Here is a 57,671-nt window from a genome sequence, read left to right as displayed (position 1 = left end):
GACCCCTCCTGGCCCGTAGCACCTTCCAGGGGAGCCGGCACAACCGTGCCCGGCTCGCGGGCGCCGTTTCGCTTACGGAAAACTATATGCCAAAAAACGGTGCTTGGACACCATTCGGCACACTATATTTACGTGATGGGCCCCCGCCGGGACTCTGCCTAGCGGCTGCCATGTGAACGATTCGGACCGGAGTTTTCGGAGAGGCGATCCCCATGCGCGCAGGTGCGATCTGGTTGGTATTGGTCGGGTGTTTGGCGGTCACGGCGTCGGCCGCCGACTCGACGGATGTGCTGATCAAGAAGCTTTCGACCGGCACGCCGGCCGAGCAACACGACGCCGCCAAGGCGCTCGCCAATGCGGGACCCAGGGCGAAGGGGGCGGTTCCCGCCCTGATCAAGGCGCTCGGCAGCGAGGATGCGGAGCTGCGTTGGCGCGCGGCACGTGCCTTGGGCGCGATCGGTCCGGCAGCCAAAGAGGCTGCGATTCCGCTGGCCGCCCTGCTGACAAAAGATCAAGATCCCATGGTGCGCGCGCATGCGGCTAACGCGTTGGAGCACATCGGCGAGAAGAATCCCACGATCGAATCCGCGCTCGTCCACGCCGTGGCCGATCCTGACGCCACCGTGCGGCGCGAGGCGATCGAGGCCATGCGTCTTCTGAAGCCCGATCCCAAGGTGCTGGTCCCCTTGATGGTCGAGCTGCTCGAAGATTCCGATCCGACGATCGTCACGCAGGCGCTGGCGTCGATCACCGAGCAGGTCGATCCGGATGGCCCCTTCCTGATCGAGGCGTTCAAGAACCCCAAGGCACGCTACTGGGCATGCGTCATCGTGACCGACCTGGGACCGGCCGCGAAGAGTGTCGTCCCCCAGTTGATCGAGACGTTGTCGGCCCCGGAACCGGAAGTCCGCATGCAAGCGTTGGCCGCGCTGGGCTCGATCGGTCCCGACGCCCGTACGGCCGTGCCAGCGATCATCCAGGCGCTCGACGCCAGCGAACCCGCGGTGCGTACCAGCGCCGCCTTCGCCCTGGGTCGCATTGGCGCGGAATCGGCCTTGCCCGCCTTGAAAAAGCACACGACGAGCACGGACCAGTTCTTGAACCTGGTCGCGGCCTGGGCCACCACGCAGATCGCTCCCCAAGACAAAGCAGTGAATGAGCACGCGGCCAAGCTGGCCATCGCGGCCCTCTCGTCCGACGACCCACGCGTGAAGGCTGGCGGCGCGAAGCTGCTGGGCGAATTGGCCAATCCGCCGGCGGCAGCGATTGCTCCGCTGGCCGCCGCGTTGGCAGATGCCGACAAGACGGTCGTGGCGAATGCCATCGGCACGCTGGCCCAATTCGGCGCCGCCGCCGTGCCGGTTTTGACCGAAGCCTTGAACGATGCGCAGCGTCGCGGCCCCGCGGTCGCCACGCTGGCGGCGATCGGTCCGGAGGCCAAGGACGCCGTCGTGGCCCTGGTGCAGATCCCCACGACCGACGATCCCCAGATGCGTCGCGAGGTGGCCCTCGCCATTGGCGCGATCGGCCCTGGAGCTACCGGCGCCGTCGAGGCGCTGATCGGCCTGTTGGGAGATGAGCAGATGGCGGTTCGTTACGGGGCCTGTCACGCCCTGGGACGAATCGGCTCGCCTGCCAAGGCGGCAGTCCCTGCCCTAACCGGGCTGCTCAAGAGCGACGACGCCATGCTGCCGGTCGCGGCGGCCTGGGCCCTGGTTCATATCGAGCCGGGCAATGCGGAACTAGCCAAGCAATTGGTGCCCGTCCTGTCTGGCTCGCTCGAAGACCTGCCCGAGCTGGCCCGGGCGGCCGTGGCCACCACCCTGGGCGAATTGGGCGTCCACGCGCGTCCCGCCGTGCCGGCGCTCAAGCAGTTGCTGGACGACGAAAACCCCGCCGTGCGCGGGGCCGCCGCCGAGGCGCTCAAGCAGATCGAGGCTGCTTCGGCCGGTAACTAGCCCGTCGCCACGTTGCCTGCCGCCGATGGGGATGCCACGTGTTTCTGCTACCCTAGGCCAACGTGTCGCACGGCCTTGTTGGCAGCCCGCGAGCCCCCGTGTACCTTGGGTAACGGGGGATCCACGACGTACGTTTCTGATTCGCCCTCCCGCTCGTGGGAGCTCCCCGGTGGAGCCTCCCTTCTCGGCCGACGGCCAGCGTTCAGGCGCAGGTTGACAGCGACATGATTGAAGACGATTCCGGACGTGACGCCTTTGGGCGATTCACGACGATCATCGAGACGACCGATCCCTTGTTGCTGATGCTCGGCATCGGCATCGTCGTGCTCCTGGTCGTGCTGGGCTTCATGCGCAAGTACGAGGCCCTCTTCGCGGCCTTGCTCGTCTCGGCCGCGATGTCCGGCGTGCAGAGCGAAACGCTCGACTCAGCTCTCACGGTGGTTCGCTGGATCGTGATCGGGATCCTGGCGGCCAACGTCGTTTTTGTGCGCCAACATCCGGGCATCCCCATCGTGATGCTGATCGGCTTCGTCGTGATGGGGCTCGTCTGGAGCATCTTCTCCGAGTCGCTGAGTTGGGCGATTCAATCGGGGGTGCTGTTTCTGGCCACGACGCTCGTGGCGGTCACGTCGGCGAATCTCATGGCCGATCGCGTGGGCATGCGCCGCTTCTTCTGGCTCTATCTGATTCCCACGCTGGTTTGGACCGGTACGGCGCTCGTCTTCCTGCCCGATTTTCTGGCCGGTCGCATGCAGTTCGGCTTCGGGCGATTCCAGGGCTTCGCGGGGTCGTCCGCCGGGTTTTCGACCACGGGCTCGCTCTTGCTCCCCTGCCTGCTTTGGCAGGCGATGCAATCGGGGCGCGTCTACTGGCGTCTCTTGAGCATCGGGATGTTCGTCTTCGTCATGGCATTGCTCCTCCTCAGCACGCAGCGCACGGCGATCTATGGCGGCGTGATTGCCTGCATTCCACTGCTGTTCAGCGCGAATATCCGCGCGCTGGCGGTCGTGCTGGTCGTGGCGCTGGGCACCTGGCTGCTCATGACGCAGTTGTGGGGCGCCATGAACAAGAAACAAAGCGAATTCATCGCCGATCGCATGACCGATACGACGACCACCGGTCGCTACGACTTGTGGATGTACTCGATCAACGAATTGATGCGCGATCCCATGATCGGACGCGGCTTCGGCTCGGATCGCTGGCTGGCCCAGGGGGCGCACCTGTCGCACAAGCAACGTCCGCACAACTGGTATATCGTCACGTGGCACAACACGGGCTTCGGTGGTCTGCTGTGGTTGCTGGCGACGATCGGCGTGGCCGTGCTAGGCGCCTTCCGGCTGACGATTTCGCGCGCCGACGTCGAGATAAAATCGATGGCCCGCCTCATCATGGGGCAGATCCTGGGGATCTGCGCGACCGGAATGACCGAGTCGCTCGGTTCGCCCAGCAATATCCAGACGCTGACCTTTGCCTTCTTCCTGGTCGCGGCCGGACGGCTGGCGATTATCGATCGCCAGGAACAGGCCGACGCCGAGTTCGCCGACGAATACGAATACGACGGCGCCTACGGACCTTCGCTCGCCCATCCGATGTAGGCCAGCGTCTCGCTGCCTGGGCACGCGGCATCACGTGCCCACCGATGGTCTAAAGAACGCGTACGTACCACGATCGCCGATCGAACACGGAACGGTTTTGAGCGGCCTGACAGACCGGACCACTCCCCCCGCGGCGTATACTGGGGAGAGTCCACCATGCGGCTTTCCGCAGACAAGCGGCACCCTATGCTCCGGCCCAGCCACACTCCCCAAAACCAGGCCAGCCAGACGCAGGCCGCTTCGTCGGCACAGCAACTCGTCTGCGTGCTGATGCCGGTCTACAACGAACGCTATCGCGTCCGCGACGCGGTGGCGCAGGTGCTAGCCGCCGATTGGCCGGCGATGTTCGTCCGGCACCTGGTAATCGTGGACGACGGCTCGACCGACGGCACCCGCGACATTCTGCACGAACTGGTGGCCACCTATCCCGGCCAGATCACGCTCATCGAGCACGACGTCAACCAGGGAAAAGGGGCGGCCATCCGGACCGCCATTCGCGCCGCCGAGGGGGACTTCGCGGTCATCCAGGATGCCGACCTCGAATACGATCCCCACGATTGCGTCGACATGCTCGAGTTGCTCGCCTCGGGCAAGGCCGACGTCGTCTACGGTTCGCGCTTCGCCAGCTCGCCACGCCGCCGCGTGCTGTACTACTGGCACTCGCTTGGCAATCGCGTGTTGACCACCCTTTGCAACATGCTGGCCGATTTGAACCTGACCGACATGGAGACCTGCTACAAAGCCTTCCGGCTCGAGTTGCTGAAGAGCATTCCGATCCGCTGCGCGCGGTTCGGCATCGAGCCCGAATTGACGATGAAGGTTGCCAAGCGAGACGTGACGATCTACGAAGTGCCCGTCTCGTACTACGGCCGCACCTACGCCGAGGGTAAGAAGATCACCGCCTGGGACGGCGTGAAAGCGATCGCCACGCTATTGCGGTTCTGGATCATCGACGACCTCTACACCGACGAGTACGGCCAGGCCGAGTTGCACCGCCTGACGACCACGCATCGCTACTATCGCTGGATGGCCGACGCGCTGCGCCCCCACGTCGGCCAGCATGTGCTCGAAATCGGCGCCAGCCTGGGCAGCCTCATGCTACGGCTGCTGCCCCGCGAGCAGTACGTGGCGGCCGAGGCCGAATCGCTGCCGCTGCGCTATCTCGGCAATCGCTTTGCGCGGCATCCTCACGTCGAGGTCCGCTCGCTCGATCCCCGCGTGCGCGACGATTTCGCCGCCTGCGCCGGGCAGTTCGATACCGTGATTGCCGTACATCATCTCGAACACATGGACGACGATCGCCAGGCGCTCGACAACCTGCGTTTGACTCTGGCCGACGGCGGACGCGCCTTGCTCGTCGTCCCGCGCGGCAGGTGGTTGTTCGGTTCGCTCGATGAAGTCCTGGGACACCGGCGGCGCTACGAGCGCGAGGAGTTGCTCGCATTGGCGACGGCGACGGGCTTTGCCGTCGAGAAGATCGTCGACTTCAACCGTGCCGGCGTGCCCGGTTGGGCGCTCAACGCGCGGCTGCTCAAACGGCAGCGGTTCAGTCGCGTGCAGTTGAAGCTCTACGACTCGCTCGTCTGGCTCGTGCGACGCATCGATCGGCTCCTGCCCTGGAAGGGGCTGTCGTGGATCGTCGTGTTGCGCAGGCAGGACGCCACCGACGCGGCCTGATTCAGGCGCACAAGTCGACGCACTGCCCGAGCATGGTGGCCTCCTCGCAGGCGATGCTATCGAGAATCGGCAGCACCGTGCCGAGAATGCCCCCCGAGATCAGGCGATCGACCAGCAGCGACGCGCCCAGGGGGCGTTCGAAGGGGGCCATCCCATCGTCGCCGCGCGCTCCGATAAACGTCAGCCAGCGCGGCGGTACCTGCGCGTTACAGGCCTTGGTGATCCACGATGGCTCGTAGGGCAACGAGCACCAGGGACGCAGTGACGGGCGGCACTCGAGTTTGTAGCCGATGGCCAATCGCGCGGCCGGTGTGCGAGCAATCTTGGCCAACACCAAAGGTAAGAGCGGCGCCGTATTTGTCGGCGTAAGCGGCCTGATCGGCATAGTTGCAACTCTTGGTGCGGGAGGTCGGAATCGACCCATGGATGAGCACCAAGACTGGAGAGCAATTTTCGAGCCGGCGACGGATCAAACGACGCGGCCCGGCGGCAGAAACACGCCGGGCCGCGCTACGATCGTGATTAAGAAGTGGCGCGTCGAAGGCTTACGTCGCGCGGAGCGAAATCGGCCCCGGGGTGAGCGTGTCGCTCTTTCGCCACGCGGGGGTCAACGTGCGTTGCACCGCGTCAACATGTTGACGACGAGTGCTGCACTATTCTTGGCCAACTGCGCGCTTTTTGTCCTTCTCGTCAAGTTCGCCCGCGTGCGGCAGCACATTGGGCAACACGCGCACCGGGGTGGTGAGCTTGAGCGGGAAGGGGGCACCCACGTCGAAGCTGAACTCGGCAAAGAAGGCTACGAAGCCTTTCTTGGGCAGCTCGACCCGAGCGATGTATTCGCCATCGGCCGAGGGGGGCAGCGATTCGCTCTTGTAGTTTTTGCCCACGGCCTCGACGCGAAAATCTCGCCCGTTCGGGTTGCGCGATTGCCAGAGCAGCACTTCCTGCGGAGCCGTGTCGCTCTTGGCCACGATCGAGCCGTCGTCGGCAAACTTCCACGTCAATTGGGGACGTTTCGCGCCGGTCAAGACCGTGTAATAAAACGCGGCCACACTCTCGCGCGCGTCGGTATCGCGCAACGAGTGATCGCCGTTCGCCACGTAGCGCAGATACTTTTCGCCAGGCAACTCATCGAAGTAGAACTGCGAGGAGTCGGGCAGGAAAAACTGATCGCCCGCCGCGTTCACGATGTACTTGGGCATCTCGAGACGGCTGCGATACGCATAGGGATCTTCAATCTCGAGCAGCTCGAGGTACGCCGGGTGATTGCGGCGGTCCATGATCTTGTGCTGCACGTAATTGCCGACGGCGGGGGCCCAGAAACCGTAGGCCGCGTAGTGATGTTCCATCGAAGGGCGCACGTTGAGCACGTCGATCACGATCGGAATAATAGCCGTCACGCGCGAATCGACCGCGCCGGTGAGCCAGGTCGTCCAACCGCGCTTCGATCCGCCCGACACGACGAACTGGTCGATCTGGAGATTGCCCCCTTCTTCGCTGGCCATCAACTCTTGCACGGCGTCCATCGCGCGAACGGCGCTCTTCACCATCGGCAGGCGGGCCGGCCAGGTCTCGTCCTGCGTGCGGATGTACTTGTCCCAGGTGTAGGCGATCAAGTCGTCCTCGACGCGCCCCTTGCCGTCGCCCTGAAACTCGAGGGGCTGGTTGGGCACCTGCTTGAGCTCCGCGGCCACCGAGTGCGTCGCCCGCGCGATATTCGCCGAGACCTCGCTCGCGCCGCTCGGCGCTTCGTCCTTGTTGCTGCCCCCCGTGATGAAGAGAAATGCCTTGTTCGATTTCACTTCGTCCGGCTTGTTGACGATGAGCCAGTGCTTCCAGACCGTGCGATTGACGTCGGCCTCGGTGCGCCACGTCTGCGACGTCAAATCGATCACGAACGTGGTCATGCCGTCTTCGTGCTTCTTGCTCGCGATCTTCCAGGCGAAGCTGTCGTCGCCATTGGCCAGATACCGATCGAGCGCCGTTTCGTGCCTGGCGGCAGGTTCGGCGGCATCGGCCACCTGGCAGGCCACGCCCGACAAGCAACTCGCCAACACGAGCAGACCGTAGAAATTCCAGAGGCCGGATCGCCAACGACGAACACAGCAAGACATGACTGCGACTCCTATCAGGCGGGATGATGCAACGCGGCGTCGATCCGACGACCGGCCACGCTGAGGTGGGCATAAGCTTAGGGGGCGGACGCCGGCGCCGTTTCCTTGACAGGCGCCTTCGATTCGATCGGTTTGACCGCGGCATCCTCGACGACGACCCGAACTTCCGCGGGGAGCAATTCGAGCCTGGGGCGTGTCACGAACGCCAGCAGGTCGGCCACGTCGGCGGGGCTCAAGAGGGCCTCGAATCCCGCCGGCATCAGCGCGTGTTCCGTGGCATGGACGGCAGCGATCTCGCTACGGGGAATCGTCAACTCCGTGCCATCCGCGCGTCGCAACGACATCGCCTGCGACGTTTCGAGCCCGATCGCGCCGTACAGCAATTGTCCCGACTTGGTGACGATGATTGAACCTCGTTGAGAGGGCAAGGCAGCGCGATTCGGATCGAGCAGGCGTGCCAGAAACACCTCCCGCGGCAGCGCCGCCGCCACGGCCAGATCGGAGCCCGTCGTCGAACCATGCCCCGAGATACGGTGGCACGACAGGCAATTCTGAGCAAACAGACTTGCCCCCCGTTCATCGCTCACGGTGGCCTGAATCAAAGGACGGCGGCCGCCACTGTTCGCCGGGGCATCGAGCGTGCCTACTTCCTTCGCGTAACTGGCGATCAAGGCTGCCCGATCGACGTCGGTTGTCGCCGTGAGCAATTTGGCCACGCGCGATTGCTCGCTCGCGTCCGGCAAGTGTTGCAACGCGGCAACGGCGAGCGGTTCGAGATCGGCAAGCGGGATGCGTTGGGCTTCCAGCGCCGCGATCAGCACGGGGCGGGTTGCCGGTGTCCGCAGCAGTGCGGCCACGGCCTCGCGACGAGCCGCGGGTGACAATTCGGCCCAGGCCGAGAAGAGCGTTTCGATCTGCGAACGGTCGCCAGACGTCGCGAGGGCCCACACCGCGGCGGCTTGCACGGCCGGCGGCTGGGCGCCGGAGGCCAGCTTGACGAGTACCGGGCCCGCGGCCGCGGGATCGTCCTCGGCCATCAATCGAATGGCGTCGACTCGCTGACGAGTATCGGCCGAACGGGCCTCGGCCAATTCACGCGCCGCCGCAAAGAGCTTATCGACATGCGCGGCGTTGGCCCCCATGGTCGGCAATTCGCGGCGCAGAGTGTGCAACGGGTGCCCCGTTCGCGCCAATCCCTCGGCCAGCCCCGTGAACAAGGCCCGCTGCCCACGCAGCGTGGGTCCACCAGCCGCGGGAGCGGCACGCTTGAGCACGCGCGTCAGCTCGGCGGGCTGATTGCGGTAACCGATCATCTCGGCAAATTCCGCCAGGACCAGCATCTGTCCGACCGTGGGGGCATTCATCCATTGCGGATTCTTGTCGAGCAGCTTTTCGAGGAACGTGACGGGATCGCGTCCCAAGGCTCCCAGCAAAGTGCGACGAACCCATCGATCGTCGGCGTTCTCCAACGCGATCGTCGCGAGCACGTTCGTCACATCCTCACCGGTCACGTCCCCCAGCGTGGCGGCAAGCTCGAGTCGCACGCGGGGATCGGCGTCGGCGATTACGCCTAGCACGGCCGCGCGAATCTCGTTCGACTTGGCGATCCGAGGTTCGGCCAAACGCAACGCGCTGCTACGCAGGCCGGGATAGACGTCGCTCAGGGCGATAATCAAGGTACGGTCGTCCACCGCGTTCAGACCTTCGAGTACCCATAGGGCATGCAACCGCGCTTTGGCATTTCGCTGGTCGTTGAAAATGGCCCGCAACGCCGGCACGGCATCCTGGGCATTTCGCTCGAGGAGCAAACGCTGGGCGGTTTCTCGCCACCAGCCGTTTTCGTGGCCGAGCATTTGCACCAGTTCGCTATTCGAGGCGCTGGTGAGTTGCGGACGTTTCATCGTGCCGAGCCTGGCCCTTCCGGCTCGCTCGACGGGTCGAATGCGCCACAGGCGTCCTTTGTCGGTGCCGTGGGCCAAGGCCACGCTGGCGCGGGCTTTGGCTCGATCGATTTCCGGGTATTCGTACGCGGCGCGGTAGAAGTCCAGCACGTAGAGCGCCCCGTCCGGCCCCGTTTCGATGCAGACGGGTCGAAACCAGGGATCGGTCGAGCTCAAGAACTCGCCCCGCTCATCGGTGCGATGCGCCACGAAGGTGGCATGCTCGGGATCGAGGCGGCGACGATGCACGACATTCGCCACGGGATCGGCCAGGAAAAGATTGTTGATGTAACGTGTCGGCAGGCCGTTGCCCCGGAAGAAGTGAATGCCGCGACCGGCGCGGATGGGCGTCGTGGCCGGACTCGTACGTGGTGAAAGGTGCTTCGATTCGTCCGGGTTCAAAATGCCGACTACCGACACCTGCGGCGCGAGTTGTGGATTGCGCGTGAAATAGCGTTCTTCGAGCACGACGTGCTGCAGCGGCTCGATGGCCGACGAGGGAAACCGCGCGCCGTAGGTATCCATCGCCAGTCCGGCCGAGCTCGCGCCGGTCAAGGGATCGACTTTGCTCCCGTCGGGCAGAAAACGGAAGTCGCGGCCATCGACTGAGACCCCCTTGCTCTTCGGATCCTGCGGACGATGCAGTTCCCCCTTGCCGCCGTGCGACGCGTAGACCCAGTTGTCGATGCCCCACTGCAAGCTGCCGGGGCGCAACAGCGGATGGCCACCTTCGAGGCCCGTCAGCACCACCTCGCGCTTTTCGGAGATGCCGTCGCGGTCGGCATCGATCAAGTACGTAATATCGCGCGCCGTCATCACCAACAGGCCATCGCGATACGGGAGCACGCTGGTCGGGAGATCGAGCCCGTCGGCAAAGACGGTGAACTTGTCGTAGGTGCCGTTCCAGTCGACATCCTCGAACGTCACGACGCGTCCCGTGGGGTTGCCCGTCGGGTAGTCGGTGATCTCGGCCACGTAGAGACGTCCGTTCGCATCCCACGCCATGTCGACCGGACTGGTGAGATAGGGCTCCGACGTCACCAGCTCAACCTGCAGGTTGCTGTCGGCGAGTCGGAAGGACGCCTTCTCCTTGTTCGGCACTTGGGGGCCAGGCGTTTGGGCCAGGGCCGTACCGGACAGAGCCAGCAGCAGGCAAAGTGGCACACCCAGCCAGGGGGCTTGCGACAAACGCGGCATGAATCTGTTCCTCGATACCGAACCGATCGAATCCTGAGCCGCGCGAACGGCGGACGCAAAGAAGGGGCGATGCCGAGCGGCTTCGGAACGCGAGCACGCACCGAATCGAACGAACCATGATGGCCGTTCGCGGCGGCGGTGTCGCAGGGGGCCCCGTTCACGCGCCCCCCTGCACCGCCATCGTCCCTGGCCGAATCGGGCCGGCCGCCGACGAGTTCCACAATGGGCGATTCCCCTGGGCTTGTCAACTATCCCTGGTGTGAACGGAAAGCGTTACACAAGCGAAAGATGCACGCATTGCCGCGACCCGGTGGGGTCTCGCGTGGCATGAGGGTTTGCCGCCTACGGCTTCTCGGGTTGCAGGACCAGCGTGTGCTTCGTTTCGCCCGGCAGAAACGGAGTCGGCTCTCCCTTGACCCAGGCGGCGTGGCCATCGCCGTAATGGGGCGACAGCGGGTGCCCGCTTTGCCCACCTGGCATGTGGAAAATTCCCTCGGCCTCGCGTCCTGGCGAGACGGCCAGGCGTTGCGACGCCCCGCCACTGGGACGCTGAATGCGGGGCAGATTCTCCGAATCCCCCGCCAGTTGATCGGCGGGCATCGCCAGATTCAGCCAACGGCTGAGCTTCGGAGCGGCCTGTTCGAGCAACGGGTGCTCGATGTCGGCCGTGTTCTGCCGGCCCCACGTCTGCTGGCTGAGGGGCACTTCGCTCAGGTCGAACTCGGCCAGGACTCCGTCGGCCGACGCCAGTAGCAGCTCATCCCAGCTCGCGTACTTGGGGTCCAACAGATGCTCGGGCCGCGACGAGACCAGACTCCACACCGGCCCCTCCGACATGTCGATACTAGCCAGATTGAAACGCTCGTCCTTGAGCTTGCAGGGGCGCACGAGCCCGGCAAGCGCTTCGTCCGTCACGCGATGACGAAACGAGCGCACCAGGCGGAAGCCCACCGAGTCGGGCGAGGCCTGGCCCCCCCAGTTCTCGACGAGTGTCCGCATCTCGGCCCGCTGCGGATGGTCGGCGACCGCTGCGGGGGTCAGCGTATCGAGCAAGAGCTTCTGCCAACGTTCGAGAAAGACGGCTCGATCGTCGAGTTGCACGGCCAGCATGTCCTTTTCCGAGGCCTTGTCGAGCGCGAGCAGATCATCGCGAATCTGCTTGGCGCGGGCACCAAGGTCGTAGAAGCCGTGGCCGAGCTTGGCGAGGTTTTCGCCACTCACGACGCGGGCATTCGCCGTCCAGATACGACCATCGGACGGCGCCTCGATGCGTGGGTACTCCGCGGGCTCGAGGTATCCATCCCAGCGGTGCTTGCCGTCGGCCCAACTCGTGGGAAAACGTCCATCGAAGCCCACGCGGCGCGGCAAGCGTCCCAAAATGCTCCAGGCGATGCGGCCTTCATCATCGGCGACGACAAAGTTCTGCGCGGGCGCCCCGCAGCGGGCCGCCTGGGTCAAGGCGTCGTCGATGTTGTCGATCGTTTCCATGCCGACCAGCCCCATGTTGACCCCTTCGACATCGTGGGCCACCCAGCGCAAGGCCCGGCTGCGTCCCGTGTGATCCTTGTCGATCACGGGTCCCCAGATGGTCGAGTAGACGATCACGGCCTCTTCGTCGCCGCCGAGGACCTTGATGATCTCGACGTCGCGATCCATTTGCCGCGGACCGTCCGGCGTGATGTAGACGCGTTGATCGGCCGGATCGATTTCGAGCTCGATCAGGTCGGCCCAGTCCCCCTGACTGTTCGTGAATCCCCAGGCGATGTGCCCATTGCTCCCCACGATGATCGCCGGGGCGCCGGGCAAGGTAACTCCGGTAATCGTATGTTCTTGGCCCTCTTCGGCAGCAGGCCAAAGGAAGCGTGCCCGATACCAGATGTTGGGCAGGCGGATGCCGAGGTGCATGTCGTTCGCCACGAGCGCTCCGCCGTGGATCGTGTGATCGCCATCCACCGCCCAGCTATTGCTGCCCGGGCGGAACCCCATCAGGGCATCGGTTTCGCGGGCGTTGGGCATCCACGCCCAAGCTCGCTCGGGAGCCGTTGAACGGCGCGGAGTTACCGAGCTCGTGGCCGGGGCGGCCGGCGCCGCGCGCAGGTCGAGCACCGAGGAGTTCGGAATCGGCGGCACCGTGAAGGGCCATCCTTCTACCGGAGCGTCCCATTCGGCCGTCCCCTGTGGAGCAAGAAACTCGACCATCTCTGGGGGCAGCGTGTCGCGCAGCAGTCCCAAGGTCGACTCATCGAGGTAGTCTCCCCCCTGCAGATCGAGATACATCGAAAAGAGACAAAGCACGGAGTCTTCCGGTCGCCACGGCACGGGCGTCACCCCGAGCAGCAAGTACTCGAACGGCGGCGCGCCCAGATCCCCGAGCGCCGCGTTCACGCCCGCGGTGTAGGCATCGAGAATGGCACGTTCTTCCGAGCTCGCCGCGGCGATGACCCTCTCGGCGCGGTGGCGAAATCGATGCACGCGCACCTTGCGATCTTGCGAGAGCACGGGGCGGCCGATGATCTCGGCCAATTCGCCGGCGGCATTGCGGCGCAACAGGTCCATCTGAAAGAAACGATCCTGACCGTGGACATAGCCCGTGCCAAAGGCCAGATCGCGGCGATCCTGCGCGCGGATCGTGGGAATGCCAAGTGCATCGCGCTCGATGGTGATCGGTTGACGAATGCCTTCGACCTGGATCTCGCCGTCGAGTTGCGGCAAGCTGCTGGCAAACTTCTGATAGCCCCAATAAGCCGTCCCCCCCGCGGCCACGGCCACGAGCAGCACGACGACAAGCAGCACGATGACGATGCGTTTCAACATCGAACGGACGACCCCCACCGAAAAACAAGAAGATGCGCGTCTGGCCGTCGCCGTGACAGCCTCTCGCGACAGGCCCCAGAAGCATGACGACGCCGAGAGAACTTCCAGTGTAGCTTCTGCGCGCGCCGGTTCACCAGCAGGCGTGCTGAGATAAATCCTGCCCCCGGCGGCACCCCGGGGCGGATTTCCCGCGGACTACGGTTGCTCCGACGCCGGGTCTTCGCTCGCGGGCAGCTTCTCGCCCGATTCGTCGACCCATTCGACGTCGTTGATCACGAAATTGACGATCGAGCCTCCCGCCGCGCCCGCCGACCCGACGACGGCCACGAACGAAGCATCCCCCTTGTCGAAGGCGATCGTCGCGTTCGTCGCATCGCTGGTCGACAGCGCCTTATTCTCCTGCCAACCGAGACTGCTCAACTTCGTGCGCAGAAACGCGACGATCTCGTCGGCCGGCTGTTTGCAGGAATAGGCGAACGCCCCCAGCGAGATATCCTCGGTGATGGCCTTCGCCCCGTCCGGGACGGGAAGCTCCGCTTTCGACAGTGTCACCGTCGGCCTGGCCGCGTCACCCAAGTCCTCGGGCATGTCCAGTTCCGAGTCGGCGATCGCTTCCGTCTCGGCCAGCACCGAAGCTGGAATCTCGTTTACCTGCACCAGCGAAGACTCTCCCGCCGGGTGCTTGATCTCGATCGCCATGATCGAGGCCCGATCGGGACTCTCGTACACGAGCGCCACGCGCGACTCCCCTTCGATGGTCGCGTCGTTCTTCTTTTGCCAACCGCGTTCCTCGAGTGCCTGGCGGTAAAAGTCGGCGATCTCGCTCAGCGGCAGGGCACTGAGGCAGACCAAGGAGCCGCGGTAATCATCGTACTGCACGCCCGTCGCGTCGGCTGGCGTCGGCAACTCGTGATTCAACAACTGCGTGCTGTACTGCAAGGTCGTCTGGTTGTTCTGCGCGGGCGACACGCTGACGAAGGCGTTGAGATTGATGGCGTTCTTCTTGAAGGTCAGCGTCTGCTGATCGGGGTTGAGGGCGTGCAACGCTTCTTTCGGCCCATATTCCTGCCAACCCGCCGCGGCCAATACCTCGCGCGCCGTGGCTATCACGTCCGATACGCTGGCCGGCGAAACGTAGATCGACGAAGCGACGCCGCCGTACAACAACTTCGAGTCGGGCAGCGGGGGCAAGGTCCGGCTATCGACATTGCCGAGACTCATCAACCGCACGCTCGAGGCATTCTTGTCATCGAACTGCTGCGTGATCGATACCTCGACCCGAAAGTCCCCTCGCACGAACGAAGCCTGCGCAAACTCCTCGCTAACCTGCGGTTGGCCGGGTTGCGTCTGGCCTTCAAACCCCAGGCCTTCCAAGCGTGTTCGCACGTCGTCGAGCGCCAGCGCCGGGGTCTTCTTGATGTTGTACGATGCGATCGTCAGCGTGAGATCGACATCGCTCAGATGGTCGCTGATGGGAAGCTTGCGCAGATCGACTGCCGCGATAGCCTCGGCCAAAGTCGCGGGGATCGTTTCCTTGAGCGGCGGATCGCTCGCCAAGCCCGGCGCCGTGCCCGTCGTGATCGACGTTTCGACCGTGGGGGCCGACTCGTCAGTGGCGGCCGGCAACCGGGGTCCAGGCGTTCCCTTGTCGCCACAGCCTGCCACGACGGCGAGGATCAGCGAACCAAGCATCCAGCGAGCGAAATCCGACCAACAGCGCCGTGTCATGTCCGTCTTTCCTGGGGACTTTGGCTGCCTCTTCCGGGTCCCTACGTGGGCATTTCGGCAGGGCAATGTCCCAAATCTACGACGCTAGCCCACAGGGAGCTAGCCCCGGTACCGATTTCGCGCAGCCTGGCTCTCGACTCGGTCAAGGCGCCGCCGAAGCGGGTGCGCCGGCCAGATTGCTCGCCAGCAGGGCACTCAACCTGGCGATCGTCTCGGCATGCTGCGCGTCGGCCGCGAGATTGCGGTATTCGTGCGGGTCGGCCTCGTGGTCGTACAGTTCCCGCGTACCGTCGTACCATTCGGTATAGCGCCAGCGAGGCGTGCGTACCGAACGGCCCAGCTTGTCCGGATCGAGCGGTTCGGTCGCCGGGCGCGTGCCGACACGGCTCACCAGGGTAAAGGCGGCCTGCTTGGTCCACTCGTCAGGCGAGTGATGCACGAGTGGCGAAAGACTCGTCCCCGGCCGTCCCTGCGGCGCGGGGAGCCCACACAAATCGGCGAGCGTCGGGTAGAGGTCGACCAGCTCGACGATGCCATCGGTCGAGACGCCAGCGGCACTGTTTGGCGCCGCGATCAACAGCGGCACCCGTGCCGCTTCCTCGAAGAGGGTCATCTTGTGCTTCAGCCCGCCATGCTCCCCCAGGTGGTATCCGTGGTCGCTGACAAAGACCACCACGGTATGGCGCCACAGATCGAGCCGATCGAGCGCGGCCCACAGCAGTCCCAACTGCGCATCCATGAAGCTGATCGACGCGTAATAGGCGGCCGTGGTCTCGCGTCGAACGTCGTCGGCCAGCGGTGGGGCGTTCTTCTCGCGCGTCAGTGCCAGGGGCGGGATGTGCTGCAGATGCTCGGCAGGCTCCACCACGAGTGGGATCGTGGCCGGCGGATAGAGGTCGAAGTATTGGCGCGGCGCAATGTAGGGAGTGTGCGGGCGGCGGAAGCCCACCGCCAGAAAGACGGGAGAATCTCCTTGCACCGCCGCCTCGAGCAGTTCGACCGCGCGGCGCGCCACGTGTCCATCCCAGGTTTCGGCATCGGGCGCGTCGAGCACGATCCCCCCTTCCCCCTGTCGTCGTACGATCTGCGTCTCGGGCGGGTTCTTCGCCTCGCGCGTTTCGCGCTCGTCGATGTCCCAGGAGGCCAGATCCTCGAATTCATCTCCCGTGTGAAAGATCTTGCCCACCTTCAGCACGCGGTAACCATGCTGCCGAAAATACTGCGGCAGGAACACGACATTGCCCAAGTGGGTGCGCGGCGGAGTCTTGTTGTCGACCACGCCCGTCACGTCGGGGCGATACCCACTCAGCAGCGAGGTGCGCGAAGGATTGCACACGGGATAGTTGCAGTACGCGCGATCGAAACGCACGCCGCGCTCGGCCAGGCGATCGATATTCGGCGAGCGCACCAGTGGATGGCCATAGCAGCCAAGCGAATTGTTCAAATCGTCGGCCATAATGAAGAGCACGTGCGGCCGCGTCGGTTCATCCGCGAACGTCCTACCGCCGGCAGGGCAACACATCAGGCCGGCAATCGCCGTCACGGCCAGAGTGACCACGCGCCATACGTCACAAGGAAAAGGAACGCGCATGCGCGAAAATACGTGCAGCGTAAGAACCATGACACGAGCCTTCCACGGAATCGGATGGGCAAAACCACGCACGCCCCAACGCGGGACAGGTGACTTCCGTCACGAACGTGATTATGCCCCACCCTTCCGTCGCGAACAAATGCGACGATCGCTTCGGCAGCCTGTCGAATAACGCACACGCGATTATGAAGTCGTCAGAACCAGATTGGTGGGATGGCGTCCAGCGCCGGCGGCCTGGAAGCCGAAGGTGATCTCGGCGCCCGGCGCGATCCGCGCATTCCAGGGGGCCATCTCGATGACGTACCGCGTCCCCACGCGGCTGACGATGACGGCGTTCCAGATGTTCGTGATGTCGGCAGCCAGATCGAACTCGACCCGCCAGCGGTTGGTCGTGGTCGTGGTAACGTTCTTCACCTTGACGTCCATGACGAATCCCGCCCCCCAATCATCGCGATTCGTGAACGTGACGGCGTTCGACGTGGGTGGTGGATCGTTGTCGATGATCGTGCCCGTGCCGGCTCCGGCGGCGATCGTCGCGCCCGCGGGATTGCTCAGGACAACGCGGAACGTTTCGGTCGCCTCGGCGAGCGTGTCGCCGCGTACCGCGATGTCGATCGATTTGGCGGTCTCGCCGGGGGCGAATGTCAGGGTACCGCTGGCGGCATTGTAGTCGGAGCCAGCGATGGCCGTCCCGTCGGCGGTCGCATAGCGCACCGTTACGGGACTCCCCGTTGCCTGCGACAGCGTGACCATGAAGGTCATGGTCTTCGTGCCGCTGTCTCCTTCGGTGATCGAGACGTTGCCGATCGAGACACTCGGCGTCGGCGGCACGACGCTATCGTCGTCGACAATCGTGGCAATCGCGCTCGTGCGTGCCAGGGTGGCGCCGCTCGCATTGCTCAGCACTAGCGAGAACGTCTCGGTCGGTTCGGCCACGAGATCGCGCACGATCGGCACGGCGATGGTTCGCAATGTCTGGCCGGGAGCAAAGGTGATCGTTCCCGTTATCGGTGTAAAGTCATTTCCCGCCGTCGCCGTGCCGGCAGCGGTCGCGAATTGCACGGTGACAGGTTGGCTACTCGCCTGCGACAGCCCTACGGTGAAGACGGCCGTCGTCGTGCTGTTGCCCGTGCCGAAGGGGAATTCGATCGGCTGTAGCTTGGCCACTTTGTTTTGATGGACGCTGTTCCAGTCGTCGGTCAGGATGCCGCCGGTGTCGCCGCTGTTCGGGTTCCAGGACCAGTAAGTCCAACTGATGCCTTGTTGCCCGGGCGCCAGATCGTGCGTGCCGTTGCCGTCGAGGTCCCCGCCGAGATAGGCCGTCATCTTGTCGAACCACTGCTGATCGCTGGCGGTGGCGAGCTTGCTACCGAACTCGCCCAACAGCACCGGCGCGATTCCCTGGCGGAACAGGTAGCCCCAGTTGCGATCCCAAACCTCGGGCAGGTTGTGAGGATAGTTGGGATCGCTGAACCAGGATTGCTGGTAGACCGACGCCGGGTAGTCGTGCGGCGAATAGACGAGCCGGTCGGGCAAGTTGAGGCGCACGGGACTGCTCCCCGCGTTCGACAGATTTCCTCCCCACCAGTAATTGCCCGACGAGGCCTGCTCGACCCCCTCCACCACGATCAGCCAGTTAGGATTCACCGCCAGGATCGCGTTGCCGGCCCGTTCGGCCGCCAATCGCCAGTCGTTCGCGCCGCCGGTGCCCCACGTGGCCGGACCGTGCGGTTCGTTGTGCAGATCGGCGCCGATCACCGTGGGGTTGCCGGCGTAGCGCGCGGCGAGCATCGTCCAGTCGTTGATCCAGCGACTCTCGGGATAGGCCGACGTATACCACAGGCCCGACTCGTTCGCGCTGTTGCCGGCGGCCGAGCGGTGATGGTCGAGCAAAATACGCATTCCGATCTGCCCGGCATAGCCCACGATCTTGTCCATGATCTGCAGGCCATTCAGGCCCACGAGATCCGGATTCTTCGCGAAGTCGATACCGTTGGGCGTACTCCCCGCGTCGAACAACTGATTCGAATAAGGCAGGCGGATCGTGTTGAAGCCGAGTTGCTTCATCTGATCCATCATCGATTGATAACCGCGCGTCCAAAGACCATGCGGCGCGAAATTGCTTGTCTCGAATCCAAACCAGTTCACCCCCGCGATGCGCACGCTTTGATTGTTGGCGTCGAGAATCTGATTGCCCGCGGTATGGAAGAACCCCGTGACGGCCGACGTGGATGGATTTCCCTCGGTCACGCTGACGTCGCCGATCGTGATGCTGGGCAACGTGGGTGGGGTGCTGCCCACGCCGTTGAGCATAATGTTGCGGGGAGCATCGCTTCCCGCGCCGGCGATGAAGCCGAAGGTAATCGTCTTACCGACGGCCAGGGTGTTGTTGTAGCTGGCGCTGGCGATCACATAGTGATTGCCGACGTGGCTGACGATCTTCGCGTCCCACAGGTTGGAAATCGTGCGGCTGTAATCGAACTCGACCTGCCAGTTGTTGATCGTGGCGGCCTGGTCGTTGGTGATGGCGATCTGCCCCTGCAGTCCGCTCCCCCAATCGTTGACGGTCGAATAGGTCGCCGAAAGGGCGAGCCGGTCTTCGAGCGATTCGATGCCGCGGGCCACTTCGCCCACACGGTTTCGCCACGTCGAGGAATTCGAATGGGCGCCGTCGTGCCGCTTGCGAAACAGCCAACTCATCGTGTCAGGCTCCGGGGTTTATTTTTCAGGTGCGCACAAGAGGCGCGCGAAGGTCTCACGCCTGGCGTCGCACGCGCAGCGAAAGACGGCGGGGGGTTCCCCGTTCGGGACGCAATCGATCGATTGCTTCGTGTGATGCGCGACGAAAGGACTTTGCCATTCTGCCCGCGATGGCTCGCGGGTGCGGTGCTTGATGCAGGACCTCACCGAGCGGCCCCGCGGTGGCGAACCTGAACAGGATCGCCTAGCGACAATACGACGATGGCACGGCCAGGGTTTGCCATACCTGAAGAAACGCTGCCCCCCAGGCCGGTTACTCCGGCCAGACTGGCTGTGACGACAGCACACCACGAAAGCGACTTCTCTACTGGCAATGCAAATCGCTAGCGCGCGTGCCACCTTGATGCCGTGCCGCTCGGGGCAGCCTGCTTTTCACGCATTTTGCACCCTTGTGGTAAGCGATCACTACGAATCGCTCGATTCTTCATGTCCGCGCGGCTCGGGATACATCTTGCCCATCAGGCGGGCGAAGGGAATCGCCTCGCGAATGTGCTCCAGCCCGCAGAGCCACGCCAGCGTGCGCTCGACCCCCAGGCCAAAGCCGCCGTGCGGCACCGTGCCATACCGCCGCAGGTCGAGATACCACTCGTACTCATCGGTGGTCATCCCCTGCTCCTTGATGCGCTCGACGAGCGTATCGTAATCGTCTTCGCGCTGGCTGCCGCCGATAATCTCGCCGTAGCCCTCGGGCGCGAGCAGATCGAAGTTGTTCACCCGCGTGCGGTCCTGGTCGTTCACCTTCATGTAGAACGCCTTGCAGCCGCGCGGATAGTGCGTCACGAAGACGGGCCGATCGTGCAGTCGCGCGATGATCGTCTCGTCGCTGCCGCCGAGATCCTCGTGCGGATCGAAGTTCGCCGCCAGGTGCATGTGCTGCGGAATGTTCTCGATCTCGGCGGCCAAATCGTGCGACTCCTGCCGCAGCTCGTGTAGCTCGGCGACGAGCGCATCGTGCAGATGCTTCTTCATGGCCGGCCCCTTGAGCTGCGTTTCCTTCTCCGCCAGCGAATGCTCGACCGCGGCGAGCCGGGCCTGCTTCGCGGCGAGATCCTGCTCGAGAAACTCGCGCACCTTCGGGCCGCGCAGCAGTTCGGCTACCTCGGCGTGCGTCAGGCGGTAGAACGGCTTCGCGATCTTCTCCAGCGACGTCACGTCGCGCCCCAAAAATTCGAGATCGGCCCGATGATCGCGCAGCACGCGCTCGACGATGGAACAAATAAAATCCTCGGCCACCTGCATCACGTCTTCGAGCTCGGCGTAAGCGATCTCCGGCTCGACCATCCAAAATTCAGTCAAGTGGCGGCGCGTCTTGCTCTTCTCGGCGCGGAACGTCGGACCGAAGCAGTAAACGCGACCGAACGCCATCGCCGCGGCCTCGACATAAAGCTGCCCCGTCTGCGCGAGATAGACCGGCTCGCCGAAGTAGTCGACCGTAAAGAGCGTCTGCGTCCCTTCACCCGCGGCGGGCGAAAAGATCGGCGTGTCGATCAGCGTGAAGCCGTGGCGATTGAAGAAGCTGCGAATCTCGTCGACGAGCGTGGCCCGAATCTTCAAGATCGACCATTGCCGGCGTGAGCGCAGGTGCAGGTGCCGGTGCCGCATCAGGAACTCGATGCCGTGCGGCTTCGGCGTGATCGGATAATTCTCGCTGCGATGCACCACCTCGAGACCGGTGACTGCCAGCTCGAAGCCACCCGCCTGGCGTTCGTTGGCCGTCACCGTGCCCGTCACGCGGATCGACGATTCCTGCGTGAGCTTCGACGCCTGCTCGTACAGCGTTTCCGTTTCGGGCGTCTTGGCCACCACACATTGGCACAGACCGCTGCCGTCGCGCACGATGACGAAGGCCACCTTGCCCGAGCTGCGGGTGTTGTAGACCCATCCGGAGAGCGTCACCGTCTCTCCCAGATGACGATGTAGATCGGCAATCGTCCCCCGCACGTGAACCTCGCTCCGTCGCTAGTGTAAGAAAATCGGGCCTCGCTGCACCGGGCGTATCGTAGGACAACCACTCGGTTTCTGCAAAGCGGCGTTTGCTCCGGCGCCTGGTGTGGGCGGTTGGTCGAGCGAAAAGTTCTACGTAGAATCTTGGTATGTCCAGCCAGCCGCGTATTTATTTCGACCAGGCCGCGACGAGTTGGCCCAAGCCGCCGGCGGTGTACGACGCGGTTGAGTCCTACCTGCGCGAGAACGGCGCGCCGCTGGGACGCGGCTCGTACGGCGAGGCCCTGGCCGTGGCCAAAACGGTCAGCGATCTCCGCCGTCGTCTCGCGCGGCTGCTGGGTGCGGGCGACGCGAACCAGATCGTCTTCGGCTTCAACGGCACCGATGTGCTGAACATCGCCATCCACGGTCTCGTCCGCCCCGGCGACCATGTGGTGACGACCACGGTCGAGCACAACTCGGTCCTGCGACCCTTGCGACATTTCGCCGAAACCGCCGATGTCGAACTGACGCACGTCGAGTGCGACGCCGAAGGTGTCGTATCAGCCGACGCAATCGATGCCGCCATCCGGCCAGAAACTCAACTCGTCGTCCTCTCGCACGCGTCGAACGTCACCGGCGCTTTGCAACCGGTCGAAGCAGTAGCCAAACTCGTACGTGCGCGGAAAGGTCCCCGCTTACTCATCGATGCCGCGCAAACGGCTGGACACGTGCCGATCGAAATCGACCGCTGGGGCATCGACCTTCTGGCCACGTCGGGGCACAAAGGACTCCTCGGTCCCCTTGGCACCGGCGTGCTCTACATCCGCCCGGGGCTCGAAGCAGAGATCGCTTCCTTCCGCCAGGGCGGTACCGGCACGCAAAGCGATGACGACCGACAGCCCCCGACGATGCCCGACAAATACGAGCCGGGCAACCATAACGTGCCGGGGCTGGCGGGGCTGGCTGCCGCGGTCGCCTATCTCGAACAACGCGGTATCGACTCCATCCGCCAGCAGGCAGAGGAGTTGACAGCGCAACTCCTCGACGGACTCCGCGTGATCGCTGGGGTCACGATCCACGGCCCGCGCGAGCCCGCGCACCGCGTGGGCGTTGTGAGCCTCTCGATCGAGGGATATGATCCGCAGGAGTTGGCCACCACGCTCGAGACCGCCTTCGGCATTCAAACGCGCGCGGGCATCCACTGTGCCCCGCGGATGCACGCGGCGCTCGGCACGCTCGAGCGAGGTGGCACGTTACGTCTGAGCCTGGGAGTCTTTACCACGGCCGAAGAAATCACGGCGGCGCTCGATGCCATCCGTGCCATCGCCGCCGCCGGTGTCCCCCGCTAGCCGACCCGCAAGCCCCCTGGAACGAAAGAACGGATGCCCTCATGAGCGACGAGCCCTGGTACAAGGACGGCCTGCGTTTCAAATGCACCCAGTGCGGCGACTGCTGCACCGGCGCCCCGGGCTACGTCTGGGTCAATGCCGCCGAGATCGCGGCCTTTGCCAAACGCTTCGACATGCCGGTCGAAGAGTTCGAGAAGCGCTACGTCCGCCGCGTCGGCATCCGCAAGTCGCTCGTCGAGTTCGCCAACGGCGATTGCGTCTTCTTCGACACCGAGAAACGCTGCTGTACGGTCTATGAAGACCGCCCGCGCCAGTGCCGCACGTGGCCCTTCTGGCAGTCGAACGTCCGCACGCCCGAAACCTGGGCCCAGACGTGCGAAGCCTGTCCTGGCAGCGGTCAGGGGAATCTCGTCCCCCTGGAGAGGATCCTGGACCAATTGAAGGTCCAGCGGATCTAAAGCACGACGTCTGGGACACGTCCCCCGCTTCTGCTCTGTTCTCGCTTGCTAGCTCGGCCACGCTGTCAGCATGCGCCCCGGGAGAGCGACTTTGACGTTTTTGCGGGCTGGCTGAAGTTTGACGATCACACTGCCGATAAGGGATGTGACGGCTCACCGTACTCCGAGCGGCGACTGGATCGAGGGCCTTGAACGGCCTGAACGAACCATGCTCGGAACCGGGTGGTCCATTGAGACAAAATGAACATTAGTCGTTTTGCTGTAGACACTTGCGACGAACATCGCGGTCTTGCAAAGCGATCACGACCGATAAGCTCTTTGAAAACCTGAACTTAGTGCCATCGTAGCCAGCGTCCGGCAGACGCGGGTGCAGCGGTTTTTCCGCTTGTTTGCACCGCGCATCGGCCGGCCGCCAAAGTTGAATGTGCTTGACTCTACTTCTTGTGGCACCTACACTTGGAGCGTTACCTGGTGAGTCGGTCGCGGCCATTTTCCGGCCCTCGCGACGCCTTCTGACAGGAGATCCGAGTCGTGACCAAGAAAGAGATCGTCAAGACTATCTCGGACGAGATTGGGCTGACGCAGCTCAAGACGAAAGAGATCGTTCAGAAGACGTTCGACGCGATCGTCGAGACGCTCGTCGATGAACGACGTATCGAGTTGCGAAACTTCGGGGTGTTCGAGGTGAAAAAGCGTGCGGCTCGCAAGGCTCGCAATCCTCGCACCGGAACGAAGGTCTTCGTGCCCGAGAAGTATGTCGTGACGTTCAAGCCAGGTAAGGAGATGGAAGAACGCGTCCGTGAGCTGGAGCGCCGTGAAGGTGCGGCCGCTGCCGCTCAACACGCCGCCTTGCACGGGCCCGACTCCGTCTCGCCAACACTCGGCAACTAACCGAGTTAGGGGCTTCGAGCGGTTCCTTCCGCTCGTCCATTCTCGCGCTGGTCACATCGGCACTAAGTTTCGGTTCTCAAGACCTTTAGAACCACGACGGCTCCCGCGTTCGCTCTCCCAGCGCCACGCGTCGAGTCGATCCAAAACCGAACAATCGCCGAATTGCCGGCTCCGAGTCGCGCCACCCAGCGGCCCCGCGAGCCACACGTCCGACCGAATCTTTTCGACCAGTTACCTATCGTATCGCGCATGGCAGGGACGCCAGAAGCGGTCTCTCCCTGCGCACCACGCTGGCGTTCGCCAGACGTTGGAAGCGTTTTCGACCGTGGGAGTTATGCGATGCAGAGGCTGCTCTTGGTGCTCGTTCTTTGTCTCCCGTTGGGGAGCGCGGTCGGATGCATCATTCCGGCCTATTCGGGCGATCCGGTGCGTCGCGCCCAGCAGTTGATCTTCACGTCGGAAAACCTGCGCTTCATTCTCGACGAATGGGAACGCATCTGGTTCCTCGATCAGCCGAACCACATGAGCCCCTACCGTACACACGGCGGCATCATCTAAGTCGATCGCATCGATCGAATTGGATCGATGGGTCTGGCAATCCACGCAGGGGACGCGAGCGCTCGTTGCTCGCGCCGCCTGCCACCGATACATTGCGGGCGTCATCGCGCGCAGGCGATCGTGCCGCGCGACGCGCTCCACTCGCCCGCGGATGTTCCTGCGACGTGACTGATTCTCCCTTGCCACTGGACGTTACGCTCGGTCGACTGCATCTGCCGAACCCGGTCCTGGTGGCGTCGGGCACCTTCGGCTACGCCCGCGAAATGGCCGGGCTCGTCGAGCTCGCACGACTGGGGGGGATCATTCCCAAGACGATCACCCGCCTGGCGCGTCCCGGCAATCGTCCCTGGCGCACCGTCGAGACGGCGGCGGGCATGCTCAACTCGATCGGTCTCGACAACGACGGCCTCGAGGCCTTCATCGATCACCATCTCCCCTACCTGGGCTCGCTCGGCGCGCCGGCCATCGTGAGCATCGCCGGCCGCACGATCGACGAGTTCGTCGAGATGGCCGCGCGGCTCGACGGCCTACCCGGCGTGGCCGCCCTCGAGCTCAACATCTCCTGCCCCAACGTCAGCGGCGGCGTCGATTTCGGCACCGATCCCGCCAGTTGCGAACGGGTGGTCGGGGGCGTGCGGCGCGCCTGCGGCGTGCCGATCCTCGCCAAGCTCACCCCCAACGTGACCGACATCGCGGCCGTGGCGCGCGGCGCCGAAGCGGGCGGGGCCGATGCCATCTCGGCCATCAATACCTGCCTGGGCCTGGGCATCGATTGGCGCCGCCGCCGCCCTCTGCTGGGAAATGTGCTGGGGGGACTCAGCGGACCCGCCATCAAGCCGATTGCCCTGCGCTGCGTCTATCAGATCGCCAAGGCGGTGAAGACGCCGATCGTGGGCATCGGCGGCATCGCCTCGATCGACGACGCGATGGAATTCCTCGTCGCCGGCGCGTCGGCCGTGCAGATCGGTACGGCGAACTTCTATCGCCCCACGGCGGCCATCGAGATCCTCGACGCCCTGCCCGCCGCCCTGGCCTCGCTGGGCGCCACACGAGTAGCGGACGTCGTCGGCACGCTCGAGCTGCCCCAGTAGCGGCGCGGCGTTCAAGTCGCCGTCATGCGCACGCCGATGCGCAGCGCCGCGGCTTCTTCGGCCGCATGAAACGCTCGATCGGCTTCGGCCAGCGGCAGCCAATCGGAGACGAGCGACGCGAAGGGAAACTGCCGATTTGCGTCGAGAAATCGCACCGCGGCCAGCAGATCCTGCGGCGCGTAGTTGTGTACGCCGCGCAGCGTGAGTTGGCGGCGCACGAGCGACTCGACGGAAATCGGCACCGGCGGCGCCGTATAAACGGCGCCCACCAAGACGTACGTGCCGCCGAGGCGGAGTTGCGCCAACCCGTCAACGAACGCGGCCGGGGCGCCGGTGATCTCGAGCGCCACGTCGACGCCGTAGCCCTCGGTCGCCTGACGAACCGTTTCGCTCAGTTCGTCGGGCGTGGCCGTATGCGTTGCGCCGAACTCGCGGGCCCGGTCGAGCCGCGCGCGATTCATGTCGCAGCAGATAACTTGGGACGCGCGCATCGCGCTGGCCTGGGCGCAAGCAGTCAGCCCCAGCAGCCCCGCCCCCTGCACGAGCACGCTCCGTGCGCGCACTTCGCCCGCGATACGCAACGCCGCCGAGACCGTCGCCGTGGCGCAACTGGCCGGGCAGACGACGGCGTCGGGCAGATCGCCTGGCAAGCGCACGATGGCCGTCCCCTGGGCCAACACGCAGTAGTCGGCCAGCCCGCCGGTGAGCTCGCGCCCCGCGCGGAGCGCCTCGTGGCCATACTTCATCATGGCCGCGCACTTCTGCGGCAAGTCGCGGCGGCAATAGAAACACTCGCCGCAACTAGCCACGACCGACCACGTGACGCGGTCTCCCACCGAGAGCGTCTCACCCGCTTGATCGACGCGCGGACTATCGGGCCCGAGCGCCGCGATGTGGCCGATGATCTCGTGCCCCAGGATCGAAGGCGCGGGGGACTTCCGCCGACCGGTATACGTGTGCAGGTCGCTGGCACAGAGCGTACACGCGGCGACGCGCACCAGGATCTCGCCCGTGCCCAGCGTGGGTAGCTCGAACCGGCGCACCTCGAGCGGGCGCCCCGCATCGACGAAGACGGCGCCGGTGGCCTGGGAGATACTCATTCGCACACATTCCCTTTCTAAGGAGAGACGAGCATCGTGGCGGTCGTGATTATTCGCTGCCGTCTACCGTCTGACCAGCGGAATGATGGCGGCGCCGGCGGCGCAGCAGCCGGCCACGATATAGAACATCACGCCGGTCTCTTGATAGGCGTCGATCGTCCGGCCGATGGCGACCTCGCCCAGGGCGGCAAAGCCGTAGGCAAAGGCGTCCATCACCCCCACGCCGGTCCCCGCCCGCGAGCGCCCCAGCAGATCGGGACACAAGGCCCAAAAGCACGCCTGCGGCCCGTAGACAAGAAATCCCGCCAGGAACAACAGCGCGAGCCCCAGCGTCGTCTGCTCGCGAGGCACTTGCGCCAGGGCCAGCACGACCACGGCGGCCAGGGCCAGCCAGATGGCAATCGGACGGGCACGATTACCGCCGAAGAGGCGATCCGAGATCTGCCCGCTCGTCACGGCCTCCAGGGCCATGCCGATGGGCAGCGCCAGGGTGATCCACGCCGCGCCCGGCTCTTGTTTCCAATGCTCTCCCAGGTAGTGCGCCGGCACCCAGAAGAGCAAGCCATAGCGTGCGACGCTTTCCAACCCCAGCGCGGCGCACGCGACAAGGAAACGCCCGTTCGTCAGCACGGCGACGTAGCGCTCGGCAAAGCTCTCTTGCGGCGCATGCGAGACAACTGGGGAGACAAGCTCGTCCGCTTCCTCTTCCAAGGGGGGAAAGCCAAGATCCTGCGGCCGATCGCGCGCCACGCGATAGAACGCCAGCCCCGCCACCACGAGCAGCAGCACGGGCAGCCGCAACACCCAGCGCCAGTCGAGCACGTAGAGCACGCCCAGGCAAAGCGCGAAGGTCAGCACGCTCGAGAAGCCGGCCGCCAGCGTGTAGAAGCCGAAGGCGCGTCCTCGTTCGTCGCTGCGCCACCACTCGGCGATGAGCTTGCTGCCGGGCGCCCAGCCGAACGACTGCGCGTAGCCATTGGCGGTCCAGCAGAGGAGCAGCGAGGTGTAACCTCCGGCGAAGCTGGCGGCCCAATTCAGCGCGGCCGAGGCGAGCGCTCCCAGCGTCATCATGCGGCGCGTGCCGAAACGATCGGCCAGCCCGCCGTTGACCGCCTGCCCAAGCCCGTAGGCCAGCAACATGCCACCGCCAATCGTGCCGACGTCGGTCGCCGAGAGCCCGAGCTCCGATTGCAGCGCGCGATTGATGAAGCCGAAATTCTGCCGGCCGGTGTAATAGAAGAGATAACAGCCCATCACGGCCAGCAGCATCCGCCACTGCGCGCGCCGAAAACGATCCACCTCGCTCATGCCGCCGTCCCAGAGTCCGTGTTGTAGGTGGGGTACGCGCGTACCTGACCAAGAATCGGCTTGCCACACCGATCGACTGTCGCACACGATTGTTCAGTTCGCTGCGTCTACCATTGTCAGGTACGGAGTACCTGACCTACAAGAATCTGTTGGCTTTCGCGCGAGTGTGGCGCTAATCTGTCGGGCATGTCGGATTACAAACGCTTCTTTGTGCCGGGTGGGACCTATTTCTTCACTTTGGTGACCGCCGCGCGCCGGCCTGTCTTTCAGAACGAGAAGGCGGTGCGGCTGCTGGGAAGTATCATGCGCGCGGTGCTCACGGCGCATCCCGCCGAGACGATCGCCATCGTCGTCCTGCCCGATCACCTGCACGCCATTTGGGCGTTGCCATCGGGCGATTGCGACTACTCGATGCGATGGCGAAACATCAAGCGAGACTTTACCATCGCCTGGCTGGCATCCGGCGGTCATGAACCTGATTCATCGTCGGAAAAGAAGAGAGAGTCTCGTCGCGGCGTCTGGCAACGCCGTTTCTGGGAACACACGATCCGCGACGAATATGACCTCGAGGCACATTTCGACTACGTGCATTACAACCCCGTGAAGCACGGGCTCGTCCCAGCCGCGCGAGACTGGCCCTGGTCGACGTTTCATCGCTACGTCGCCACGGGGCACTATCCACCGACCTGGGCCACCGCGCCAGACGAAACGCGTCTCAAGCATGGCACCGGCGAATAAGTAGGTCAGGTACGCGCGTACCTGACAATCGATCGAGTTGGCCACATCAACGAGTTTGCCCCATCCGCCACCCCTGACAATCGATCGGCATGGCAAATCAAGCAACCGTAGGTCAGGTACCCTGTACCTGACAAGAATCGGCTTGCCACTCAGGTCGACTATCGCACACGATTGTTCAGTTCGCTACGTCTACCATTGTCAGGTACGGAGTACCTGACCTACGAAAAAAGAGCCCGGGGCATCTTTCCCCGGGCTCTTTTTGGGAATCGAACTCAAACTTCTGACGATCGCGGCTTAGAAGGCACCATCGTCAAGCGGCAGCTTGAAAATGTTGTCTGCAGGCGCTCCCGTGTTGACAACGGTTGCTTGCGTGCCACGCGGGGTCATCAGCAAGCAGAAAACGCGATAGTCCATCGTGTCATTCAAAGTCTGCACGTGGGCATCGCAGAAAGCAGCCACCACCACGCCGGGATGATAGCTCGACGGACGAGCCATGTAATAGCGCTCATGGTAAGGATACGCATTTCCCGATGTAGCGGCGGGAGTCGTCTGCGTGCTCCAGCCAGGGTTTCCATTGATATGCACGCTGCCATCAATTCCACCGACCGTGCGAACGGCGGGTGCAATCACCCCATCCGCCAGGCCAGCCGAAGATGGTGTAGTCACATCCGGCCACCAGACCATACCGTTCTTCATCTCGGCGTTGGCACCAGCATCCGCCCAGTTGCCAGAATCCACATTCTCCGAGATCAAAAGCGTAGTACCAGCGCCATCGCCAGCCGTGATGATGCTGCTCGAAACGCGCTGTTGGCGGAAAGTGCGTGCCGTGCTGCTAGGCAATGCAAGTGCAAAGTTGTACTGGTCGTGAAACACCCCATTGAACGGGGTGTCTAAGACATCCTGATCGTCAGTATTGTCATCAAGGACGTCCGCCTGCCCGCAGTTGGCCACATAGCTCGAAATGTCGTTCTCCGGCTCGCTCGACTTCGCGAGGATGTCGCTCGGGCAAGTGTAGATCGGCATCGGAGAATTCGGGGCAACACCGTAGGTCTGCGATTTGAGTTGAGTATTCGGATCCGTTGCCGCGAGGTACAAGTCGTTTCTTTCAAGGTACGGCAGCAACACGAATTGCCAGCTAGCGGGCCTTGGCCCAGCAGTCACGGCTGCCCCTCCCGTCGCGTACCCGTCCGCATCAATCGCCGCAGTACCATCCTTCACCATGAGATTGCGGTAACCGGGCAACTGCCCCTTCGCTGCCTCATAGGCCTGCACCGCCAGTGCCACGTTCTTCTGATTATTGACGCAGGTAGTACGTCGCCCCGACTCGCGGGCACTCTGGACGGCTGGCAGTAGCAATGCTGCCAGCATGCCGATGATGCTGATCACGACCAGCAGCTCGACGAGTGTAAAACCTTGTCGCTTCTTGCCTCTCATCTGTCCGACTCCCATATGGTCGACTCCCCTGATGTCTGGAGCATCCCCCGACAAAACTGCTCTCTGGCCTGACAGCAATTGTCGCAAATCGCTGCGGCGAAATCCAGAGTTTCTTGCCAAAAATTGTGATCCAGCCCCAGGTTACGGCTCCCGTGCCCCCTGCTGCCCCGCACCCGTTACGGCTGGATTCTGACGCAGATTTCAACGCAGAGACGCAGAGACGCAAAGGATTAGAAGATCAAAAAAGCCGTGACAGAGGGGGAGATGGATCTGTAACGTGGGTTAGGCACCCCAGCCCTGACAGTCCGTCTTTCTTTGCGTCTCTGCGTCTCGGCGTTAAATCCTTCTGGGTTTCCAAGAGCATTGCCGTCCCGTAAGTGCTGGTGATATAACAGCCAAGGTCTTGCGAGGCCCGAAACTTTTCGCGGGCTTTCCAGGTATTTCCAGGTGCAAGAGATACAGAACGACGCGCGGATTTTACGCGAAATCATCCCCAAAAGAGGGAGACTCCCATGGGCGGACGGTACCTACTGGCGGCGATCGGCACGACACTGCTTCTCGCCGCGTCGGCCTCGGCCGTCGAGCGCAAGCCCGAGACGCCCAAGGTCTCGATAGGCGACAAGGTGGGGTCGTTCACCTTCAAGGACATCCGCTTCCTGCCGCGGACGCTCTCCGACCTGGGCGAGAAGAAGGCGTACGTGATCGTCTTCACGACGCTCGATTGCCCCCTCGTGCAGCGTTACCTTCCGCGAGTCAAGGAGCTCGAGGCCAAATACCGCGATCAGGACGTGCAGTTCGTCGCCCTCAACGTCGGCCCCAAAGACAAGTTGATCGAGGTGGCGCAGCAAGGGCTCGACTACGACCTCCCCTTCCACATCGGCAAGGATTTCGACGGCGAGGCGGTCCGCGCGCTGGGGGTCGAGCGAACGCCCGAGGTCGTGGTGCTCGATGGCGCAGGCGTCCTCAAGTATCGCGGCCGCATCGATAGCCAGTTCCGACTGGGGGGCGAGAACGCCAACGCCGGTCGCCAGGATCTCGAAGCCGCGCTCGAAGACGTGCTAGCCGGCCGCGACGTGAAAATCGCCGAAACGCCGGTCGACGGCTGCCGCATCACGCCGGGCAAGATCAAGACGCCCGTCGAGCAGGTCACCTACAGCGAGCACATCGCCCCGCTGATGCAACAGTATTGCCAGGAGTGCCATCGCCCCGGCACGACGGCCCCCTTCTCGCTGCTCGACTACGACGACGCGGACGGCAATGCGGAGATGATTGCCGAAGTCGTCCGCGAGCAGCGCATGCCACCACTGTATGCGAGCGAACAGCACGGGCATTTCTCGAACCGCGTGGAGATGAAGCCCGAGGAAATCGAGCTGATCTTGGCCTGGGCCAGCGGCAGCCGCGAAAAGGGGGACGCCGCGAAGCTGCCTCCGCCGCGCGAGTTCGCCCAGACCGAGTGGCAGATCGGCGAGCCCGACGTCGTTTATACGATTCCCAAGAAGGTGAAGGTCCCGGCCACAGGCATCGTAGCGTACAAGTACATCTTTCTGCCCCACGTCTTCGAGCACGACACCTGGGTGCAGGGCATCGAGATCCTGCCCGGCAATCCGCGGATCGTGCATCACGCCAACCTGGCGGCGGTGAACCTGCGGGCCAGCATGAACAAAGGCAAGGCGGGCGCGGGCGATACGGACAACGAGGCGGCCTTCATCACCGGCTACGTCCCCGGCGGCGTGCCGATGGTGCTCGACCCGGGCACCGCCTTCAAGATTCCCAAGGGCTCGGTCCTCGTGCTGCAGAGCCACTACGTGACGACGGGCAAGGAAGGCGAAGAGGACGAAACGCGCGTGGGGCTCGTCTACGCCAAGGGGACGATTCAGAAGGAAGTGAAGCACTTCCGCGTCACGACGGGCAACTTTGCCATTCCGCCGGGAGACGCACACCACCGCGTGGTGGCACAACGCACGCTCGACTGCGATGCCACCGGCCTGGGCATGTTCGTCCACATGCACGTCCGCGGCAAGGACATGACCTTCCTGGCCCATTACCCCGACGGACGGACCGAGAACATCCTCTCGGTGCCCAACTACAATTTCGACTGGCAGTTGGCCTACCGCTGGCCGACCGACTACGCCCGCTTCCCCAAGGGGACGAAGATCGAGTGCATCGCGCACTACGACAACTCGGCCTTCAATCCGTACAACCCCGATCCCGCGGCGACCGTCCGCGAAGGACAGCAGACGCACGAGGAGATGATGTACGGGTTCTTCTTCTACATGGACGACGCCGAGTATTTGAATCTCGAGGTCGATCCCAAGACGGGCGAGGCCCAGGGGAGATAGTGGTCAGGGGTCAGGGGCTAGTGGCTAGTGGTCAGTTCGGGGTAAAGGTATCGTAAGTGTCTGCCCACTGACCCCTGTCCACTGCCCCCCTGCTCATGTCGTTTTTCGTCGATTTCATCGTTTCGCATCGCAAGCTGACGATCGCGGTTTGGGTGGTTGCCACCCTCATCGCGGGCGTCTCGGCGCTGCGGTTGAGATTCGACTTCACGCCGCAGGCCATCTTCGCCAACGACGACGACGTGCTGGCCTATTCCGAGGAGTTCAAGCAGCGCTTCGGCTACGAAGATACCCTCCTGCTCGTGCTGCTCGAGGCCACCGATGGCGCCGACGTGCTCGACCGCCGGGCCCTCACCTGGCAGGCCGCCACGGTCAAGAAACTGCAACGCTTGCCCCACGTGACGGCGGTCGAATCGCTCGCCACGCTGCGCACGGCCAAGCGCTATCTCTGGAGCCGTCCGCGGATTCGCATCGAGCCCTTGGTGATCGAGCTGCCGGTCGATCAGCCGACCGAAACGCGCGTCCGCGAGGTGGTCGAGCGCAGTCCCCTGGTCGAAGGAGCCTTGGTCAGCCGCGACCGGCGACTGGCGGCGACGATCGTGGCCTTCGATCCCGCGGCGCGCGATCTTGACACGACGCGCGAGATTCTCGAAAGCGTCGAAGGGGTGTTCCGCGACACCCCCCCGCCCGACGGTTTTCAGTTGCGTTACTCCGGCTTGCCGGCCATCCGGGTCGGCATCGTCGACGATCTGAAGAACAACCAGTTTCTCTTCGTGTCGATCGCCGCGTGCGTCTTCTTCGTGGCGCTGTTCGCCATCTTCCGCTCGCTGGCCGGGACGTTCCTGCCCCTCATTGCCGTCGGCGTGGGCATGACCTGGACGGTGGGCATCCTGGCCGCCATCGGCGAGACGCTGAACATCATCAGCAACGTGCTGCCGGTGCTTTTGCTCATCATCGGCGTCTCGAACTGTGTTCACGTCGTGAGCCGCTTCGCGGAAGACGTCGTCTTGTGCGGCGGCGACCGAGAGAAAGCGATTCGCCGCACGCTGCCTCACATGGCGCACGCGTGCATGCTGACGATCATCACCAGCGCCATCGGCTTCGCCAGCCTGATGGGGGCCTCGGGGGAGATCCTGCAGGACTTCGGCTGGCAGGCGGCGCTCGGCGTGGGGCTGCTCTACTTCAGCACGATCGGCGTGTTGGGCAGCTTGATGCCGTTGTTTCCCGCGCCGGCCGACGCCAGCGCCGTGGGCTTTCGCTCTCCGCTGGCGCGGCTGACGGCCTACGGCGGCCGCGTCGTCGCCACGCACCCTTGGACGTCGATCGCCATCGGCATGACGATCGCCGCGGTGTGCCTGCTCGTCGGTCTGCAGGTCGAGGTGAACTCCTACACGATCGACACCTACGACGAGGATCATCCGACGATCGCCACGCAGCGGCTCGTCGAAGGGCACATGGCCGGGTTCATTCCGCTCGAGATCAGCCTCTCGGCCGATCGGCCGGGGCGTTTTCTCGAACCGGGGGTTTACCAGAATGTCGCGGCTGCCGAAAAGTTCGCCGCCGAGCAGCCCGGCGTGATCTTTGTTCGGTCGTACGTCGACCTGCATCAGGATGCCTATGCCGGCTTGCACGCGGGGCGCGACGAGGCGCGCCAGGCTCTGCCCGCCTCCGACGAGCAAGGTGAAAAGCGCATCCAATGGACCGAGCGCATGCTGGCCGAGAGTCCGCATGCCGCGGCCTACCTGGCCTTTCTCACCGAAGATGGTCGCCACGCGCGCATACTGGTGCGCGTGCAAGATGTCGGCACGCGCGACACGCTCAAGTTGACGCGGACGATCGAGCAAAAGCTCCAACAGTTGTTTCCGCCCGAGAGCGGTGTCACCTTTCGCATGACGGGAGACGCCTATGTCGCGGCCAGCTCGCTCGACGGCTTCGTGCGACAGTTGTTCTACTCGCTGTGGACCGCGTCGGTGGTGATCTTCGTCATCATCGGCGTGCTGCTGCGTTCGGTTCGCATGGGGCTGGTGGCCATCATTCCGAATGCCACACCCCTCTTGGTCACGCTCGGCTATATGGGCTGGATGGGCTACGATCTGAACGTCGCCAACATCATCGTCTTTTCGATCAGCTTGGGGGTCTCGGTCGACGACACGATTCACTTCCTGGCACGCTATATCGATGAATCGCGCGCCACGGACGACACGGTGCTGGCCATCGAGCGGACCTATCAAGGCACGGGCCGCGCCATCATCATCACGCGGCTGCTGATCATCGTGGGCCTGGCCGTGCTGCTCCTGTCCGATTTCGTGCCGACGCGTCGTTTCGCCGAGTTGACCGCCATCACGATGTTTGCCGCCATGCTGGGGGACCTGCTCTTCCTGCCCGCCTGCCTGGTGCTGTTCACGCCGAATCCCACCGCGATGTTCAAACAACCCGCGCCGGAATTGGCCGAAGTCTGAGCGCCATGGGGTCGCTGCCGGCCAACGGCGCGGGGTTGACGTTGTCGCGTGTCTGTCGTGCGTCTGGATTCTCGCCATGTTGCCCTTGCGTCCGTTGGGATCGACCGGCCTCGAGGTTTCGGCGATCGCCTTCGGCGCCGGCCCGGTGTCGGGCTTGATGACGGGAGACGATCGCGCGCGGCAACGCGCCGTGCTGCGGCGGGCACTCGACGCCGGCATCAACTGGATCGACACGGCGGCCACCTATGGCGACGGCGCATCGGAGACGAGCGTGGGGAGCGCACTCGGGGAGCTCGGCGCGCGCAACGCCGTCCACGTGGCCACCAAGGTGCGATTGGACATAACGCGGCTCGACGACCTCGCGCACCAGGTCACTGAATCGCTCGAGGGGAGCCTGCGACGGCTGCAACTGTCGCGCGTGACGCTGCTGCAACTGCACAATTCCATCACTCGGGCGCGCGGCGACGAGCCGACCTCCCTCTCGCCGCACGACGTGCTGCGTGCCGGGGGAGTAGCCGACGCATTCCAGCGACTGCAAACGCGGGGACTCGTCGACCATCTCGGCCTGACCGGCATCGGCCAGGGCGGGGCGCTGGCCGAGGTGATCGACTCGGGTCGCTTCGCCACGATCCAGACCCCCTACAACCTGCTGAACCCCAGTGCCGGGCAGCAGATGCCTGGTGATTTCGACGAGGCGAATTATGACGAATTGATGTCGGCTTGTGCGCGGCAGAGCATGGGAGTCTTTGCGATTCGCGTCTTTGCCGGCGGCGCGCTGGCCGGCAGCGAGCCGAGCGCGCACACGTACCAAACGAAGTTCTTCCCCTTGGATCTCTATCGCCGCGATCAAGCGCGCGCCGCCTGGATCGCCGAGCAGTTGCGTCCGCTCGGCATGGGGCCACCGGAGGCCGCCGTGCGGTTTTCGCTGTCGCATCCGCAGGTGAGTGCGGCGCTTATCGGCTTCGGCACGTCGGCCGAGCTCGATGAGGCAGTGGGGCATGCAAGCCGCGGTCCGCTCGGCGAAGAATTGCGCGCCAGGCTGGCATGGTGGGAGCGCGGCCGCTAGCCTGTGGGGTCTTGTAGCGTCAGAGTCGCGCTCGAGATCTTCCTCGCTGGTGCGATGGGCTACCCGCCATGCGCAACTTCAAAAAGCGTTAGCGAGGGAGCGATTTCGAGCCGGTGCAAGTGTGCCAGCAACGCACGAGGGGAAGGACATAAGCGATGAGCGAGGGCACTGCCGAGCCGGAGACGCTGACGCCGATCGGGCGGATCGTGATTCTGACTACCGCCTTCCTGGGCTGGCTCTTCGCCGGGCAGGTGATGGCGATCTTTCCCTTGGCGGGACGCGCCGCTGCCGTGTCGCTCGGGGCAGAGAACGAAGGGGCCGCCGGCGGCTGGATCGCCTACTACATCGCGGCGTTTCTTCTCGGAGCGGCGCTCGGGGGACTCGTCTTCGGGTGGCTCGGCGATCGCTTCGGCCGTGCCCGGGCAATGGGTCTGAGCATTCTCTGGTATACGCTCTGGACGGGCGGGACCTACTTCGTCACCAGCTCCGAGCAACTCGTCGTGATGCGTTTCATCGCCTGCCTGGGGACGGGGGGCATCTGGCCGAATGGCGTCGCGCTGGCTTCCGAGGCCTGGGCCAGCGTGTCGAAGCCACTCATGGCGGGGCTCATCGGCACGGCGGCGAACGTCGGCTTCATCGGGCTCAGCATGCTGGCCTCGCACTGGACGATCACGCCGGAGAATTGGCGCTGGGTGCTCATTGCCGGGGCGATTCCGGCGCCGCTCGGGTTGTTCGCGATGTTCTTCGTGCCCGAGTCTCCGGACTGGCTTGCAACGCGCAGAAACCCGCCCCCGGTGAAGCCCCGCTCGCCGATGAGCGAGTTGTTCCGGCCTCCCCTGCTCTCGCACACGTTGATCGGCATCTGCCTGGGGGCGATTCCCATCCTGGGCAATTGGGGTGGCGCCAATTGGCTCGTCCCCTGGGCAGGTAAAGTGGCCAGCGCCACGACCACGTCCGCCGTCGAAGGAGCGGTCGATCCCCGTGCCGTCGAAGGCTGGACCCAGGCCAGCAAGTCGGCCGGCGGCGCGCTGGGGAGTTTGCTGGGGGGCTGGATGGCGACGCTGTTCGGCCGCCGCACGAGTTACTTTCTGATCACGCTCGGCTCGCTCGCCACGAGCATGTACCTGTTTCGCTATCTCGACCCACTCGCGCCCCTGTTCCTGTGGTGGGTATTTGCGCTGGGATTTTTCGGCACCGTCTACTTCGGCTGGCTCCCTTTGTACCTGCCCGAGTTGTTTCCCACGCGGGTCCGCTCGACGGGTTCGGGGGTGACATTCAACTTCGGGCGGATCTTATCGGTAGGCGGGGTAATGGGAACCGGCGCCTTGTTGCGCGCGTTCGACGGCGACTACGCCCGAGTCGGCCAGATCACGTGCCTGGTTTACGTGCTGGGGCTCGTGCTGATCTGCTTCGCGCCCGATACCACGCGGCGAGCCTTCTCCGACTGAGGGGCGCTCAGCAGGAGCGCCGATCATTCGACGACGCGATTGATCGTGTCGGCGGGAATGGCAAAGCGATACGCGCCGTCTTCCCCCACCGCCGAGCCGGGCAGCTCGAGGCGATACATATCGCTTTCCTTGCCGCTGGACTTGAAGACGAGCACATCTTCGATCGACTCGCTCGGACTAATGCTCGCCGTGCTCACCTGCCCGGAGACATTCAACCCCAGACCAAAATCCTCGCGGTTGTACTTCTTTCCGTTGCGATCGGTGAGCTCGGCCAGCCCGGCGTCGGTGAGCGCACCAGAGCCGCTCCACCCGCGGTATTCCACGCGGCGGTCGCGGTCGGTGTTTCGCAGGCTGATTCTGACGATCACATACGCATCCTTCGAGTCCTGCTCGGTGCCCAGATCGCTCAACTTGACTCGATCGAACGTCGCGCCGACGACGCGCACTTCGACGTCTCCGATCAGCGAAGCGCGGTTGCTCCGCGTCCACTGCACGTCGTTGTCGAACTGCACCCAGTCCGATTCCGCTTCGCTGAGCGCCACCGCTTCGGTATTGCGGCGGGCAGTACTTTCGAGCTTCATGCCTCCGCTGAAGCGATCGCCAACGATGAACTGATAGGCGAAGACCGTGGCCAGTACGCCGAGACAGAGGACCATTCCCGTCACGGGCGTGCCCAATCCCGTGCGGCGCCGCGCCACCGCCCAGGCGATCGCCCCCAGCGAGATCACAACGCCCAGCATCGTCAAAGCCAGAACGGCCGTCGTCGACCAGGCCATCAACAGTGCCAGGCCACCACAGGCGACCGAGGTGAGCCCCAATCCCGTCAGCACGGGCGAAGGTTTGGGATCGGGGGGCAGCCCCGTCATCACCTCGACGGGGGTCGAGGTAGGGGCTGGCTCTGAAGCCGGCTCGACGCGGGGGGGCGCGGCAGGTCTTGCTGTTTTTGCCGCGAGTACTTCGCTGGGTTCGCGGCCAAGCCGTTTCGGTTTTTCCGCTGCCGCTTCGTGGGCCGCCGCGGGGGGCTTCTCGCCCAGGCGAGGACGTGCCGGGGAAGCCGGCGCCGAACCGAGCGGGGCCCGGGCCGGCGCCGCTTCTCGCACAGGAGTTGCCGCGGCCGTCTCGGGGAGTAGCCCGCGCACGCGTCCGGCAGGCACCCATTTACCGTCGGCGCCCAACCGGACGAGCGTCTCGGCAACGACGCGACCTTCTTGCACCAGATGGCGCATTTCCGGAGGCGACAGAGGCCCCAATTGCCCTCCATCGGCCTGCACAAACCATTCCGCCGCCATGAGTTCGGGCCTTGGGCAAACTTCGTTCGGGACCACCTGCGAGATACGCTGCTTCTATGATAATAGACCACCTAGGGGCCGCAAGTTTTGGCCCGCTCAGTACAATGCCACGATCTTGTCATCCATCGCCGGGGGCCAAACAGTGCCTGAACTATCGCGCGATCCAGCCGACGCAACGACGAACCATCGGAGCCGATGGCCGGTGGCCATCTTACGGAAACGAGAGACCAATATGCTTAGGCTGCGCAGCAGGGTGCGATGGACGATGATGCTCGCCGTTATGCTTCGCCTGGTCGCCGCGGCGAACGATCTCGCAGGGGCGGAACCAGCCGATGGGGAGACGGTCACCCTCGCCCACGAGGCACACAATTCGCTCACGAAGGAGGAGCTCGCCGAAGGCTGGATCCTGTTGTTCGATGGCGAGACCGACTACGGTTGGAAAGCCGGCAGCCAGGCAAACTGGCGTGTGCATGACGGCGTCATCTCGGTGAGCGAAGGAGAGCCCGGTCTGCTCACCACCGTCAGCCAATTTGGCGATTACGTCTTCAAATGCGACTTTCGCGCCGACGCGGGCACCAACAGCGGCATCTTTCTGCGCACGCCGCGCGTGCCGAAGGATCCCCAGAGCGACTGTTACGAATTGAACATCGCCGATCGGGCGGTGTCTCCGTTTCCGACGGGGAGCTTCGTCGGCCGACAGGCATCCAAGGAGGTCGCCGATAGCTCCAGGTGGCGCAACTTCGAAGTGACCGCCCTAGGGGGACATTTCATCGTCAAGCTCGATGGACGCGAGGTGCTCGACTACACCGATCCCCAGCCGCTGGGACGGGGCTATATCGGGCTCCAGCTCAACAAGGGGGCCGTGGAGTTTCGCAATATCAAGCTGAAGCCCCTCGGGCTCGAGCCGCTGTTCAACGGCCAGGATCTCACGGGCTGGAAGGAATTCCCCGGCAAGGCCAGCAAGTTCAGCGTCACCGACGCCGGAGAGCTCCACATCGAGAATGGCAACGGTCAGCTCGAAACCGAACGCTCGTTCGGCGACTTCGTCGCGCAGTGGCAGGTGCAGACCCAGGGCAGGCATTTGAACTCCGGCGTCTTCTTCCGCTCGATCCCCGGCGAATTCACGCAAGGCTACGAGTGCCAGATCCAGAACGCCTTCGAAGGGAACGACCGCTCGAAGCCGGTCGACTGCGGCACCGGCGGGTTCTATCGCCGGCAGAATGCACGGCGCGTGATGTCGAACGATTTCCAATGGACGCCGATGACGCTGATCGTCTCGGGCAATCACATGGCGGCCTGGGTCAACGGCATCCAGGTCAGCGACTGGACCGACTCGCGTCCTCCGGATGCGAATCCCCGCAAGGGAACGCGGCGAGAGACGGGCACGATCTCGCTGCAGGGGCATGACCCGACGACGAACATCCTGTTCCGCGACATCCAGGCGGGCGAAATGCCGAAGCGTTAAAATGCGAGGCCAACAGACCTGCTAGACCAGATCGAGCCGACGATGGCGGCGCGGCGGTCGGCTGCACTCGGCACAGACGCCGTGGATGATGAGCCGGTGACCGGCCGCGCGAAACTGGTGTTCGCGGGCCACCGCGTCGCGGATCTGCTTCACCTCGTCGCTGTGAAACTCGATCAGCTTGTCGCAGCGCTGGCAGTGCAGGTGATCGTGCTGCGGATAGCCGTAGTCGTGCTCGTAGACCGAACGGCCGCTGAGGTTCATCTTCCGCAGCAGTCCGGCATCGACGAGCTCGGACAGAGTCCGGTAGACGGTGGGGCGGCTCACCTTGTAGCGATTGCCCCCCTGCTGCAACTCGGCCAGCAGGGCCTCGGCGTCGAAATGCTCGTGATGGCTGAAGACGTGCTCGACAATGCTGCGGCGCTGCTGCGTGGCGCGCTTGCCCCGGCTTTGGAGGAACTCCTCGAACCGCTCGAGCGGCGAAAGAGAAACCTCGACTTCTTCCAGGGCGAAATTGGTCATATCCACACCGCGGCGCAATCTTGCGCCCGGGTCGGGCCCTGAGCGAGCCTCGACACCGCTAGCCAGCATCTTGGTAGAGAAAACCAGGCTCGCCGCGTCAAACCCCTTTTGAATTCGGAGCTTAGGCGCGGCGGCAACTGGACAATACCTAGATTTTAGACGCAGGCCCGGTGCTTGCAAGTATGTCGGGACGCAGGGGACGCGGGGAGATGCCCCTTTGCCCAGCCCGAAACCTGCTCGCCGGCCTCGATTTTACCCGATTTCGTCGAGCAGGTTTTCCAGCGCCGCGTCGAGCTTGTCGTCCGTCTCGTAGGCGCCGCCGGCAATCGCCGCACGGAGTTCGGCAACGCGATCCATCCGCATCTCGGGCAGGTCGCGGATCTGAGCCAGCAGTTGGCCGGCATCGGAAATGGCGACTTCGTCGCCGCCACGAACGCTCGACGTGGATTGTGTGGCTTCCGCAGCGCGGACGGAATGCGGGGCACTGACTTGTTGCGGGCCGTGGACGTGAGTGGGGCCGTAGATTTGCATGGCTTCTCTCCCTTACCGATCCGCAGGCTGCGGGGGCGGTCGAACGACCGCGGAACCTGGGAATCGTCGTTGTCGAATCGTGCCGGACTGGCCGGGTTTACTGGTTCTGTCCACTCAAGCCAAGGTCTCGCTGGCCAGATAGTTGCTCGCATCGCGTAGCGACACAATCAACAAGACTGGCAAAGTGACCGTGACTTGATCCGGTTGGTTCGGCGTTCCCACCGCGAGGCAGACTGGCTTGTCGTGACGGCCGGCTCGAATGAGCCCTGTCAGATTGGCGTTGGCCGTCGCAACCTCATGCAGTCGGCTTGTCGTTCGCGGGGGCGTCGCCGCCCATTCCTCGGACACACTTGACCGGCGCCGCATTCCGTGTCGATTCGACGTCGCGGGCGCTCGAGCGTTGACACCCATAACCATCGACCGTCGAGCGTCGCCGGCTGAACGATTCTTTCCTCGCGCTGTGGTGAACGTTACTCGTGTTGTGAGCCCAACGAGCCCACGTGTTTCCATGACCGATACACGGCCACCCGAGGCCCGCGCGCCATCGGCGCACGTGGCGCGATCGCGTGGATCTCGGAAGGTCGTTGCGGATTGTAGGCACGCCGCTGACCGTGCTCGGCACTTTCGCCACACACGGACGACTTGCCTCCGACCGGCAAGAACAGAAATGGCTTCCTTGCATGCGGTCGATTGCGGCGCGGGCTACCATGCCCCGCGCGATCACGCTCCTTCGTGCTGTTTGCGCTGGTGGCCATCCTCCTGCGGCCGCGCTCTTCTGAAGTGGTACGCGCCGAGTGTTGCTCGGCCGGCTGTCCTTTCGTACGCAGAGTTGCGCGAACCGGTTCGCTACGATCGGGCCCCGCCTGGATTCTACCGGTCGCGAGACGGCGGATTATAGGCCGCGACGCGAAAATCGGGCAATGTCGAATGCTAGCGGCGACCGCTGCGTGTCACCGCGACACGTGGACCGGGAAGGCTAGGTAATCTGTGCCTGGTCCGCTGGACTTGCCGCTGCCGCGCCGGTACCGTGACAGCGTTCGAGGCTGCCAGCCAGGCCGCCAGCAGATGACATGGAAATCCATTCCCTGGGGGAAAGCCAGATGACGAAAAAACCGGAACTCAATCGCCGCAACTTCAGCAAGCTCAGCATGGCTGCCTTCGGCGGCCTGATGGCGGGCACGATGGTCGGCTGCGGCGCGAAGACCGAGAAGGTCACGCCCGAAGCCGAATCGGATGCCACCCCCGTCGCCGATTCCGCTGGTGACACCGTGGCCGAGAAGCACGTGTGCCGCGGACTCAATAGCTGCCAGGGCAAGGGTGTCAGTGGCGACAATGCCTGCGCCGGTCAGGGCACCTGTGCCACGACCGCCTCCCATAGTTGCCACGCCGAGAACGAATGCAAGGGACTCGGCGGTTGCGGTGAATCGGTGGCCGCGAACGAGTGCAAGGGCAAGGGCGAGTGCGCCGTCCCGCTCGGCGATGCCGCCTGGGAAAAGGCGCGCGCCGCCTTCGAGAAGAAAATGGCCGATGTCGGTAAAACGGTGGGCGCCGCCCCGGCCAAGTAAAACGGTGTTGCCAGTCAAATCACGCGGAGCATTCATGTAGGTCAGGTACTCCGTACCTGACAACTTTCGATGTGACCAGCTCGATCGATTGTCAGGTACGGAGTACCTGACCTACATGGGGCTGCGTGACACTTTCTTGCCTTCCACGTCGCAAATCTCCATGCAAGCTCGCCTCGGCCATCCGAATCTGGGTCTCGGCGTCGGGCTGCGAACGGTCCATTTCTCGCACATCCTCGAACATCAGCCGCCGGTCGATTGGTTCGAGATCATCTCCGAGAACTTCATGGACTCGCGCGGCCGTCCGCGCTACGTGCTCGAGCAGATCGCCGAGCGTTATCCGGTGGTCATGCACGGCGTTTCGCTGTCGATCGGCAGCACCGATCCACTCGATTTCGACTATTTGAACCGCTTGAAGGGGCTCGCCGAGGCTTGCCGTGCGCGGTGGATTTCCGATCACCTCTGCTGGACCGGCGTGGCGGGGCTCAATGCGCACGATCTGCTGCCGATTCCACTCAACGAAGAGTCGTTGGCGCACGTCGTCGCGCGGATTCGCACGGTGCAGGAGGTGCTCGAACGGCCCTTGGTACTCGAGAACCCCAGTAGCTACGTGACGTTCAAGGATTCGACGATGCCGGAGTGGGAGTTCCTCGCACGCATGGCCGAGGAAACGAACTGCGGGCTGCTGCTCGACGTGAACAATGTCTACGTGTCGAGCGTCAACCACGACTTCGACGCGATCGAATATATTCGCTCCGTGCCGCACGAACGAGTGGTGCAGTTCCACCTGGCGGGGCACACAAACTGCGGCACGCACCTGATCGACACGCACGACGGCCCCGTCGTCGATCCGGTGTGGGAGCTGTATCGCCTGGCGCATCAGTTGACCGGCGGCGCCTCGACGCTGCTCGAATGGGATGCGCACATTCCCGAGTTTCCCCTGGTGCATGCCGAGGTGCTCAAGGCGCGCGAGCACATGACGGCGGCCCTGACTGAAACGTCAGCGCCACTCACGTCACAGGATCGACAACGCGCGGAGATCATCTCCACGTCCTCGGTTCCTCACCCTTTGAGCTACGTGCTCCCGGAAGTGGCATGAGCGCGGCAGCCGGTGATTCGCCGCCAAGAGATCTTGCCCGGCTCGAGCGGTGGGTGCAGGCAGTCATCATGCACCCGGGCGGAGTCGCACAGGGCGCCGCATCGGTCGAAGCACGCGCGGAATTGGGCGGCGCTACGGTCGGCGTGGATGATCTTGTCGAGCGCAGCCGCGCGCTTACAGCCACAGAACGGCTCTCCATCTACAACCGCGCGTACTTTGCGCGACTGGTGGAATGCCTGGCCGAGCAGTTTTCCGTGCTGCGTCAGACAATGGGAGACGAATTGTTCGGCGAGTTCGCGCTCGCCTATCTCGTGGCCTACCCTTCGCAGAGCTACACGCTGGGCCGACTGGGCGAGCGGTTCTCAAACTACCTGATCGAGACGCGCCCGCCTCGCCGCGACGATGAAGCCGCCGGCCCCGGTTGGCCTGAGTTTCTCGTCGATCTGGCGGAATTAGAATGGGCCATCGCCGAGGTGTTCGACGGGCCGGGCACGGAGAATGAACCGACGCTCGACACAGCACGTTTGCAGTCCATTTCGACCGCTGAGTGGCCTTCGGTGCGGTTCGTGATGGCGCCCTGCCTGCGGCTGCTCACGCAGCGCTTTCCCGTGAACGAGTTTTACGGCACGGTTCGCAAGGAAAATCGCGTACCCGAGTTCCCCGCGGCAACCGAGTCGTTCATGGCCCTTTCTCGGCGGCAGTACGTCGTACGGCGGTTTCCGCTCGTTCGCGCTCAATACGAGGTGCTCGCGGCCCTGGTCGCGGGCGAAACGGTCGGCTCGGCCATCGAACGTGCCGCGCAGGTGGGATTCGAGCACGATCCCAACAGTTTCGACTTCGACCAGTTGGCCGGCGACCTGCGGCAATGGTTTTCGCAGTGGTCGGCCGAGGAATTTTTCATGGGCACTTCCGTGCCGGTGCGGGAATAGCCCGCTGGCAGGGGCGCGCGGCTTGCGAGCTTGGGCCAATCCTGCTTGAATGCCCACTGTAGGGAGTAGTTTTCAGCCCGCCGAACGGCACCGGCTGCCGTAGCGAACAGTCAGGAAGACGTCATGCAGAAACGTTGGCGGATTCGGCCCCACGATCCCGATCGCATCGCGGCCTTGCAGCGGGCGACCGGAGTTTCGGCCGTGGTGGCTCAATTGCTCATCGCTCGCGGCATCGAAGAACCCACCGCGGCACAGATCTTTCTCGAGCCGAAACTGTCGGCGCTGCGCGATCCGCAGCTTCTGCCCGGTATTCCACAGGCGGTCGAGGTTATTCACGCAGCGATCACGTCACGCGAGCGGATCGTGATCTATGGCGACTACGACGTCGATGGCATGACCGCCACGGCGCTCTTGTGGCGCTGCCTGAAACTGCTCGGCGCCGACGTCGGCTACTACGTGCCGCATCGCCTCGACGAGGGATACGGGCTGAACGACGAGGCGCTGACGAAGCTGGCCGCGCAGGGGGCCAGGCTCGTCATTACGGTCGACTGCGGCGCCACCGCCGTGGCCGAAGCGGAGACCGCGCGCCGGCTGGGCTTGAAGCTCGTCATTACCGACCATCATCTCTGGGCAGACCGATTGCCCGAGGTCGACGCGCTGGTCCATCCGCGTTTGCCGGGCAGCAGCTATCCGTTTGGCGATCTCAGCGGATCGGGAGTCGCCTTCAAGCTGGCCTGGGCGCTCTGTCAGAAGGCGAGCAACGCGACGAAGGTCGCCCCGCGGATGAAGGACTTCCTGCTGCAAGCGATCGCCCTGGCTTCGCTCGGCACGGTGGCGGACGTCGTGCCGCTGGTCGATGAAAATCGCGTCCTCGTCCGGCATGGGCTCATGTCGCTCAGCCAGCATCCGACGCTGGGACTCACCGCGCTCATCCAAGTGGCCGAGTTGACGAAGAAGAGCCAGCTCGACGCCGAGGACGTCGCCTTTTCGCTCGCGCCGCGCTTGAACGCCGCCGGACGACTGGGGCAAGCACAACTGGCGGTCGAGCTGCTGACGACCGAATCGGAAGAGCGTGCCCTGGCGCTGGCCCAGTACATCAACGAATTGAACAACAGCCGGCAAAGCCTCGAGCGAAGCATCTATCTCGCGGCGAACAAGCAGGCGCAGGAAGAATTCGATCCGCACGGCGATGCCGCGCTCGTGCTTGCCGGCCGCGGCTGGCACGCGGGCGTCATCGGTATCGTCGCCAGTCGGCTGGTGGAGAAGTACCACCGGCCCGTGGTGCTGATCTCGCTCGACCAGGTTTCGGTGGCGCCGGGCGCTGGTTCGGCGCGCAGCGTGCCGGGATTCGATCTGCACGCGGCGCTGGCCACCTGCGCCGATCACTTGCTCGGTTTTGGCGGCCACGCGGCCGCGGCGGGCCTGAAAATCGAAGAGACGCGGATCGAATTGTTCCGCTCGCAGTTCTGCGAACACGTGGCCGAAACGATCGCGGCCGAACATCGCGAGCCGGAGCTGTGGATCGACGCCGAGGCGCCGCTGTCGGCCTTCAGCCTGCCGGTGGTGACGCAGATTGAAAGCCTGGCCCCGTTCGGTCAGGGCAACCGCCGACCGCTGTTGTGCGCGAATGACGTGCGTCTGGCCGCGCCTCCGACAAAGATCGGCGGCGGCGGCCGTCACCTGTCGCTCAAGCTCGTCCAGCACGGCGTCGCCATGCGTGCCGTGGCCTTCGGCGGCGGCGAATGGGCCGAAGAGATCGAAGGAACCGAAGGGCCGCTCGAGATCGCCTTCCGGCCGGTGATCAATGAATTCCGCGGGCAGCGCAAGGTCGAAATCCAACTCGCCGACTGGCGCGTGGCGACCGGTAGCGTGGACGGACCTGCCGCCGTGGCCGTGGGATCACCCGCGTCTTCGAGTCGACAAGCGGGCTGAGCAGTACAATGCAGACAGGGGAACCGACGTCTGGTTTCCCGCGCTGTGACGCGAAGGGCCGCGCACATGGATTCCTCGACCGGCTACTCTGCCGCGAAGCAGGCAATGCTCAGCCAGCAGTTGATCGATCGCGGCATCACCGATCCGCGCGTGCTGCGCGCGATGGCTCGTGTTCCGCGCGAACGATTCTTGCCCGTCGACATGCAACGCTTTGCCTATGCCGACAACGCCCTCGGTATCGACTGCGAGCAAACGATCAGCCAACCCTACATCGTGGCCTTGATGACGGAGGCCCTCGATCTGACGGGGGACGAATCGGTGCTCGAAATCGGCACGGGCAGCGGCTATCAAACGGCGGTGCTGGCCGAGCTCGCGCACGACGTGGTCACGATCGAACGTCACACGGCGCTGGCAAAGCAGGCCGCGATCGTGCTGGAAGAGCTGGGCTTTACGAACGTCGCAGGGCACGTCGGCGATGGGACACTCGGCTGGCCGGCGCGTGCCCCTTACGACCGCGTCATCGTTACGGCCGCGGCCGAGCACGTGCCGCCGCTGTTGTTCGAGCAGCTTCGCGAGGGGGGGATCCTCGTCATTCCCGTGGGCGATCTCGCCGGACAGGTGTTGGAACAGATCACCAAGATCAACGGGCAGCCGCGCGTGCGGCGTCTGTCAGGCTGCCGCTTCGTGCCACTCATCGGCCGCGAAGGTTGGCCGGAAGCGAGTGGCGGCTAAGGCTGACTCGCCTATTGACGATTCGATCAATCGCTTCGACCTGTTCGGCATCCAGCCCTTCGTAGACTCTTTTCCAGTCTTCGATCGATTGCCGTTGCAGCACGGCGTCGGTGTCCGCCGGTGCGCATTCGTCTACTTGCGTCACACGGATTATCAGACGTTGATTGGCCTGCAACTCGCGACCAAGCACGTTTTCCATCGCTCGGCGTTGCGTCTCATCCATGCCTGCGACATCTCGAATGATGGAATCCATACTCAAGCCTTTCAGAACAACCCGTGGTCGACGTCACGTCGAAACGAAGGAGCCTCAGCGATACATACCCCCGTTCGGGCTGACGCATTGTCCGGTGATAAAGCTCGCGTCGTCGCTCGCCAGGAACAACACCAGGGCGGCCACTTCATCCGCGCGGCCGATGCGCCCTAGCGGTGTGTGCTTGACCATGCCGGGGCGCCAGCGCTCGGGCAGGTTGTCGAGCATGGGGGTTTCGATCCAACCGGGCGCCACGCAATTCGCGCGAATGCCGTGCTTGGCGACTTCTTCGGAGATCGCCTTGGTAAAGGCGATGACGCCCCCCTTCGCGGCCGAATAGGCGGCGGTGCCGCCGAGCCCGCGCAGGCCCGCGACCGAGCCGAGATTCACAATCGCTCCGCGCTGGCGCGGGAGCATGCGGCGGACGGCCTCGCGCGTGCAATAAAACGTGCCGTCGAGGTGGACGCGGATCATCGAGCGCCAGCGTTCGTCGCTGACTTCGTGGACCCCCTGCAGCCCCTCTTCGGCGTTGCCGGCGTTGTTGACCAGGCAGTCGATCTCCCAGCCGCGATCGTCGATCGCCTGGAACATCGTCTGTACCGAAGCGACATCGCCGACGTCGCACGTCGCCACCAGCGCCGAGCTCCCCTGTTGCTCAACCAGGTCGGCGGTGGCCCGTGCCGTCTCGGCGCGAAGGTCGGAAACGACGACGCGCGCCCCCTCTGCCGCGAAGCGTACTGCGGCCGCACGACCAATCCCCGATCCTGCACCCGTAATGACGACGGTTCGATTCTCGAATCTCATTTGCTTCCCAAAGAACAAAAAAAGCGAACTATCAACTACGGAGCCGCGCTGCGCGCGGACACGCCGTCGGAATGATCTTCCTGGTTCTCACGCCAGCCTGGTCCGCGCACGAACTTACCTGGCTTGGCGCCCGTGTGCTCTCCGTCGCGTAATACGGGCACGCCATTGACGAGCACGGTATCGACCCCGGTCGAATACTGGTGCGGCACTTCGAACGTTGCCTGGTCGGCGATCGTCGCGGGATCGAAGAGGACCACGTCGGCGAAATACCCCGGCGCGAGCCGGCCGCGGTCCTTGAGTTTCAGATTCTCGGCCGGCAGGGCGGTAAGCTTGTGAATCGCCTCTTCCAGCGGCACCACTTGTTCCTCGCGCACGTACTTGCCCAGGAAGCGTGCAAAGTTGCCGTAGGCGCGCGGGTGAGGCTGCGAGAGCAGAAACTTACCGGCCGGGGTTTCCGAGCCTGCGTCGGATCCTAAACTCACCCAAGGTTGCGCGAGTCCACGGCGGACGTTGTCTTCGGACATCATGAAATAGACCGTGTCGACGCGGCTGTGGTCTTCGACGACCAGATCCATGGCCGTTTCCTCGGGCGACTTGCCCCGTTCGGCCGCGACTTGTGCCAACGTCTTGCCCGTGAGGGGTTTGAGCTTCTCATTGGAAAAGCCCACGAGCAAGACGTTCGCCGGCGAGCCGGCCAGCAGCAACAGGTTCTCCCAACGATCGCTTTCCACGCGCATTTCGCTGAGCAGCCGCAGGCGGGTTTCTGGATCTTGTAAGCGCTCGACCCAGGCGTCGAGTCCCCCTTCTTGCACCCAGGGGGGCATGGCGGCGTTCAGGCCGGTGGCCCCCGCGGTGTAGGTGTACATATTGGCGGTGATGTCCAGCCCTTCGCTGCGGGCCTGCTCGATCCTGTGAAACGCCTCGTCGAACTTCGGCCAGTTCTTCTCGCCCGCTGCCTTGAGATGGTAAATCTCCGCGGGGACGTTCGCCTCGCGCGCAATGCGGATCAACTCGTCGACCGCTTCGAGCAACTGGTTGCCTTCGCTACGGATGTGCGAGATATACATACCGCCATGCTCGCCGGCGACCTGGCAAAGGGCGATCAATTCCTCGGTCGAGGCATAGAACGCCGGAGCGTAAATCAACGACGATCCGACGCCGAGCGCACCCTCCTGCATCGCCTGCCGGACAAGGTCCTGCATTTCGCGCAGCTCTTCTTCGGTCGGCGGACGATCTTCGTACCCCAGCACGTGAATGCGCACGGTCGTCGCCCCGACGAAGGACGCCACGTTCGGCGAAACGCCGCGATCCTCGAGATACTCGAGGTATTCACCGAGCGTGGTCCAGGGAATCTCGTACTTGATATCGCTCTGCGTTTCGAGCTCCTGACGACGCATCTCGTCGGTGAGCGGCCCCATCGACCACCCTTCGCCCATCACCTCGAGCGTCACTCCCTGGCGAATATCGCTCTGCGAGAGGGGATCCTCGATCAGGGACGTCGTGGCCCAACTGAGCATGTTGATGAAGCCGGGCGCGACAGCTTTGCCCCGGGCGTCGAGATCCGTCTTTCCCTTGCGATGGCTCACGTCTCCCACGTGGACGATACGATCGCCGTCGATCGCGACGCCACCGTCGATGGGTTTCCCACCGCTGCCGTCGTAAACCAGGGCATTACGAATCACGACGTCGTGCTCTTCGATCTCGTCGCGCTCGGGCTCTCTGGTCACGGATTCGTCGTGCGCAGCAGGCGAGTTCTCCGCATCAACCAACTCGGGCATGCTCGGCGTCGGCTCACGGCGTTCGGCCCGAACGGGGGGCGGAGACTTGGCGCTGCAGCCTCCGCACAAGATCGACGAGACAAGGCACAACAACGACCAGCAAATGGTGTGACGGGGCATGAGGCGTGCTCCTTGCGGCAAGACGGCTCGCGGCGGCCGATTATCATACCAAGGAGACAACTGGCGTGCTGCCCGATCGCACAAAAGGCTGCCGCGAGCTAACGCGTCCAACGCAGCCAGCGCTCGAAGAGCGACTTGACGCGAGGCGTCAGCCGCGTGCGGCTATAGGCATCGGCAATCTTCTTGAGCGCCTCGGCCTGCGTCGGATAGGGATGAATCGTGCGGGCGATCGTCTTCAAACCCACGCCCGCCACCATGGCCTGGGTCACTTGCGAAAGGATGTCCCCCGCGTGCGCGGCCACGATTGTCGCCCCCACGATGCGGTCGGTCCCGCGCTCGACAAGGATGCGCGCCAATCCTTCGGTTTCGCCATCCAGGGTGGCACGATCGACGCGATCGAATGGCTGCGCGAACACATCAACGGCAATGCCACGGGCTTGCGCTTCTGATTCCAGGAGGCCGACGTGCGCTACTTCAGGATCGGTGTAAGTACACCAGGGAATCACGAGCGTGCTGGTTTTCGCACGGCCGAGAAAGAGCGCATTCTGCAGCACGACGCGCGCCATCGCATCGGCCGCATGCGTGAAACGGTAGGCCGAACAGACATCGCCCGCCGCGAAGATGCGCGGGTTCGTGGTCTGCAGCCGGTCGTTGACTTCGACCCCGCGGCGCAGATCGTATCGCACGCCCGCGGCATCGAGCCCCAGCCCTTCGACGTTTGGAACTCGACCGGCGCCGACGAGAACTTCGTCGACCTTCACCCGCATCGTCCCCCTCTGCGGATCGGTGAGCTGGAGCGTCTTTTCAGCGGTGAGGCGTTCTACCTGATGTTTGAGGAGCAGATGCACTCCGTCGCGGCGCAAGGCCTGCTCGAGCACGGCGGCAGCCTGTGGCTCGTCGCGCGGCAGAAGCTGCCCATGAGGTTCGACGAGCCACACCTGCGCGCCCAGGCGGGCGAAGGCCTGCGCCAGCTCGCATCCAACCGGGCCACCGCCGATCACCGCCAGGCGTTCGGGCAACTGCGTCAGGTTGAAAACTGTTTCGTTCGTCAGGTAGCCCGCCTCTTCGAGGCCTGGAATCGACGGGCGCGCAGGTCGGGCCCCCGTCGCGATCACGGCACGCTTGAAGCGCAACGACTGCCCCGCCACCTCGACCGTTTCATCGTTTGTGAAACGTCCCTCGCCGAGAAAGACATCGACCCCCAACTCGCGGAAACGCGCCGCCGAGTCGTGCGGGCTGATCTCACTGCGCAGACGACGCACGCGCTCCATGACGGCGCTGAAGTCGATGCGGAGTTCCGCACCGGTCTCGATGCCGAACTCTCTTGCATCGCGGACGGCTGCCGCTGCACGCGAAGCGCGGAGGAGGGCCTTCGAGGGGACACAACCATAATTGAGGCAATCGCCCCCCATCAGATGCCGCTCGATCAGGGCGACCTTGGCCCCCAGGCCCGCGGCGCCGGCCGCCGCCACAAGCCCGGCGGTGCCTGCCCCTACGACGACCAAATTGTAACGCTCTGCCGGAGTCGGATTTTGCCACTCGGACGGATGCACGTGCGCGACGAGCGCGCGATTCGATTCATCGTCGGGCGGAATGGCGATACGCTCGGCCATGCGCTTCGTACCTTGCAGACGCGGCCTTTCGCCGTGCGAACTAGCCGTCGAGAGCTTTGCGGAAGATGCGGTACTTCTTGTAGATATTCGCGCCGACGGCGAACTCGAACTGATTGATGTTCTCGTTGTCCTCGAGATTCCACCCCAGCTCGAACTCGCGGTATTGCTGCTGATCGCGCAGGTACGTGTTCAAGTGCTCGAAGTAAAGCGCCGGCAGTCCCAGACGCTGGTACTTCTGCTTGATGCCGAAGAGAATGCCGCGCAAACCGGTCAGCCGGCGGCTGTAGTACAGATACTTGAAGATGCCCGTCAGGCCGATCTTGCCATTGAGCTTCTTCAAGAGGGGATTGAAGTCGGGCAGAATCACGACCATGCCTGCGGGATCGTCCTCGTAGTAGACAAAGAGCACGAAGTCCGGCTCGAGGAGTCGGCGGAGTTGCTTGCCCATCTCGTCGAACTCCGCCTCGCTCATGGGCACGAAGCCCCAGTTGTTCGACCACGATTCGAGATAGATTTCTCGGATGATCGCCAACTCGCGGTCGAACTGGTTGCGGACCCCTTTGCGCAGGGTGACGTTGTTGTTCCGGCGAATGCGCGTGGCCAGCTTCTCGATGCGCGTCGAGGCGAGCGCCTCGTGCGTCAGCAGCATCGAGTGGAGATCCTTCTCCTTGACGAAGCCATTCTCGGCCACCAGCTCGAGGTAGTAGGGCGGGTTCCACGGCATCATGATCATCGGCGGCAGATGGAACCCCTCGAGCAGCATGCCCACTTCGTAGTTGGTCGAGGGATTGAGCGGGCCGCGCAGAAAGGTCATCCCCTTCGAGCGGGTCCACTGGACGGCCGCCGAGAAAAGGGCCTCGGCCGCGGCCGAATCCTGGGCGCATTCGAAGAAGCCCCAGATACCCATCTGCTCCCGATGGAAGTCGTTGTACTTGCGGTCGACAATGGCCGCGATGCGACCGACGGCCTTGCCCCCCCGCACGGCGAGAAACAACTCGCGTTCGGCGAATTCCCAAAAGGGATGGCGGCCCGGGGTCAGCAGGCGGCGCATTTCCGACTTCAAAGGGGGCACCCACAACGAATCGTGTGGATAGAGCGTCCACGGCAAATGGATAAACCGTTCTAAGTCGTCGCGACTCGCGACGCGCACCAGTTCCACCGCCGCCATGAGGTCCCCGACCGCTGAATGCTGCTCGAAGCGGGCCAGAAGAACAACCGCGCATCGCGGGTACCCGCCCCCACGATACGGCGTGCATCTTATGTCATGCGGTGGGGCATTGGCGAGACCTCTCGCGAATCTGCGGACGTGATCGCAACGATACGCGGCGCCGGCGTGCCGCGGGTTCCGCCGTGGCTCACGCGGGTCGCGAGTCGCGCGATCGCAGCGGTCGTGTGGGCGCGTCGCGCAGAATTCTGCACCTGGGAAGTCGGAAAAAGATCAAAAAGGTTTGCAATCTTCGAGGTGCCTCGACAAGATCATGGCACGTGCGAGGCTGGCCGTGCGAAATTCCGCGCGGCAGGGGAGGATCCTGTTCCAAGCGAGGCCAGCAGCACGTGACGATCGCGTCCGTTGGCGGTCGTCTTCGCGAATTCGTCAGGGGGACGCCAATTCGATGAAGCTTACCCGCTCCGTCAGCTACGCGGTGGGAATCTTGTTGCGGGTGTTGCGCGAGGGCAGCCAAGGTCCCATGACCGCGGCGCAGATTGCCAAAGGGTGCAAGTTTCCGCCCCGTTTTCTCTACCGGGTTTTGCGGCGTCTGGTCGACGCCCAACTGATGCACGGCGTCTCTGGCCCCGGTGGCGGCTATGCCCTTGCGCGTCCGGCCAGCAAGATTACGCTCTACGACATCGTCGTCGCGGTCGAGGGAACTCCCGAGACCACGAAGCTGGCCCCGGTACACAAATCGCAAGCGAAGGCGATCGATCTGATCAACCAACTCACCGACCGGGGAGCGACGCGTTTCCATCAAGAGATGAAGCGTGTCACGCTGGCAAAAATGGCCAAGCTGTAAACGCAGAGGCTCCATCCGCGAGCCGTCTCGCATCGTAGCGCTGGCAACCGACCTCGCCGTGCGCGTGGCGTTTTTCCTGCAAACGGGGACGGCAGTCGGGGCGGAATCGCGTTTGGAAAATAGCGCGAGCCGACCGACCACGCGTCGTTGGCATCGCGGCGACCATCGTGGTCGGGCAATGAACGGCTACGCGGTCGACCGGCTCGTGCGCGATTCGGTCGAGTGTCACCGGCAATCTGGGGGGCCAATCGAAGGGGCCAGGGGGCCACGCCCGAATCACCCGGCAACGAATCAGGCCATGGCCTTGAGATTCTTGAGCGCTCGCACCGTGATCTTGTTGTAGGCCGGACGGGCAGGACGATCCTGCAGTTCGCCGGTGAACGGGTTGCGAACGTTCTTCTGGGCCGGGCGAGCCGGCATCTTCTTCTTGGTGATCTTCACCAAGCCGGGAATCGTGAAGACGCCCGAACCACGGTTGCCCATCGCCTTCTTGATTTCGTTGGCCAGCGCGTCGATGACAGCGCTAACTTCCTTCTTGCTCAGGTCAGTCGCGGCCGAAATGCTGGCCAGGACTTCGCTCTTCGACGGCGCCTTCTTTGCTGCGGCCTTCGCCATGAGTTCAATTCCCTCCCTGCGAGGTTAACAATTTCAGAGTCCCAACTGCGAGAACTCCTGTCCGTCCGTAAAGGACGCGATGATTAGAAACAAGTGCCCTGAAAAAGCAAGCCGAAAACGGGGCTTCCACCGCGCGAAATGCGGGAAAAACCGAGTTTCTTGGTGCCTGACGTCGTCGGCGCGCCTCGCGAACACGCGACAGACCGTGGCACGGCTCTTTGCGGAGCACATCGAACTCTAGGTTACTTTTTTGCAACGTGGGCCTTTTGGCAGCGAGGCGGTTGGTACGGCTGTACGGTTTGGAAGCCGAACCATCGCCAGAAACACGGTGGCCCTGTGGCGCGCTTGCCTGCCCCGTAAGCGCGACTTAAAATATTGAATTGAAATGGCTTATCTCCTCGCCAGCCGACGACTTCTTGAAACGGAACGTGCCTCGACCAGGCCCCCCCTCGCGTGCCGGACGTGCAAATTCTCCGGCGGCGCGGGGAACTTTTCTCGTACTTCCTACGACTTAAGCAGGGATGCCTTGGTCCCGCCAGGATCGACTTGCGCGCCATAACTGCCCTGTACACCCAACGTTTTGCCAAGTGCCACCCCCTTGTGGGATAATCGAACTCGAGCCACGGAAGGCAAAACCGCCATGCCAGGAATCGCCACGGGAGGTCGCCAGATGCTTGCACGTAGTTCGTGGGCCCGGAGGGCTGCGCTGCTGCTTCTCTCGGCGGGGTTCCTCTCGGTGCAGGGCGATCTCGCCCTGGCGCAGCGCGATGCCGAACCCCCCCCCCGTGCCGAACCGGCTCCGCGTGCCCAACCGCTTCCCGGCGTTCCTCCCAAGCAGCAACAGCCGGCCCCGGCGCAGCCTCCTGCTGGCCAAGTCGTCCCCCTGCAGATGAAGATCCGCGTTCAGGGGCAGGCGAACGCCCCAATCGCCATCGTCCGCGGCGCCCAAGGACAAGAGGTCTCCGAATCGGCCACCTTCATCGAGGATCGGCAGACGATGCAGATCCTGATGTCGGCTCAGGAACTGCTCACGGGGGGGCGCTTTGCCGAGGCCGTCCGGCATCTGGGCGCCATCCTCGAAGCCCCCGACGACTTCTTTTTCCAGCCCGACAAAGACTCGCCGATCTACCACAGCCTGAAGGCCGAAGCGCAGCGTTTGATTGGGACGATGCCCCGCGCAGGGCGCGAATCGTACGAGTTGCAGTATGGCGCCCGCGCGCGCCAGATGCTCGACGAGGCGATCGCCGCCGGCGACATGGGGGTACTGTCGGAGGTCTCACGCCGCTTCTTCCACACCCAGGCGGGATACGACGCCACGGCGCTGCTCGCCACGAACTACCTCGATCACGGGCATCCCCTGGCTGCGGCCCTGTGCTACGAGCGGCTGCGCCAGACTCCCGCCGCGTCTGAGCGTTTCGAACCGACCCTCTCCGTGCAGTTGGCGGCTTGCTGGCTGCGAGCCGGCCTGCACGACAAGGCGGTGGAGGCACTCTCTCAACTGCGGGCAGCGAACCCGCAGGTCCAGGTGCGCGTCGCCGGTAAGGATGTGCCGCTGTTCGCGCCCGGTCCGGATGCCGTCTCGTGGTTGGCCGAACAGCTCGGGCCGCGTGCGAACCAGGAGGAGGTCGCCACGCTGGCGCGTTGGTTGATGTTCCGCGGCGGTCCCTCGCGCAATCAATCGAGCGCCGGCGGCAGTCCAATGCTCGAGCCGCGCTGGCGCGTGCCGACCGCCATCGAGCCGGAAACCGAAAAACTCATCGATCAGCACTCCCAGCGATACGACGAGGTGGAATTCGCCTCGCTCCCGGCGTCCCATCCCTTGATCGTCAACGGCGTCGTGCTCATGCGCACGACCAACAACCTGCTGGCGGTCGATTTCCGCTCGGGCAAACGCGTCTGGGAAGTACCCCTCGACAACGAGCTGAACGAGCTTTTAAACCTCGGTGACACCAATAGCCCGCAACGCAATCAGGTGCAGTTCGCCGCCTTCATTGAGCAGCGCATTTGGAACGATGCCACGTACGGCACGCTCAGCAGCGATGGCGAGCATGTCTTTAGCATCGAGGACCTTGGAGTCGGCGGCCTCAACAACGTGCAACAGCGAGTGGCGATCGTCGGCTTCAACGGCCGCCGTCGTCCGATGCCGACGGGTCCCACTTCGTACAATCGCCTGGCCGCCCACGACATTCGCACCGGCAAGTTGAAGTGGGAGGTCGGGGGCGCTAACGGCGATGGCGAACTCGAGTTGGCGGGCGTGTTCTTCCTGGGTCCCCCATTGCCCCTGGCCGGCAAGCTGTACTCCATCGTCGAACAAAATGCCGAAATCCGCCTGATCGCGCTCGACGCCAAGACGGGGCACGTCGAGTGGTCGCAACAGTTGGCTGTCGTCGAGCAAGACATCACGAACGACTATTCGCGCCGTCAGTCGGGGGTGTCTCCCTCGTACGCCGACGGCGTGCTGGTCTGTCCCACCGCGGCGGGCGCGACGGTGGCCGTCGACCTGACCACTCGTTCGCTCCTGTGGGGATATCGCTTTCCCCCTCTAGCGCTCGCGCAGCGCAATCAAACCATGTGGCCGCGCATGGCCGGCGTGATGGTCAACGGCAGCGAACAAAACGCGTCGAATCGGTGGAACGATGGTGGCGTCGTGATGGCCGAAGGCCGAGTGCTGCTCACGCCACTCGAATCGAATGAATTGCACTGCCTGAACCTGATCGACGGCAGCCTCGCCTGGAAACGGCCACGAGTCTCCGACGATCGGGGCGAATACCTGTACGTCGCCGGCGTGCAGAACGGGCGCGTGTTGCTGGTCGGGCGAACGCAGGCCGACGCCCTGAACCTGGCCGACGGCAAGTCGGTCTGGCCCGCGCCGCTCGAGTTGGGAT

41 protein-coding genes (1 of these 41 running past the window's edge) are annotated in these 57,671 nt (G+C 64.0%); 21 read left to right on the top strand and 20 right to left on the bottom strand.

Features of this window, described 5'->3' with window-relative positions; all coding sequences use genetic code 11:
- The first annotated feature begins 212 nt into the window (after nt 1-212).
- The 3 genes from KF708_05390 to KF708_05380 all read left to right on the top strand — a co-directional run bounded on the left by KF708_05390 (nt 213) and on the right by KF708_05380 (nt 5,230).
- Nucleotides 213-1,958, top strand: a complete 1,746-nt coding sequence (locus KF708_05390; protein MBX3412133.1) for a HEAT repeat domain-containing protein — start codon at nt 213-215, stop codon at nt 1,956-1,958.
- A gap of 224 nt (nt 1,959-2,182) precedes the next feature.
- Nucleotides 2,183-3,553, top strand: a complete 1,371-nt coding sequence (locus KF708_05385) for an O-antigen ligase family protein (GenBank protein MBX3412132.1) — start codon at nt 2,183-2,185, stop codon at nt 3,551-3,553.
- 156 nt (nt 3,554-3,709) lie between these two features.
- The gene (locus tag KF708_05380; GenBank protein ID MBX3412131.1) at nt 3,710-5,230 is read left to right on the top strand and encodes a glycosyltransferase; all 1,521 of its coding nucleotides are present in this window, start codon (nt 3,710-3,712) and stop codon (nt 5,228-5,230) included.
- 1 nt (nt 5,231) lies between these two features.
- Here the strand turns inward: KF708_05380 and KF708_05375 are convergent, their stop codons facing one another.
- The 8 genes from KF708_05375 to KF708_05340 all read right to left on the bottom strand — a co-directional run bounded on the left by KF708_05375 (nt 5,232) and on the right by KF708_05340 (nt 21,315).
- Nucleotides 5,232-5,615: a hypothetical protein gene (locus KF708_05375; GenBank protein MBX3412130.1), complete on the bottom strand. Its 384-nt coding sequence runs from the start codon at nt 5,613-5,615 to the stop codon at nt 5,232-5,234.
- 268 nt (nt 5,616-5,883) lie between these two features.
- The gene (locus KF708_05370) at nt 5,884-7,344 is read right to left on the bottom strand and encodes a PhoPQ-activated pathogenicity-related family protein (protein MBX3412129.1); all 1,461 of its coding nucleotides are present in this window, start codon (nt 7,342-7,344) and stop codon (nt 5,884-5,886) included.
- 77 nt (nt 7,345-7,421) lie between these two features.
- A complete protein-coding gene (locus KF708_05365) occupies nt 7,422-10,481 on the bottom strand; it encodes a c-type cytochrome (GenBank protein ID MBX3412128.1) in 3,060 nt (1,019 codons plus the stop codon).
- A gap of 342 nt (nt 10,482-10,823) precedes the next feature.
- Entirely contained in the window at nt 10,824-13,295 is a 2,472-nt protein-coding gene (locus KF708_05360; protein MBX3412127.1) for a penicillin acylase family protein, read from the bottom strand.
- A gap of 195 nt (nt 13,296-13,490) precedes the next feature.
- Entirely contained in the window at nt 13,491-15,023 is a 1,533-nt protein-coding gene (locus KF708_05355; GenBank protein MBX3412126.1) for a hypothetical protein, read from the bottom strand.
- 142 nt (nt 15,024-15,165) lie between these two features.
- Nucleotides 15,166-16,581 (bottom strand): sulfatase, encoded by a 1,416-nt coding sequence (locus KF708_05350; GenBank protein ID MBX3412125.1) that lies wholly within the window; start codon nt 16,579-16,581, stop codon nt 15,166-15,168.
- Between the two features lie 216 nt (nt 16,582-16,797).
- Nucleotides 16,798-19,314, bottom strand: coding sequence for a cellulase family glycosylhydrolase (locus KF708_05345; GenBank protein ID MBX3412124.1), 2,517 nt, complete (start codon nt 19,312-19,314; stop codon nt 16,798-16,800).
- Nucleotides 19,315-19,779: 465 nt separating this feature from the next.
- Entirely contained in the window at nt 19,780-21,315 is a 1,536-nt protein-coding gene (locus tag KF708_05340) for an asparagine--tRNA ligase (protein MBX3412123.1), read from the bottom strand.
- Nucleotides 21,316-21,467: 152 nt separating this feature from the next.
- Here KF708_05340 and KF708_05335 point away from each other — a divergent pair, with 152 nt between their 5' ends.
- The 5 genes from KF708_05335 to KF708_05315 all read left to right on the top strand — a co-directional run bounded on the left by KF708_05335 (nt 21,468) and on the right by KF708_05315 (nt 25,647).
- Entirely contained in the window at nt 21,468-22,649 is a 1,182-nt protein-coding gene (locus tag KF708_05335) for an aminotransferase class V-fold PLP-dependent enzyme (GenBank protein ID MBX3412122.1), read from the top strand.
- A 41-nt stretch (nt 22,650-22,690) separates the two neighbouring features.
- The gene (locus KF708_05330; GenBank protein ID MBX3412121.1) at nt 22,691-23,107 is read left to right on the top strand and encodes a YkgJ family cysteine cluster protein; all 417 of its coding nucleotides are present in this window, start codon (nt 22,691-22,693) and stop codon (nt 23,105-23,107) included.
- Nucleotides 23,108-23,638: 531 nt separating this feature from the next.
- Nucleotides 23,639-23,998 (top strand): integration host factor subunit beta, encoded by a 360-nt coding sequence (locus tag KF708_05325; protein MBX3412120.1) that lies wholly within the window; start codon nt 23,639-23,641, stop codon nt 23,996-23,998.
- A gap of 339 nt (nt 23,999-24,337) precedes the next feature.
- On the top strand, nt 24,338-24,556 hold the full coding sequence (locus KF708_05320; protein ID MBX3412119.1) for a hypothetical protein: 219 nt from the start codon (nt 24,338-24,340) through the stop codon (nt 24,554-24,556).
- A complete protein-coding gene (locus KF708_05315; protein MBX3412118.1) occupies nt 24,484-25,647 on the top strand; it encodes a dihydroorotate dehydrogenase in 1,164 nt (387 codons plus the stop codon). Before KF708_05320 ends, KF708_05315 begins: the two co-directional genes overlap by 73 nt.
- A gap of 11 nt (nt 25,648-25,658) precedes the next feature.
- Here KF708_05315 and KF708_05310 read toward each other — a convergent pair whose 3' ends face one another.
- Nucleotides 25,659-26,747 carry a zinc-binding dehydrogenase gene (locus tag KF708_05310; protein ID MBX3412117.1) on the bottom strand — a complete coding sequence of 363 codons (1,089 nt, stop codon included), beginning with the start codon at nt 26,745-26,747 and terminating at the stop codon, nt 25,659-25,661.
- A gap of 63 nt (nt 26,748-26,810) precedes the next feature.
- Complete coding sequence (locus tag KF708_05305; protein MBX3412116.1) at nt 26,811-28,055, bottom strand: MFS transporter; 1,245 nt, start codon at nt 28,053-28,055, stop codon at nt 26,811-26,813.
- 186 nt (nt 28,056-28,241) lie between these two features.
- Here KF708_05305 and KF708_05300 point away from each other — a divergent pair, with 186 nt between their 5' ends.
- The gene (locus tag KF708_05300; GenBank protein MBX3412115.1) at nt 28,242-28,793 is read left to right on the top strand and encodes a transposase; all 552 of its coding nucleotides are present in this window, start codon (nt 28,242-28,244) and stop codon (nt 28,791-28,793) included.
- 294 nt (nt 28,794-29,087) lie between these two features.
- Here the strand turns inward: KF708_05300 and KF708_05295 are convergent, their stop codons facing one another.
- Complete coding sequence (locus tag KF708_05295) at nt 29,088-30,227, bottom strand: DUF1559 domain-containing protein (protein MBX3412114.1); 1,140 nt, start codon at nt 30,225-30,227, stop codon at nt 29,088-29,090.
- 512 nt (nt 30,228-30,739) lie between these two features.
- Between KF708_05295 and KF708_05290 the strand changes: the two genes are divergently transcribed.
- The 4 genes from KF708_05290 to KF708_05275 all read left to right on the top strand — a co-directional run bounded on the left by KF708_05290 (nt 30,740) and on the right by KF708_05275 (nt 37,536).
- Nucleotides 30,740-32,566 (top strand): redoxin family protein, encoded by a 1,827-nt coding sequence (locus tag KF708_05290; GenBank protein MBX3412113.1) that lies wholly within the window; start codon nt 30,740-30,742, stop codon nt 32,564-32,566.
- Nucleotides 32,567-32,661: 95 nt separating this feature from the next.
- Nucleotides 32,662-35,022, top strand: coding sequence for an MMPL family transporter (locus tag KF708_05285; protein MBX3412112.1), 2,361 nt, complete (start codon nt 32,662-32,664; stop codon nt 35,020-35,022).
- A 76-nt stretch (nt 35,023-35,098) separates the two neighbouring features.
- Nucleotides 35,099-36,088 carry an aldo/keto reductase gene (locus tag KF708_05280; protein ID MBX3412111.1) on the top strand — a complete coding sequence of 330 codons (990 nt, stop codon included), beginning with the start codon at nt 35,099-35,101 and terminating at the stop codon, nt 36,086-36,088.
- A gap of 155 nt (nt 36,089-36,243) precedes the next feature.
- A complete protein-coding gene (locus KF708_05275; protein ID MBX3412110.1) occupies nt 36,244-37,536 on the top strand; it encodes an MFS transporter in 1,293 nt (430 codons plus the stop codon).
- 23 nt (nt 37,537-37,559) lie between these two features.
- On the opposite strand, the gene KF708_05270 is transcribed toward KF708_05275, so the two are convergent.
- The gene (locus KF708_05270; protein MBX3412109.1) at nt 37,560-38,825 is read right to left on the bottom strand and encodes a DUF4339 domain-containing protein; all 1,266 of its coding nucleotides are present in this window, start codon (nt 38,823-38,825) and stop codon (nt 37,560-37,562) included.
- A gap of 265 nt (nt 38,826-39,090) precedes the next feature.
- Here KF708_05270 and KF708_05265 point away from each other — a divergent pair, with 265 nt between their 5' ends.
- Nucleotides 39,091-40,290: a DUF1080 domain-containing protein gene (locus tag KF708_05265; GenBank protein ID MBX3412108.1), complete on the top strand. Its 1,200-nt coding sequence runs from the start codon at nt 39,091-39,093 to the stop codon at nt 40,288-40,290.
- A gap of 21 nt (nt 40,291-40,311) precedes the next feature.
- Here the strand turns inward: KF708_05265 and KF708_05260 are convergent, their stop codons facing one another.
- Nucleotides 40,312-40,809 carry a transcriptional repressor gene (locus tag KF708_05260; protein ID MBX3412107.1) on the bottom strand — a complete coding sequence of 166 codons (498 nt, stop codon included), beginning with the start codon at nt 40,807-40,809 and terminating at the stop codon, nt 40,312-40,314.
- A gap of 252 nt (nt 40,810-41,061) precedes the next feature.
- Nucleotides 41,062-41,340, bottom strand: coding sequence for a flagellar biosynthesis anti-sigma factor FlgM (flgM, locus tag KF708_05255; GenBank protein ID MBX3412106.1), 279 nt, complete (start codon nt 41,338-41,340; stop codon nt 41,062-41,064).
- A gap of 1,100 nt (nt 41,341-42,440) precedes the next feature.
- On the opposite strand from flgM, the gene KF708_05250 reads away from it, so the two are divergent.
- The 5 genes from KF708_05250 to KF708_05230 all read left to right on the top strand — a co-directional run bounded on the left by KF708_05250 (nt 42,441) and on the right by KF708_05230 (nt 47,594).
- Nucleotides 42,441-42,905: a hypothetical protein gene (locus KF708_05250; GenBank protein MBX3412105.1), complete on the top strand. Its 465-nt coding sequence runs from the start codon at nt 42,441-42,443 to the stop codon at nt 42,903-42,905.
- Nucleotides 42,906-43,065: 160 nt separating this feature from the next.
- Nucleotides 43,066-44,001 (top strand): DUF692 domain-containing protein, encoded by a 936-nt coding sequence (locus KF708_05245; protein MBX3412104.1) that lies wholly within the window; start codon nt 43,066-43,068, stop codon nt 43,999-44,001.
- Complete coding sequence (locus KF708_05240; GenBank protein MBX3412103.1) at nt 43,998-44,930, top strand: putative DNA-binding domain-containing protein; 933 nt, start codon at nt 43,998-44,000, stop codon at nt 44,928-44,930. The genes KF708_05245 and KF708_05240 overlap by 4 nt, the downstream gene beginning before the upstream one ends.
- Before the next feature lie 123 nt (nt 44,931-45,053).
- Entirely contained in the window at nt 45,054-46,862 is a 1,809-nt protein-coding gene (recJ, locus tag KF708_05235) for a single-stranded-DNA-specific exonuclease RecJ (GenBank protein ID MBX3412102.1), read from the top strand.
- 66 nt (nt 46,863-46,928) lie between these two features.
- On the top strand, nt 46,929-47,594 hold the full coding sequence (locus KF708_05230; GenBank protein MBX3412101.1) for a protein-L-isoaspartate(D-aspartate) O-methyltransferase: 666 nt from the start codon (nt 46,929-46,931) through the stop codon (nt 47,592-47,594).
- Here KF708_05230 and KF708_05225 read toward each other — a convergent pair.
- The 5 genes from KF708_05225 to KF708_05205 form a co-directional block, all read right to left on the bottom strand.
- Complete coding sequence (locus KF708_05225; protein ID MBX3412100.1) at nt 47,554-47,847, bottom strand: hypothetical protein; 294 nt, start codon at nt 47,845-47,847, stop codon at nt 47,554-47,556. The genes KF708_05230 and KF708_05225 overlap by 41 nt on opposite strands.
- 54 nt (nt 47,848-47,901) lie before the next feature.
- Nucleotides 47,902-48,648 carry an SDR family oxidoreductase gene (locus tag KF708_05220; protein ID MBX3412099.1) on the bottom strand — a complete coding sequence of 249 codons (747 nt, stop codon included), beginning with the start codon at nt 48,646-48,648 and terminating at the stop codon, nt 47,902-47,904.
- Between the two features lie 35 nt (nt 48,649-48,683).
- Nucleotides 48,684-50,546, bottom strand: a complete 1,863-nt coding sequence (locus KF708_05215; GenBank protein ID MBX3412098.1) for a D-aminoacylase — start codon at nt 50,544-50,546, stop codon at nt 48,684-48,686.
- A 98-nt stretch (nt 50,547-50,644) separates the two neighbouring features.
- Nucleotides 50,645-52,159 carry a mercuric reductase gene (locus tag KF708_05210; protein MBX3412097.1) on the bottom strand — a complete coding sequence of 505 codons (1,515 nt, stop codon included), beginning with the start codon at nt 52,157-52,159 and terminating at the stop codon, nt 50,645-50,647.
- A gap of 40 nt (nt 52,160-52,199) precedes the next feature.
- On the bottom strand, nt 52,200-53,327 hold the full coding sequence (locus tag KF708_05205; protein MBX3412096.1) for a hypothetical protein: 1,128 nt from the start codon (nt 53,325-53,327) through the stop codon (nt 52,200-52,202).
- Nucleotides 53,328-53,772: 445 nt separating this feature from the next.
- Here KF708_05205 and KF708_05200 point away from each other — a divergent pair, with 445 nt between their 5' ends.
- The gene (locus KF708_05200) at nt 53,773-54,171 is read left to right on the top strand and encodes an Rrf2 family transcriptional regulator (GenBank protein ID MBX3412095.1); all 399 of its coding nucleotides are present in this window, start codon (nt 53,773-53,775) and stop codon (nt 54,169-54,171) included.
- Nucleotides 54,172-54,462: 291 nt separating this feature from the next.
- Here the strand turns inward: KF708_05200 and KF708_05195 are convergent, their stop codons facing one another.
- Nucleotides 54,463-54,786 (bottom strand): HU family DNA-binding protein, encoded by a 324-nt coding sequence (locus KF708_05195; GenBank protein ID MBX3412094.1) that lies wholly within the window; start codon nt 54,784-54,786, stop codon nt 54,463-54,465.
- A 670-nt stretch (nt 54,787-55,456) separates the two neighbouring features.
- On the opposite strand from KF708_05195, the gene KF708_05190 reads away from it, so the two are divergent.
- Nucleotides 55,457-57,671: the 5' end (the start) of a PQQ-binding-like beta-propeller repeat protein gene (locus tag KF708_05190; protein MBX3412093.1), read on the top strand. Its footprint extends 2,774 nt past the window's final position; the window shows 2,215 of its 4,989 coding nt (coding positions 1-2,215); it begins with the start codon at nt 55,457-55,459; its stop codon lies beyond the right edge, outside the window.

This window comes from Pirellulales bacterium (assembly GCA_019636335.1).
Taxonomy (GTDB): Bacteria; Planctomycetota; Planctomycetia; order Pirellulales; family JAEUIK01; genus JAHBXR01.
This window is presented reverse-complemented; position numbering and strand designations above follow the sequence as displayed.

Coding starts and splice junctions, on each gene's coding strand:
- KF708_05390 (MBX3412133.1), top strand. CDS start 213: ATGCGCGCAGGTGCGATCTGGTTGGTATTGGTCGGGTGTTTGGCGGTC.
- KF708_05385 (MBX3412132.1), top strand. CDS start 2,183: ATGATTGAAGACGATTCCGGACGTGACGCCTTTGGGCGATTCACGACG.
- KF708_05380 (MBX3412131.1), top strand. CDS start 3,710: ATGCGGCTTTCCGCAGACAAGCGGCACCCTATGCTCCGGCCCAGCCAC.
- KF708_05375 (MBX3412130.1), bottom strand. CDS start 5,615: ATGCCGATCAGGCCGCTTACGCCGACAAATACGGCGCCGCTCTTACCT.
- KF708_05370 (MBX3412129.1), bottom strand. CDS start 7,344: ATGTCTTGCTGTGTTCGTCGTTGGCGATCCGGCCTCTGGAATTTCTAC.
- KF708_05365 (MBX3412128.1), bottom strand. CDS start 10,481: ATGCCGCGTTTGTCGCAAGCCCCCTGGCTGGGTGTGCCACTTTGCCTG.
- KF708_05360 (MBX3412127.1), bottom strand. CDS start 13,295: ATGTTGAAACGCATCGTCATCGTGCTGCTTGTCGTCGTGCTGCTCGTG.
- KF708_05355 (MBX3412126.1), bottom strand. CDS start 15,023: ATGACACGGCGCTGTTGGTCGGATTTCGCTCGCTGGATGCTTGGTTCG.
- KF708_05345 (MBX3412124.1), bottom strand. CDS start 19,314: ATGAGTTGGCTGTTTCGCAAGCGGCACGACGGCGCCCATTCGAATTCC.
- KF708_05335 (MBX3412122.1), top strand. CDS start 21,468: ATGTCCAGCCAGCCGCGTATTTATTTCGACCAGGCCGCGACGAGTTGG.
- KF708_05330 (MBX3412121.1), top strand. CDS start 22,691: ATGAGCGACGAGCCCTGGTACAAGGACGGCCTGCGTTTCAAATGCACC.
- KF708_05320 (MBX3412119.1), top strand. CDS start 24,338: ATGCAGAGGCTGCTCTTGGTGCTCGTTCTTTGTCTCCCGTTGGGGAGC.
- KF708_05315 (MBX3412118.1), top strand. CDS start 24,484: ATGGGAACGCATCTGGTTCCTCGATCAGCCGAACCACATGAGCCCCTA.
- KF708_05310 (MBX3412117.1), bottom strand. CDS start 26,747: ATGAGTATCTCCCAGGCCACCGGCGCCGTCTTCGTCGATGCGGGGCGC.
- KF708_05305 (MBX3412116.1), bottom strand. CDS start 28,055: ATGAGCGAGGTGGATCGTTTTCGGCGCGCGCAGTGGCGGATGCTGCTG.
- KF708_05300 (MBX3412115.1), top strand. CDS start 28,242: ATGTCGGATTACAAACGCTTCTTTGTGCCGGGTGGGACCTATTTCTTC.
- KF708_05295 (MBX3412114.1), bottom strand. CDS start 30,227: ATGAGAGGCAAGAAGCGACAAGGTTTTACACTCGTCGAGCTGCTGGTC.
- KF708_05290 (MBX3412113.1), top strand. CDS start 30,740: ATGGGCGGACGGTACCTACTGGCGGCGATCGGCACGACACTGCTTCTC.
- KF708_05285 (MBX3412112.1), top strand. CDS start 32,662: ATGTCGTTTTTCGTCGATTTCATCGTTTCGCATCGCAAGCTGACGATC.
- KF708_05280 (MBX3412111.1), top strand. CDS start 35,099: ATGTTGCCCTTGCGTCCGTTGGGATCGACCGGCCTCGAGGTTTCGGCG.
- KF708_05275 (MBX3412110.1), top strand. CDS start 36,244: ATGAGCGAGGGCACTGCCGAGCCGGAGACGCTGACGCCGATCGGGCGG.
- KF708_05270 (MBX3412109.1), bottom strand. CDS start 38,825: ATGGCGGCGGAATGGTTTGTGCAGGCCGATGGAGGGCAATTGGGGCCT.
- KF708_05265 (MBX3412108.1), top strand. CDS start 39,091: ATGATGCTCGCCGTTATGCTTCGCCTGGTCGCCGCGGCGAACGATCTC.
- KF708_05260 (MBX3412107.1), bottom strand. CDS start 40,809: ATGACCAATTTCGCCCTGGAAGAAGTCGAGGTTTCTCTTTCGCCGCTC.
- flgM (MBX3412106.1), bottom strand. CDS start 41,340: ATGCAAATCTACGGCCCCACTCACGTCCACGGCCCGCAACAAGTCAGT.
- KF708_05250 (MBX3412105.1), top strand. CDS start 42,441: ATGACGAAAAAACCGGAACTCAATCGCCGCAACTTCAGCAAGCTCAGC.
- KF708_05245 (MBX3412104.1), top strand. CDS start 43,066: ATGCAAGCTCGCCTCGGCCATCCGAATCTGGGTCTCGGCGTCGGGCTG.
- KF708_05240 (MBX3412103.1), top strand. CDS start 43,998: ATGAGCGCGGCAGCCGGTGATTCGCCGCCAAGAGATCTTGCCCGGCTC.
- recJ (MBX3412102.1), top strand. CDS start 45,054: ATGCAGAAACGTTGGCGGATTCGGCCCCACGATCCCGATCGCATCGCG.
- KF708_05230 (MBX3412101.1), top strand. CDS start 46,929: ATGGATTCCTCGACCGGCTACTCTGCCGCGAAGCAGGCAATGCTCAGC.
- KF708_05225 (MBX3412100.1), bottom strand. CDS start 47,847: ATGGATTCCATCATTCGAGATGTCGCAGGCATGGATGAGACGCAACGC.
- KF708_05220 (MBX3412099.1), bottom strand. CDS start 48,648: ATGAGATTCGAGAATCGAACCGTCGTCATTACGGGTGCAGGATCGGGG.
- KF708_05215 (MBX3412098.1), bottom strand. CDS start 50,546: ATGCCCCGTCACACCATTTGCTGGTCGTTGTTGTGCCTTGTCTCGTCG.
- KF708_05210 (MBX3412097.1), bottom strand. CDS start 52,159: ATGGCCGAGCGTATCGCCATTCCGCCCGACGATGAATCGAATCGCGCG.
- KF708_05205 (MBX3412096.1), bottom strand. CDS start 53,327: ATGGCGGCGGTGGAACTGGTGCGCGTCGCGAGTCGCGACGACTTAGAA.
- KF708_05200 (MBX3412095.1), top strand. CDS start 53,773: ATGAAGCTTACCCGCTCCGTCAGCTACGCGGTGGGAATCTTGTTGCGG.
- KF708_05195 (MBX3412094.1), bottom strand. CDS start 54,786: ATGGCGAAGGCCGCAGCAAAGAAGGCGCCGTCGAAGAGCGAAGTCCTG.